This window comes from Pedobacter indicus (assembly GCF_003449035.1).
Classification (GTDB): domain Bacteria; phylum Bacteroidota; class Bacteroidia; order Sphingobacteriales; family Sphingobacteriaceae; genus Albibacterium; species Albibacterium indicum.
In genome coordinates this window covers 3344101-3401771 of sequence record NZ_QRGB01000001.1, presented here as the reverse complement: position 1 = coordinate 3401771, position 57671 = coordinate 3344101, and the positions used below count along the sequence as shown (strand labels likewise).

Below are 57671 nucleotides of genomic sequence, written 5' to 3'. Positions count from 1 at the left end.
AAGCTAAGTAGTAATTGTCTTCTGTTTTAGCAATAAACTCTTGAAGCACGGCATCCAGAAAGAAAGTCGCCAGTCGAACCGCTCCCGTATCTTTCCATTCATCATAAAGCTCTAAGTTCATCGATGATAGGCAGCAAATAAAGGACTCGTCGATACTCGACGGTAAGGCAATCTCTGAACACAGATTGCTTGAATATATTTTCAGGTTCTTATCCTTATAAACCTGGGGTTTATTTCGGTTAATATTATCGGAGAACAATAAATAGGGTAGACCCTTTTGCTGGCGGCTTTCCAGTACCTTCGCCCAAATCTTACGTTTGTCCATATCGCCATCGATCATATCCTGCATCCAGTAATCGGGTATACAGATACCGGTGAATAGATTTTGTATGGGATTTCCAATGTTCTTGATCTCCAGGAACTCACCGATATCCGGATGGTCAATATCCAGATAAGCAGCGAATGCTCCGCGCCGCACACCGCCTTGCGAGATGGTGTCCATGGCCGTATCAAATAGTTTCATGAAACTTACCGCTCCACTACTTTTGCCATTATCAGTAACCGCACTGCCACGTTCGCGAAGCTCGCCAAAATAACCCGACGTCCCCCCGCCAATTTTGGTCTGCATGATTACTTCGCCGAGTTTATGGGTGATGCCTTCAATATAATCAGGTACATACACATTGAAACAAGAGATCGGTAGACCTCTTTCTGTACCCATATTGGCCCAAATGGGTGAGCTTAGGCTCATCCATCCTTTTTCGATCATCTCGATAAAGGGTTCGCAAAGTTCAGGCTTATAGAGTCGTTTGGCAGCTGCCATTGCTATCCGCTCGATAGCCGTTTTAGTCGTTTCTCCTTTCAACAAATAGCCCCGGTTCAGGATTTGCTGACTTTCTTCATTTAACCACCAAAGTCTTTCCATCTTCGTCAATTATATATTTTTTAACAGGAATTATGCGTTTTTTAGAACAGATCGTTTGCCGTAATACTTTTATCATGTTTTGTGTAGTCCACTGGCCGCTTTGCAAAGAAATCGTCCATGCTGTTGGCAAAGACCTCCTCTTCAAACCATACCATAGGTTGGTAGTCGCTCTCCGATACATTGAAGACCCTCGGTAAACCAATTCGGCGTAAGCTATCGTCTGCACGATATTTCATGAAGTTCAGGAGATTGGTTTTATTGACCGTTTCGATTTCCCCTCGTTCAAAAATCCAGTCAAGGATTTCTGCTTCGACCTCAATTGAATTTAATACAATGTCAGAAATACGTTTTTTCGTACCCTCATCAAAATATTCGGGAAACTCTTCTTTGATTTTGTTGACAATGTAAATACCCGCATTGGCATGAATCTGTTCGTCGACCGATGTCCAGGCAATAATGTTGCTTATATTTTTCATCACGCCCTTAAAACGTGTAAAGGACAAGATAATAGCGAATTGACTGAACAGGGATACATTCTCGATGAGGATAGAAAACAGAATCAACGAAAAAAGGTATTCTTTCTCATCTTCAGATTTGGTATGTGCCAGAGCCTCCGAAAGGTAGTTGACCCGCTTTTTAATCACCGGGACATTAATCAATTCTTCAAATTCATTGTTATATCCCAATACATCCAATAATCTTGAATAGGCCTCTGAATGCCTGAATTCACATTCAGCAAAGGTACTTCCCAAACCATTGAATTCAGGCTTTGGAAGGTGATGGTAAAGGTTTCCCCAAAAAGATTTAACAGCCACCTCTATTTGGGCAATAGCCAATAAACTTTTCTTGATCACCTCTTTCTCATTATCATCTAAATGTGAATGGAAGTCTTGGATATCGGCCGTAAAATCTACTTCAGAATGTACCCAGAATGACCGATTGATAGCCTCTGTGAAACTCAGGATCTCGGGGTATTCGAAAGGCTTGTAGTTTACCCTTTTGTTAAAAATGCTCATACTACTTTGTATTTTAATTTGAAAACTCAATTCAAAAAAGTAGGATGTACAAACGGATACGGGTGCAGGGTGTTAAAATAATACCTTTAAGTATTCATTCGGACATTTACTTTTTTTGCGAAAGCAAAGTCTAGCGAAAAAGGAAGGTGATCTGGCTTATAGAAAATTTCCTACTTACAGTTGCGCGACAGCTCATGAATTTCACACGATTCCCCTTTTTTATTACCAGTGTAATACCTGATCGCTATGATTTTACATCAAGACAAATCTATTGTTTTATTCTGTGAGCCGAACAATTATTTATCAACAATGGGTTTGTTATTCACAGCCTGATCGCTATTTGCCCTAAATAGTCCACTCGTCATGCACAATACCCACTAAGTAGTAGTTGCCGTTTACTTGTTTGAAGATCAACCGGAGCGCACGCCAGTCCATTCCGTTGTATTTTTCTTCAAAGCCGGAAAAGTGACTTTCAGTATACTGCGTTCCCGGGTAAATCTCGGCTTGGTTGTTTAGGCTATTCCCTGATGATATGGTTTCATTAATACTAAAGGTCTCGGGTTCAAGAAAATCAACATCATAGACAAACCTCTCAAAATATTCCTTTGCTGTCATATTAATCTCATCCCCCGTACCGTCAAAACTGCCCCAGATTCTTTTTTCATTGCTATTGACCGCCGAGAGAAAGTCAGCTGACGACAGTTGAACATGCGTATCGGGCTCTATGAATGCATAAGGTGAGAAGCGAACGCCTTCATCAGGGTGAATATACTGGACAAGCGCCTCATAGTTCTTGTTTTTAAAATCCTTTAGGATCTCAAGACTTAGCTGAGTCAGGTCTGTTTTGTCTACGCGCATGTTCGTAGTATCAGCTGACACGTTTGCGGAGTCAGCCTGATCGCCGCCTTGTTGGTTGTTGCGATTGTTACAAGACGCAAATAATAAGAGTGCGATGATAAATACAGGGAATGCTTTCATGCTTACATTGATTGAATGGCTAAAAATAATAAAAAATAAAGGAGCATAGAAATCTGAATGTAATTACGGACGATACACTTTAAGGAAAGATTCTTAACTTGTACCAGAAGTACAGTGGTCAAACAGTGGTTGAACAGTCCTCTAACAGTGGTTAAACTGTAGTAAAAGGACTGTTTAACGTCAGTTTAACCACCGTTAAACCACGCTTTGTTATGAACGAGTGAGAAACATCATCAGATCGATTTAATAATGAATTCGGGGTAGGTTTAATAATGAATCTAGGGAGAAGAAAAATATTAAAAATGTTTTTGATTTTTAATAAAAGGTACTACCTTTGCAATCCATAATTAGTCCTATACCTGCGGAAGTGGCGTAATTGGTAGCCGCACCAGACTTAGGATCTGGCGCCTCACGGCGTGGGGGTTCGAGTCCCTTCTTCCGCACTTGATTCCTCTCGACATAATCGGGGGGAATTTTTGTTAAATAAATAATTAACGTAAAGACAAACGTAATAGCAGCTATGAATATTTCTCAAGAGAACATCGATGACTTGAATGCAGTAGTCAGTATCGAATTAAAACCGGAAGACTATAAAAGTCAAGTCGACAGTGCTATAAAAAGTCAGGCAAAGCAAGCTAAGTTACCAGGGTTCCGTCCGGGAATGGTACCTGTTTCACATATTAAAAGAACGTATGGTAAGGCGATTTTGATCGATGAGATTAATAAACTAGTAAGCAATAGCTTAAACGATTACCTTACTGAAAATAAATTAGAGATTTTGGGTCAGCCACTTCCAAAAGAAGAGGATACACAGTATACATGGGGTTTTGAAGATGATTATAATTTCAAATATGAAATTGGTTTAGCCCCAAAAGTAGAGATTCCATTCACTGAAAAAGATACGCTTACAGAGTATGTGATTAAGGCAGATGACGAGACATTGAACTCCCGTATTTCTAACTTAAGAAAAAGCTATGGTAAGCGTTCGAACCCAGAAGTGTCAGAAGAGAACGATGTACTATATGGTGAGTTGACTCAGGTGGATGCGAAGGGTGAATCTATTGAGAACGGTATCGTGAAGACAACATCCGTACGAACAGATATCATCGATGATAAGAAAATCAAAAAGAACTTAGTAGGATTGAAAAAGGATGATGTTGTTCTGATCGATTTGAAGAAAGCGTATGATGAGAGCACTGTTGCCAGACTTTTGGATATTGAGGAAGACCAAGTGGCGGACTTAGTGGGAACATTTAACCTGAAGGTTGAAAATGTGAACCGTCTAGAAGAAGCTGAGATGGATCAAGAGTTTTTCGATAAAATTTACGGTGAAGGAACGGTAAAAACTGAAGAAGAATTCAAGGCGAAAGTACAAGAAGAAATTGAAAGCATGTTCGTTCAAAACGCAGATCAAAAGCTTCAGAATGATATGTATACAATGGGAATGGATCGTGTGAAAGCAGAATTCCCGGATGAATTTTTGAAGCGTTGGTTAAAAGCAACGAATGAAAAGTTGACGGATGAAGAAATAGCAGAAGGCTATGATGATTTCGTAAAGAACCTGAAATGGACTTTGATAGAGAACAAGATCATCAACGAAAATAAATTGGAGATCCAGTACGAAGAAGTGGTAGCTGCTGCAAAAGATCGGTTGTCTGCCCAGCTAAAAATGTACGGACAGCAGGATCTTCCTGACGAGCAATTATCACAATATGCCATGCAATTGCTTCAGGATAAAGAACAAGCAAATCGTTTGTTTGAAGAGGTAAAAGCGTTGAAAGTATTCGATCATTTGAAAGGTATCGTAAAACTTGAAAAGAAAGAAATTCCGTACAACGAGTTTCTTGAATTAAAGTAAAATTTTAGAAAAAATTTAAAAAGCCATGCTGATTCCAGTATGGCTTTTTTGATATAATAGACGTTATAACTCTGACGGTCGGGCATTTTGGCAGCTTTTGGCGTTGGATACTCGATGGCTCAGTTTTTGTAATTCTAGTTTTTTTGCTTATCCTTAATCTATATATTTATTCGTCTTAAATATTAAAACAAATCATTATGAGTATCGATAAAAAAGAATTTAGAAAATATGCAATCAAACATCACCGCATAGGTAGTCAACATGTTGATGGGTTTATTTCCAGAGTGGAAAATAAGCACGTGCCATTATCAATGACTCCATATATCATTGAAGAAAGACAATTAAATGTTGCTCAGATGGACGTGTTTTCACGTTTGATGATGGATCGCATCATCTTTTTAGGGGATGCAGTGACAGATCATGTCGCCAATATCATTCAAGCTCAGCTTTTGTTTCTTCAATCAGCAGATAATCAGCGTGATATTCAGATTTATATCAACTCTCCGGGGGGTAGTGTATATGCTGGTATGGGGATTTATGACACGATGCAATACATTTCTCCTGATGTTGCAACAATCTGTACGGGGATGGCTGCTTCGATGGGGGCAGTTCTATTGGTGGCTGGAGCTGAAGGTAAACGAGCGGCATTGGAACACTCCCGCGTTATGATCCATCAGCCATCAGGTGGTGCACAAGGTGTGGCTTCTGATATGGAGATCAACCTACGAGAGATGCTAAAATTGAAAAAGGAACTTTATTCGATTATTTCAAGGCATTCGGGAAAATCATACGAGTGGGTAGAAAAATCTTCTGACCGTGATTTCTGGATGACTTCTGAAGAAGCGAAGGAGCATGGGATGGTTGATGAAGTATTAAAAGGAAAGAAAAAAGACAATGGCAAAAAGTAAGGAAAAAGAAGTAGTTTGTTCTTTTTGTGGCCGGGCCCGAAAGGATACCATGTTGCTGATTAATGGTGATGGTGTCTACATTTGTGATAAATGTATTACGCAGGCAAATGAGTTGCTCGCCGAAGCTACGGGTGCTGAAAAAAGCAGGGCTATTGAAGGTGCGTTGAAGCTTTTGAAGCCTGCAGATATAAAAAAGCATCTTGATGAGTACGTGATTGGACAAAACGAAGCAAAACGCGTATTGTCGGTTGCTGTTTATAACCACTATAAGCGACTAAGCCAGAAGGTGGATGAAGATGGGATTGAGATTGAAAAGTCTAATATCATCATGGTAGGACAGACGGGAACAGGTAAGACCTTGTTGGCAAAAACGATTGCAAAGGTGCTGAATGTACCTTTTAGTATAGTTGATGCGACGGTATTAACAGAAGCTGGCTATGTTGGTGAGGATGTTGAAAGTATTTTGACACGTTTGCTGCAGGCAGCTGATTATGATGTAGCGGCAGCAGAACGAGGGATTGTATACATTGACGAAATTGATAAAATAGCTCGTAAAAGCGGGAATCCTTCAATAACGAGGGATGTTTCTGGTGAGGGTGTTCAGCAGGCATTGTTGAAGATTCTAGAGGGAACAAGCGTGAATGTACCACCCCAGGGTGGACGTAAGCACCCGGATCAAAAGATGATTGCTGTTAATACGACGAATATCTTATTTATATGCGGTGGGGCTTTCGATGGTATCGAGAAGCGGATAGCGAAGCGTTTGCGTACCACAGCGGTTGGTTATAAAATGTCATCTAACGGAGCAGATATTGATTTAGATAACTTGCATAAATACATTACTCCCCAGGATCTAAGGGCATTTGGTTTAATACCGGAATTGATTGGCCGATTACCGGCAATTACATTTTTAAATCCGCTGGATCGGGATACGCTTCTAAGTATCTTAACGCAACCAAAGAACGCCTTAATCAAGCAGTATGTTAAGTTATTTGCTTATGAGAACGTAAAGCTTGAGTTTGATGAGGAAGTGTTTGCGTTTATAGTAGATAAAGCGATGGAGTTCAATTTGGGAGCGCGTGGATTAAGGGCAATCTGTGAAGCAATTATGTTGGACGCTATGTTTGAGGTGCCATCTCAAAAAAATAAAAATGAAGATACGCTGCGGATTACCTTGGAATATGCACGGGAGAAGTTCGATAAATCAGATGTCGATAAGCTGAGGGCTGCGTAATTTTCACTCATAAATTGGTAAGTATCCGTCATTAAAATTGCAAGGTCCCCGTAATTACGGGGACTTTTTTTATATTTATAAATAGCTGTAAATAGTCATGAATGAGAAAGAAGATATAAATCAAAGCCCCGTCCAAGTTGGACTGAAAACGAAAGAGGAAATCGTTGAAAATTGGTTGCCCCGATATACAGGTCGATCTTTGGATGAGTTCGGTAGTTATATCTTGCTGACTAATTTTTCGAACTATTTGAAGTTGTTTTCAGAATGGCATGACAATGCACCGATTTTCGGATTGGATAAGCCGATGCAGAGTGTCACCGCAGATGGGATCACGATCATCAATTTTGGGATGGGAAGCCCGGTTGCTGCCACAGTAATGGATCTCTTATCTGCAATTCAACCGAAAGCGGTATTGTTTCTGGGTAAGGCGGGGGGCATTAAAAAAAAGAATAATATAGGAGATCTGGTGCTGCCAATTGCTGCTATACGGGGTGAAGGTACGTCGAATGATTATTTCCCGCCCGAAGTTCCGGCTTTACCTGCCTTTGCGCTACAGAAGGCAATTTCGACGACTATTCGTGACCATTCACTTGATTATTGGACCGGCACAGTATATACGACGAACAGACGTGTTTGGGAGCATGACAAAGGTTTCAAAAAGTACCTTAAACAATTGAGAGCAATGGCGGTAGATATGGAGACGGCAACTATTTTCTCGGTCGGATTTGCTAACAAGATACCGACGGGCGCTCTGCTCTTGATATCGGATCAGCCAATGGTTCCAGAAGGAGTGAAAACAGGAGAAAGCGATTCAAAAGTTAGTGCTGACTTTGTTGAGTCTCACCTGAAAATCGGTATCGAATCGTTGAAGCAATTAATTGAACATAAGTTAACGGTGAAACATTTGAAATTTTAGAAATCATTTGAGATTTTAGTAGTAATAATAACAAAGCAGGAAAATAAATACGATGTGGTATAATAATATTTTAGAAACGATCGGTAACACGCCATTGGTAAAGATCAATTCGATTACAAAAGATATCCAAGCAACAGTGTTGGCTAAAATCGAGTCCTTTAATCCGGGTAACTCGATTAAAGATCGGATGGCACTGAAAATGATTGAGGATGCGGAGCAAGCGGGACTCCTAAAGCCGGGAGGAACAATCATCGAGGGAACATCAGGGAACACGGGAATGGGCCTGGCAATGGCTGCTATTATTAAGGGGTATAAGTGTATTTTTACCACAACGGATAAACAGTCAAAGGAAAAGATCGACGCCTTGAAGGCTTTTGGGGCAGAGGTAATCGTATGTCCGACGGATGTGGATCCTGAAGATCCACGTTCATATTATTCGGTATCAAGCCGCTTGGTGGAAGAGACTCCTAATGCTTGGAAACCCAATCAATATGACAATCTTTCAAATACTCAGGCAAATTATGAGCAGACAGGTCCGGAAATTTGGGAGCAAACGGAAGGGAAAGTGACGCATTTGGTTGTTGGGGTAGGTACAGGGGGAACAATCTGCGGTACGGGAAAATACTTGAAGGAGCAAAATCCTGACATCAAGGTGTGGGGAGTTGATTCATACGGATCGGTTTTTAAAAAATATAAAGAAACAGGTATTTTCGATAAGAACGAGATATATCCTTATATCACGGAGGGGATTGGTGAAGATTTTCTACCTAAAAATGTAGATTTTGATCTTATTGACCATTTTGAAAAAGTAACTGATAAAGATGGGGCGATTATGACTATGGAGCTTGCCCGGAAAGAAGGAATCTTTGTTGGTAATTCAGCGGGGGCAGCATTAGCAGGCGTGATACAAATGAAAGATCAATTAAAAGAGGACGATGTAGTTGTGGTGATCTTTCATGATCATGGTTCCCGTTATATGGGTAAGATGTTTAATGATGATTGGATGAAGGAAAAAGGCTTTATAAAAGATTAAAATGACTTCATTAAGAAATTAAATAACAGGGCCGGATGACACTCGTCATCCGGCCCTGTTATTTCTAAGCAGGCTCGTGCCTGCTTAGATAAAATAGATATTATTTTTTAGCTACTAAGTGTACCTCGAAATTGATTTCTTTACTAATAAGGTCGTCCGCTTTTCCTTGGTAGCTAACTCCCCAGTCTTCACGAGCGATGTTGAAATTAGCATCAAGAACTGCAGATTCAGCAGATAGATCGGAAGCAGTAGCATCAAATTTGATGTTCTTCGTAACGCCGCGGATGGTTAAGTTTCCTGATACAACTAGATCAGTAGCGGTAGCCCCTTCTGTAACTTCTATTATTTCAAAAGTAGCGCTCGGGTGATTTTCTACATGAAAGAAATCCTCACTCCTCAAGTGACCCATCAATTTATCTCTCATTTCTCCTTCAAGATCCTGAACATCGATGGTGTTCAAGTCAATTTCAAAATTACCTCCCGTTAAGTGTCCGTCTTATGAAACGATTAGAGAGCCTGAAGTTATATCAACTTCTCCATGGTGCTTGCCGGTAACTTTTTGTCCGAGCCATTTAACGGTAGATTCAGCGGTATCAACGATCAACTCGTTACCCTCAGTAGTTACCGTGCTTTCAACGGCATCTGAGGTTTCAGCTTTCTGACCTTCAGGGTTACTTACACAAGAAGCTAAAAAGATAGCTGGTGCGCTTAATAAAACTAAAATTTTTCTCATTTTTCTAAAAATTGTTTTTTCCTATTTTTAATAACCAATCTTCAAAAAACGACATTTTCACGGAAATATAGTTCAACGAGTTTATTTCATGACAAATTCATGATGCTTCGTTAACATGATATTAATATGGAAGGGCTTTGTTATCTTTTAATTATCAGAACTAATTCGTTTGATATCCGCACCCAGGGCACGGAGACGCTCTTCGATATCCTGATATCCTCTTTCAATCTGTTCTATATTATGGATAATCGACTTGCCTTGTGCGGAAAGTGCTGCAATAAGGAGAGACACTCCGGCACGAATATCGGGAGAGGACATCTCGATTCCACGTAAACGGACCTCATTGTTCAGGCCAATCACGGTAGCCCTGTGTGGATCACATAGGATGATCTGTGCGCCCATGTCGATAAGCTTATCCACAAAAAATAAGCGGCTTTCGAACATCTTCTGATGGATCAGAACATTGCCTTTCGCTTGGATGGCCACAACTAGAATAATGCTCAGAAGATCAGGAGTGAATCCGGGCCAGGGGGCATCACTTACGGTTAGGATCGAGCCATCAATGAATGTCTCAATCTCATAACTATCCTGAGCAGGGATATAAATATCGTCACCCCGAAGTTCAAACTTAATCCCCAGACGAGAGAAAATAGTTGGAATGATACCTAACTCATGAAAATGCACATCTTTAATGGTTATTTCCGAACCTGTCATTGCCGCTAAACCAATAAAGGAACCGATTTCGATCATATCGGGAAGCATTCGGTGTTCTGTGCCGCCTAGCTCTTCGACACCTTCGATGTTTAATAAATTAGAGCCTATACCACTGATTTTTGCTCCCATACGGTTTAGCATCTTACAAAGTTGCTGCAGGTAAGGCTCACAAGCAGCGTTGTAGATCGTAGTTTTTCCTTTGGCCAAAACAGCAGCCATCACAATATTGGCTGTACCCGTAACAGAAGCTTCGTCCATTAGGATGTAGGTCCCTTTTAGGTCAGTCGCGTCGACATCAAAGAAGTGATTCTCTGCATCGTATACAAATTTAGCACCGAGCTTTTCCAGACCAATAAAATGGGTGTCTAAACGTCGGCGTCCAATCTTATCACCACCCGGTTTCGGAATAGAAGCTTTTCCAAAGCGCGCTAACAGCGGACCGACAATCATAATGGAGCCGCGTAAACTACCTCCTTTTGTTTTGAATTCCTCCGTTTGGAAATATTCTGTGTTGATGTTTTCTGCTTGGAATGTGTAAGTATCCTTATTGAGACGTTCGACGGCTACGCCAAGGTTGCTAAGGAGGTCGATTAGTTTATTAACATCCTTGATGTCGGGAACATTGCTGATCGTTATCTTTTCTTTGGTTAATAGTACCGCTGAAATAATTTGTAATGCCTCATTTTTTGCACCCTGAGGGATGATCTCTCCCTTTAGTGGTTTGCCTCCTATAATCTCAAAAGAATTCTTGCTCATCAATATGTATTTACGATGTATTTAAAATTAGTGGCGCTTACCGTTTCTTTTTTTGCCTCCGTTTTGATTTTTTCCGCTCTTGTTGCTTTTTGAACTTTGGTTTGAGCGGGTACGGCTTCCTGGGGGCGGGGTTTTGAATTCCACCTTATTCAGAGATATGTTTTCGTCAATCAATAGTTCGCCATTAGATAACTCCTTCAGGTCGTTGATAATGGTCTCATCCGCCACAGAATCTTTGTTCCAGGTAACGTAAGCCATTTTCATGAAATTGGCAATTGAGGTGACCATTTTTTTCTGACTATCCGGGTTTTCAATCTTTTTCGCTGAATCGATTAGCTTTTCTACCGTTTTTCCGTAATGTTTATAACGTATACGGTGTTGAGGGTAATCCAATATTTCTGGTCTTGAGCGGAGAGATTCTTTTTCAGGAACAGGATAGGGCGAATCAACATCGATTTTGAAGTCAGAAATGATATGAAGATGATCCCAAAGCTTATGCTTAAAGTCAGACACATCACGTAAGTGTGGATTTAAGAAGCCCATAAGGTCGATAACTACCTGAGCATATTTATTTCTTTCTTCTCGGGTTGGTAGTGTACAAATGTAATCTACCATATTTTGCACGTTGCGACCGTATTCGGCAAGAATAAGGGGCGAACGTGTACTATTATAATCAAATTCCATAATGAATTTTGGGTTAATCTATAATTCTAAGTTTTGCAAATTTAAGCAACAATTGCTTCTGTCCTAATTCTTTGAAGAAAATAGTCGCTTTTATGTCCGGTTTTTTCCCTTCGACATTAACTACTTTTCCGAAACCGAATCTTTCATGTTCAACTTCCATGCCTACCTGCAGGTTGCTGGTATCCGAAGGACTGAAATTAGCTGTCGGTACATGAGCTCTTGGTAGGATCGTAGTTGTTTTTTGCTTAATCTTCGGTTTGGGTTTAAAGTATGAGTCGCCCTGGCCGTTCGATTGGTTTTGCTGCCAGCCCGTTCTTTCCGATGCAAAGCTTGAGGCGGTCGGGCTGCTTTCCATGCGTGGTTTGAAATCCAGATCGAGGTATTGCGGATCTAATTCATCAATAAACCGACTGGGTTCGCAATTGTTGAGTGTTCCCCACTGATAACGCGATGTCGCGTAAGAGATATACACGTTTTTTTCGGCCCGAGTTAGCGCTACGTAAAATAAGCGGCGTTCTTCTTCAAGATCGCTTCGGGAATTTAGGGAACGTTGCGACGGGAACAGGTTTTCTTCCAGACCAACAATATGAACGTATGGGAATTCCAGTCCTTTTGAAGAGTGGATCGTCATTAATGACACGGTATCGGCATTCGGATCCTTATCATTGTCCTCGTTTGTCAGCAAGGCAATATCCTGCATAAATATATCAAGCCCTTTTTCTTCGATATCTTCGCGCTCGCTAAACTCTTTTATCCCGTTTAATAGTTCTTGAATGTTTTCGTAACGACTTAAACCTTCTACTGATTTATCTTCATATAGATCGCGTAACAGGCCAGAGTGTTGAGCGATATGCATAGCGGTATCAAAAGCACTATGATCCTTTGCTATAGCCTGAAAACTCTGGATTAGAGTTGAAAAAGAACCAATAGCAGAAGCAATTCGACCATCAAGGTAGCGCGGAGCTTCTTTGATAATATCCCAAAGTCCTGTATTATGCTGATCTGAGGCAATCATAATCCGTTCTACGGATGTATTGCCGATGCCGCGCCGCGGATAATTGATAACCCGTTTAATAGCTTCTTCGTCGTTAGGATTGTAGGTTAGCCGGAAATATGCAATCAGATCTTTGATTTCTTTCCGTTGGTAAAATGATGTGCCGCCGTAGATCTTGTATGGAACGCCAAGTTTTCGCAATGCCTCTTCCATTGCACGAGATTGCGCGTTGGTACGGTATAAAATAGCGAAATCTTTGTATTGAGAGCCAGATAAGGAACGCTTCTGTACAATATTTTCTGCTACAATTTTTCCTTCTTCATTGTCGCTGAATGCGCGCATGATCTTGATTTTATCACCCGTCTCATTTTTTGAGAAGACATCCTTTTTTAATTGATTTTTGTTTCTAGCGATAATGCTGTTGGCAATATTGACAATGTTTTGAGTAGAACGGTAATTCTGCTCCAGTTTAAAGACATTTAAGTCGGGGTAATCCTTCTCGAAGTTCAGAATGTTCTGGATGTTCGCGCCGCGAAAAGCATAGATACTCTGTGCATCATCACCTACAACGCATAAGTTTTCATGAATAGCCGCCAGTTTTTTAACAATAAGGTATTGTGAGAAGTTGGTATCCTGGTACTCATCGAGCATTAAATATTTAAACTTGTTTTGATACTTATAGAGAATTTCTGGATGATCTTTTAGCAATACATTGGTTTTAAAAAGGAGATCATCAAAATCCATCGCCCCTGCTTTAAAACAGCGCTGCGTATAAGTCTGGTATATCTGACCAAGGAAAGATCTGCCGGTCGAGTTGTCTTCCGCTTGGATGTGCTCATTCTTCTGATACTCCGCTGCTGATATGAGGTTGTTTTTTGCGGACGATATACGATTATAGACGAAGTTAGCATTGTACAGCTTATCGTCGAGTTGCATTTCTTTTAGAATTGTCCGGATCAGGCTTTTTGAATCATCTGTATCATAGATGGTGAAATTAGAGGGGTAGCCTATGTGTTGCGCCTCGACACGTAAGATTCTGGCGAATACGGAGTGAAAAGTACCCATCCAAATATTTCTGGCTGCATCGCCAACCACACTGGTAATCCGTTCTCTCATTTCCCTGGCAGCTTTATTGGTAAAGGTTAGTACCAAAATACTGAAAGGATCGACTCCGTTTCGGATAAGGTGTGCTACCCGGTAGGTAATGACGCGTGTTTTTCCTGAACCTGCGCCGGCCACAATCATTACTGGCCCATTTATCTGTTCTACTGCTGCTCGTTGAGATGGATTTAATCCTTCTAAATAATCCAAGTTTGTACCTCTTCTTTTTTTGACCTAATTTACAAATTATAATTTATGGCGACCTGATGATTTTCTCACGTTCTTCACGCTTTGGAGTTTGAGTGCGTGCTGTTTTTCGACGAATTCGATCACCTTGGCTGCGATGTCCCGGTTAGTAGCCTTCTCGATTCCTTCCAGCCCTGGTGATGAATTGACTTCCAAAACTAAGGGACCACGGTCGGATGGCAGCATATCAACACCGCAGACCGTTAAGCCTAATTCTTTGGCGGCTTTCAGCGCGGTTTCACGCTCTGCTTTAGTCAGTTTGATTAGTTCGGCTGTTCCGCCACGATGGAGATTCGAGCGGAATTCGCCTTCTTTGGCGGTGCGTTTCATCGCTCCAACTACTTTTCCATCAACAACAAAAACACGAATATCCGTTCCTCTTGCCTCTTTAATATATTCCTGGATAAGGATGTTGTTCCCTAACCCGAAAAAAGCTTCAATAACGGAGCTGGCTGCTTTTTTGGTTTCAGCCAATACAACACCGATACCTTGAGTGCCTTCGAGTAATTTAATTACCAGGGGAGCGCCACCTACCATTTTAATAAGATCATCTACATCATGGGTGTTTCTGGCGAAACCGGTGACCGGAAGCCCAATACCCGCGCCAGAGAGAATTTGCATGCAACGCAGCTTATCTCGTGATCGTGTAATGGCTTGACTGGGATTGGCTGATATAACACCCATCACTTCAAACTGACGAACGATGGCAGACCCATAAAAGGTGAGGGAAGCGCCGATTCGCGGAATAATCGCATCGATATCCGATACATCCTGCCCGTTATAATGAATGCTGGGTTGCCCTTGTTTAATACCAACATAACATTTTCTATGATCGAGGATCAGGCATTCATGTCCACGATTTTCAGCAGCCTCAAATAGTTTTTTGGTAGAATATAAATTCTTATTGGTTGAAAGGATTGCGATTTTCACTTCTTAATAATTTGAATGTTTTATTTTACTCCGTCGTTTTTCTTCTTTTTCCGCTGGGCTAAGTTAGCGCGGCTGACATCCACCAAAAATTTCCTGCGTATAAAGCTTCTGCCTAATAGCATTGGGAATTCCATATTGGACCGATCTCTCAGCGATATCTCGATGTCATAGATCTCATTGAACATCCGTACTCGGGTGTGGACAATGTAACGGTTTTCTTCCAATCCGAACGAGTTTTTTATTTTTCTTTCCTTATGAAAGGGCAGGATGAAGGTTTTCCCTCCGGACATCTCCTCGTTCAACGGACTGAATTTAACAAATTGCTTTCTGCCTTTCTTAATCAACTCGATATACTCGCAATGCAAAACGGAAGTCTTGGCTCCAGTATCGACTTTAGCGGGTACCTCTAAGAGTTCAAAATCAATAAAATCGACTAATTCTTTCCAGCCTATTCTTCTCATTTGATTAACTTTTTTATAACGGTTCGTTCCAAAGATTACATGGAAACTTATATCATTCTAATATGTAAACGTGCCGAACTCGCTCTCGATGGTCACTTTCTTAGAATCTGCCCCTTTTACATAACCAATCGTCTGCGCAGGAATTCCAAAACTTTCAGAAATCTGGATAATTTCCTCAGCCAGGTGACTGGGAATATAGATTTCCATTCGATGACCCATATTGAAGACTTTATACATTTCTTGCCAATCCGTTCCTGACTCTTCTTGGATTAACTTGAAAAGAGGGGGTAGGGGGAATAAATTATTCTTGATGACATGGAGCTTCTCTATAAAATGCAATACTTTGGTTTGCGCGCCACCACTACAATGCACCATGCCGTGAATGTCTGCACGGTGAGAATCCAAGATTTTTTTGATGACCGGTGCGTATGTGCGAGTGGGCGATAAGACTAATTTCCCTGCTGTAACCGTTTTTCCTTCTCCAATATCGATTGGGTCAGTAAGCGATCGGCTGCCTGAAAAAACCAGATTGGAAGGAATGGAAGGGTTATAGCTTTCAGGGTACTGTGAGGCATTTTCTTTTGAAAAGACATCGTGGCGAGCAGAAGTCAATCCATTTGACCCCATACCGCCGTTATATTCACTTTCATAGTTAGCCTGCCCGAAAGAGGCGAGTCCGACGATGACATCACCTTCCTGAATTGTATGATTCGAAATAACATCGGAGCGTTTCATTCTGCAGGTTACCGTGGAGTCTACAATGATGGTGCGCACCAAGTCGCCTACATCGGCGGTTTCACCACCTGTAGAATAAATTCCGATACCAAGTTCCCGAAGTTCATGTAGAATCTCTTCTGTTCCGTTGATGATCTCTGCGATAACTTCGCCAGGTATCAGGTTCTTATTTCTTCCAATAGTAGAAGACAATAAGATATTGTCTGTTGCACCAACACAAAGAAGATCATCCAGGTTCATAATAATAGCATCTTGTGCAATCCCTTTCCAAACGCTGGTATCGCCGGTTTCCCTCCAATAGAGGTAGGCTAGGGAGGATTTCGTTCCGGCTCCGTCTGCATGCATAATATTGCAGTATGCCTCATCGTTTCCGAGAATATCTGGAATAATTTTACAAAACGCTTGAGGGAACAAACCTTTATCTATGTTTTTGATGGCATTATGCACATCTTCTTTGCCAGCGGATACGCCGCGTTGGTTATATTTTAAATCAGACATTGCCACAAAAATAAGCAATATGAATTGAAATTATGGTAAATAATAAAAGGTCAGACAATGCTGACCTTTCATGATTATATCGGTGGATTGGAATTTATTTAACGAATAAAAGCTCGCGTAGCTTTGGTACAGGCCATTTGTTATCGTCTACAATTTGCTCCAGTTTGTTGATATGGTAGCGAATCTGATCGAAATATACCTTAACCTTTTCATCATAGGCAATCGCGCGTTCACGGATATCCTCGATCGTGTTGGCTTTTTTCCGTTCCTGACGCATTTCTTCGGTAAGCTCTAAAATATTATTAATTAAAGAGGAAATCCGTTCTACCAGGTTCAGTTGGGAGCTATAGGACTCTTTTGGAAGTCCCAGGTCTTTTAGACCTTTGACATTTTCAATAAGCTCATTTAAGTAGGTGATTGATGCCGGAGCGAGCATGCTATTGACAATTTCACCGATGACACGCGCCTCGATTTGAATCTTTTTATAATAGCTTTCCAGTAAAATTTCATGACGGGCGATGGATTCACGTCGGTTGAGGATTCCGAGCGATTCAAAAAGCTTCACTGATTTTTCCTCGGTATAAACGTCAAGGGCTTTTGGTGTAGTTTTTATATTCGAGAGGCCTCTTTTTTCTGCTTCAATCTCCCATTCTTTGCTATAACCGTTGCCTTCAAAACGTATGTTCTTAGATTGCTTGATGTACTTACGGATTACATTTAGGAGGGCTAGATCCTTTTTCGTTCCTTTTGCAATCAACTTATCAACTTCTGTTTTGAATTTGATAAGTTGATCAGCCACAATTGCATTGAGCACCGTCATGGAGCTTGCACAGTTAGACGAAGAGCCTACAGCTCTGAATTCGAATTTGTTGCCTGTGAATGCAAAAGGGGAGGTGCGGTTACGGTCTGTATTGTCCAGGTTTAACTCAGGTATTTTCGGAATACCATGCCATAGCATGCTTTCAGCCTTTACGATTTTCGCTATCCTCGGAGTTTCAACCTCATCCAGCATATCGCTTAATTGGCTTCCAATAAAGATTGATATAATGGCTGGCGGCGCTTCGTTTGCACCCAAACGATGATCATTGCTAGCTGAAGCTATTGATGCTCTCATGAGGTCATTATACTCATATACGGCTTTGATCGTGTTGACAAAGAAGGTCAGGAACATCAAATTGGTTTTCGGAGTCTTGCCGGGTGATAACAGGTTTACTCCGGTGCTGGTAATTAATGACCAGTTGTTATGTTTGCCTGATCCGTTAATGTCAGCATATGGCTTCTCGTGGATAAGGACTTTAAATTTATGGCGTAGTGCGACCTGCTCCATGATGTTTAGAAGAAGCTGATTATGGTCAATCGCCAAATTCATTTCTTCATACATAGGAGCACACTCGAACTGCGACGGTGCTACTTCGTTATGCCGGGTTTTTAAGGGTATTCCGAGCTTTAATGCTTCATTTTCAAGATCAACCATAAAGGCCATCACACGCTCGGGTATGGATCCAAAATAATGATCATCAAGCTGCTGACCTTTTGCCGACATATGACCAAACAAGGTTCTTCCTGTCAAGAGAAGGTCTGGCCGTGCGTTGAATAGAGAAAGATCAACCAAGAAGTACTCTTGTTCAATTCCTAATGATGCTGAAACCCGGGTAACGCTTTTACTGAAATACTGACAAACATCCGTTGCTGCTTTGTCCAGCGCGTTGAGCGACTTTAATAAAGGAGCTTTGTAGTCTAAAGCTTCACCGGTATAGGATAGGAATACGGTTGGTATACAAAGTGTCTTTCCAGCTGCGGTCTCAAACAGAAAAGCAGGTGAGGTTGGGTCCCAACCCGTATATCCACGGGCTTCAAATGTATTTCTGATTCCACCGTTAGGGAAGCTAGAGGCATCTGGTTCTTGTTGAATCAATGCGTCTGCCGTAAATTTTTCTATGGCGACACCTTCATTGTCAGGTTCGAAGAACGCATCGTGCTTTTCAGCTGTGCTTCCTGTTAAGGGTTGAAACCAGTGTGTATAATGAGTGGCACCGTTGGCAATTGCCCAGCCTTTAATAGCTTGGGAAATATGTTCGGCCAGATCACGGTCAATTACATCGTTACCTTCTACGGCGTTTAAAAGTTTTTCATATGCATTTTTGGGTAAGAAGTCCTTCATCTTCTTAATACCAAAAACATTCTGTCCATAAAAGCTTGACGGTTTTCCTTTGGGAATAACAAAGTCGATTTTTTCACGTGATAAAACAGTTTCTACTGCATCGAACCTTAGGTTGTTCATTTTTTTATTAATTTTATTTATCTTTTTTTGACTTATTGGTAGTCTTAAGCAAAAATCAGTATTTTTTTTCGATAATTACTAATTTTTTTTTAGTCAAATATTGAGAAAAGTATGGTTTTTTTGAATTTTGATCGTCAAAAATGACTGTTTGTTATTGAAGAGCTTTGTTTTATTGCTTTTTTATCTTGTGCTGAAAAGGAATTGTTCGTTATTGTTCAATTTTTTAATTGATCAAAAAAAGTTGAACTTTATTTAATAGGTATATGATTAAGTATGATGTATTAAATTTATTGTTGTTATTTTTCAATTAATTTCATGTTATAAAAAAAATATGCTACATTTAATTTTAAATACGTTAACAGTTGTGTATGAGAATAAAGTTTTACGTTCCATTTATCTTATGTCTTTCTCTACTTGTCTTCAGCTCTATGGCGCTGAAAACTAAGCGTATTGTGTTCTTTGGTGACTCTATTACGCAGGCTGGAGTGAAGCCGGAAGGCTATATAACAATCTTGTCTGACAAGCTGAAAGCGCCCGACTATGAACTGATCGGTGCAGGCATAGGGGGCAACAAAGTTTACGACTTATATCTACGTATAGAGAATGATGTTCTTGCTAAGAAACCGGATATTGTTGTAGTTTATGTCGGTATCAATGATGTTTGGCATAAAAAAACAAGCCATACAGGAACGGATTACAATAAGTATATCATGTTTTACCAGGCTATTATTGATAGGATCAAAGAAAATGGAAGTGATGTTGTATTATGCACGCCTTCTGTTATCGGCGAAAAGGTAAACGGCCAAAATGAACTTGACGAGGACTTAGATAAGTACGCGGGCGCCATCAGGGAGCTGGCAGAGAAAAACAATGCGCCACTTTGCGATCTTCGCTCAATATTCAGTGATTACGAAAAAACAAATAATAAAAATAACCAGGAAAAGGATGTGCTTACAACCGACGGGGTGCATTTAAATAAAAAAGGCAATCAACTGGTAGCTGATAGTTTGCTTCCTTTTCTTCAATAAAAACACATTGCTAACCTAATTATGATCGAAGGAGCTCCTACCAATTGGGAGCTCTTTTCATTTGAAAAAAGTATGGATTCTTTCTCTAGACTGAATAAGGCACCTTCCCGAACCCTGGAGATTAATGGCAAAGAATATCTTTTTTTTGGTGGTACTTCTTATTTGGGAATAGGTGGTTGTAAAAAGTTTCAACAGCATTGTATAGAGGGGGTACGAAAATATGGATTCAGTAATGGTACGTCGAGAAGCAACAATGTGCAATTAGGTATTTTTGAACGTGCGGAATCAGAAATGGCAGTGCGCTTTGCGGCAGGCGGCGCATTGCTGTCGTCAAGTGGATTTTTAGCTGGTCAGTTGGTCGTTCGTTACTTTGCTAACTTTGGCGAAATTATTTATGGGCCAAACAGTCATCCTGCTCTCTGGCTAGATGAAAAACCTATTAGTTATTCAACATTTGATGACTGGATTCTTAAAACAGTAAAATATATCAATCATAGTGACAAAACTCGATTTTTAATTATTAGTGATTCGCTTAATAATTTCCATCCTCAGCTTTTTGATTTTACCCCTTTCTCTAAAATAAGCGAAACCAAAGAAGTTATTTTGCTTGTTGATGATTCTCATGGTATAGGAGTTACGTACGATGGCAAGGGCATATATAACGCTTTGCCATCGGTTCCGCATATTCAAAAAATTGTTGTGGCCTCTTTGGCTAAGGGTATTGGGATTGACGGAGGTGTCGTATTAGCAAAACAAGGTATAATAGATCAACTGAAAGCTTCTCCGATGTTTTCGGCTGCATCACCGCCGTCTCCAGCATTCCTATATGCGTTTATTAAATCGGAAGAGATCTATCAAGAGAATAGGGAACGTCTTAAATCTAATATGATGTTTTTTGCTGAACACATCTCGGATAAGCTACAATATACAAAAGGGTTTCCAGTTTTTTACGCTGAAAACCCCGAGTTATATGAACAACTTGTTAAGAAAGGCGTTGTTATTTCCAGTTTTAATTATCCCCAGGCATCAGACCCTTTGATGAACCGCATCGTTATAAACAGTCTTCATACAGAAGCGGATTTACGTTATCTTCTCAGTTGTCTATGATTATTTTCCAATTCTCTTTTCTTCATCAGATTTTTCATATTGCTTTGATGAACCGATCTTGGTATTCCCGAAATTATATGTAAGTGATAAACGGAAGACTCTGGTTTCTCTTTTTTGATCGATAATAGCGTTTAAATTGGCGTGTTGAGTAGTCACATATTGATCGCGCGTGTTGAATACATCGGACACCGATAATTTAATATTGGCTTTTTTGTTGTTGAATGATTTGTTGATTCCCGCGTCAATACTCCAAGCATCGGCTATTTTGTAGATGCTGTATTGTAATCCCGATTGGTAGTTGAGCGTAGCTTCGGCTGTCAGGCTAGGTAGGATCGTGAAATTCTGATTGCTCGTTAACTGCATAGCATACTGACCATAATTAATACTGTTTTCATTTTCTGATTCAAACCCTAGGTAAAAGCCGGTGATATTGGTATTTGAATTCCAAAACTTCGTGAAGCGAACGGGAGCATTCACATTAAGAAACCACTGTTTTTGTTGTGCTATGTTTTCGTTTGTAATGAAAGTTGACTTGCTCACATCGTTCTGTTTCATGATCTCGACAACCGCATCTTTCGTGATTTCATACCCTGTGGAAAAGTTGAAGCGTTTCAATAATGTATAGTTAACAGCTAAGGCGTGGGTATACTCAGGTTGCAGGTACGGATTGCCCTGTACGGAAGTGTATTGATCTAGAAAATAACTGAATGGATTTAAATTATTATAACGTGGACGGTTAATTCTTTTGGAATAGCTGATGCTGTATTGGTGATCGTCAGAGGGATTGTAACTTACCGATGCGTTCGGAAAGAAGTCAATATAATCTCGTTTTACTCGATTGCTCAGTGTAAGCGAATTTCCATCGGAAATGGTATATTCGGAACGGAGACCAGCCTTGAAGCCAAATTTATCGAGCGTTGTATGATAGCTTATGTAACCCGCCGCTACCTGTTCTCTGTAAACGAAGTGGTTGCTCCTGTTTTCATCATTTATCCATTGACCGTCTGTCCTTTCAGAAAACTTCAGGTCATTGTCTGTTTTTACGTTTGCATATTTTAAACCAGCCTCAAGTCCGGAATTCTCATTGAGGGGGTGGGTATAGTCAGCCTTGTAAGCTTGGATGTATATTTTTGATGGCATCAAGCTCCTTGATTCCAGTGGCTCATGCAGTAGACTGCCATCCGGATTGTAGAAGGTATTGGTGTAGTTGGCAGATGCATCTTCAAAAAAGCTTGAATAGTCGGCATCTACGGAGAGTTTTCTACCTAAGGTATCGATGTTATAGGTGTTATTAAGGTTGAAAGAGAGACTTCTGAAGTCTTCGTCTAACAATGTGTTGGCGATTAGTGTAGAGTCTAGCGGTGATTGAAAAGAACCGATTTGTACACCACCTATATTTTCGTTTCCTGCATCAGTTAGAAGTCCGCTCGCTTGAAATGACACTGTATTTTTTTCTGAAGTTTGATAATCTACACCAGCTCGTAGAGAATGGTTTTTCCGTAACATTGTCATCGAGTTGCCTTGATCGAAACTTGTAAATTGATTTTCGCCACCTACGATTCGATATATATTAATGATATCTGTTCTGTCATTCTCTTGATAAGAATAGGTTCCAAAGACATTGAATTTTCCACTTTTATGATTGACATTTAACGATGTGTTTGCTTTGTGCCCATTACCGTAACCAGCTCCGGCATTGAAAGAACCGTTTGTTCCGCTCATTTTGTTTTTCTTGAGTTTAATGTTGATAATGCCTGGCCCTCCGGCAGCGTCATATTTAGAAGAGGGGTTGTTAATAATTTCAATGGATTGAATCGTGTTCCCATCGGTAGATCGTAATAGACTTCCGAGCTGTTCTGACGACAGATAGGTCTGTTTTCCGTCAATCATTACCATGATCCCTTTCTTTCCATTAAGACTGATGTTGTCGTCTTTGTCTACTGTAATGCCAGGTGAGCGCTCAAGAATATCCATCGCATTGTTTCCCGCTGCGAGTGTAGAGCTTTCAACGTTGACTACCAGCATATCTGATTTTCGCTCTATCAATGGACGCTGGCCAGTGATGACAATAGCATTCAATTCATTGTTTGCAAGATGAAGGACGATGTTGTCAATCTTCTTATAAGGCCTTGTCGGGGATAAGATGATTTGTTGACTCGTATTTTTTGCAAAACCAAGTAATTCTGCTTGTACGAGATAATTTCCTTCTTTTAAGTCGCTCAAGCGGTAATCTCCGTTTTCATCTGTGAACATTACTTTTACTACAGAAGAGTCTGATGCCTGTAAAAGGTTAATGGTTGCGTAGTCGAGTGAGCGGTTGAGCGTGTCTGTTACTTTTCCTTCAATCGTATAATTGGGAGCTTGCTGTGCGCTAACAGCGAAGCTTTGAAATAAAAAGACAAGAGAGCATAGTAGGCTTGTGGAGACTTTAATAAGATTTCTCATCGGTAGTAAAAAAGGTTTCATAGTTCTATATTTTGAATCAAAACTAGAACCTCCGAGACCGTTTCACAACCTAAATTAGGTACTCTGAATCGAGTAATCGGTAAAGACGCCTAAATAATCGGTGAAAATAATCGAGTCGGTCAGTCTCTTGAGTTTTCTTCTTCTCTTTTACCCGAACCAATGATCAAGCGAAGCGTAGGGTCATTGGTGACGAATGCCCAAAACCAGTTGAACGTTAAAGTAAACTTGTTTCTAAAGCCCGCAATAGGTATTAAGTGGATAAATAGCCAAACTAACCAAGCAAAGAAACCTTTAAAATGTCCTTTAGGAAGATCCACAACAGCTTTGTATTTAGAAATAATCGCCATGCTGCCTTTATCATTATAAGAGAAAGGTTTAAGTGCCTCGCTTTTATTCATTCTTTTTAAATTGGCGCCTAGTAGGTTTCCCTGTTGTATAGCTACCTGTGCCAGTTGCGGATGCCCATTGGGGAAATTTTTATCTGTTGTTTGATATGAAATATCGCCAATTGCATAAATGTTATCAGGCATATTTTCGCCTGGCGCGGTGAGCTGGTTGAACTCGTTTACCAATATTCTTCTTCCACGACCAATCGCAGAAGCGGGTAAGCCCGGAATCTCACAGGCAATTACACCAGACGTCCAGATCAATGCACTGGTCGCAATGGTTTCACCACTGCCAAGCATCACCTTACCGTTCACATAGTCTTTCACTGGGGTATTTAGTTTAATAATAACACCCAATTTAGTTAATACATCCGCGGCCTCTTGTTGTGACTTACTAGTCATTGGTCCCAATAACGTGGGAGCTGCGTCTATAAGATAAATATTCACGTTTCTATCCGTAATTTCCGGATAGTCTTTGGCGCCAATTTTATGTACCATCTCCGCTAACATTCCCGCAATCTCTACGCCTGTTGGCCCTCCGCCGGATATAACGATATTAAAGTATTTGTTCCTTTCAAATTTGTTTTTCGCACGGACAGCCTTCTCCATCATCAAAAGCAGATGGTCGCGAAGCTTTAGGGCATCTCTAATTGTCTTCATTGGTAAAGCATGTTGCTTTACGTTCTCCATACCGAAGTAATTAGTCTCTGTTCCTAATGCTAAAACCAAGTAATCATAGCTCAGTGTTCCCGAACTTGTTTCAATGGTGTTTTCTTCATGGTTCACATTTAACAACGATCCCATATGGAAACGAACGTTATTCATGTTCTGGAACATCCGTCGAAAAGGGTAGCTGATATTTGAGTTTTCTATAAAGGCAGTAGATACCTGATAGATTAGTGGAGGGAAAAAATGGTAATTATTTTTGTCGACAAGTATAATTTCAAATTGAGGATCATTCGCCAGCTTTTTTAGCAGATTTACTCCAGCAAAACCGCCACCAACGATAACTACTCGTTCCGTTTTTGTTTCCATGCCCAAAATTACGGAATAATTCGTCGTCTTTCTAAAATCATTCTTTAAATTTACCCATAATCTTTAACGTAATACATTTATTTACCTAAATATCTTAACATTGAAAAACATAGTTATAGTACTCATGACCATGATCAGTGTGCCGTCAATGGCGCAAACTACAATTGACTTGTATCAGGAAATTCCGAATTCGAAAATCAATCAAGTGGATGAGAAGAGCGTGACGGGATCTGATGGTATTACGCGAGTATCTGGCGTTACGGTACCAAAAATGACAGCTTATCTTCCCGATAAAGCAAAGAGGAATGGTCAGGCAGTTATTATTTTTCCTGGTGGTGGTTATTCTATCTTAGCTGTTTCACATGAGGGGCATTTGGTGGCTGAGAGACTAAACGAGGAAGGGGTTGCTGCCTTTGTTGTGCAGTACCGGTTGCCGAGCGATTTGACGATGGAGGATAAGAGCATAGGCCCTTTGCAAGATGCGCAACGAGCCATTCAGCTAGTTCGTGAACGTGCAGGAGAGTGGGGTCTTGCTGAAGATCAGATTGGTATTATGGGGTTTTCTGCTGGCGGCCATCTGGCATCCACTTTAGGTACTCATTATGAAAAGGCATTGATCCCTAATCCTAAGAATATCAGCTTACGTCCTGATTTCATGGTATTAGGCTATCCGGTAATTAGTCTTGATCCGAATATTACGCATAAGGGGTCAAGAGATCGGCTAGTCGGTGAAAATCCAACAAGTGATCAGGTGACTGAGTATTCAAATGAGGAACAGGTAGATAAAAATACGCCTCCGACATTTATTTTTCATGCTGAGGATGATGGGGCTGTTCCCATCGAGAACAGTGTGCGTTTTGTAGATGCACTCAAAGAGAATGATGTGCCTGTCGAGTTTCTCATTTACGAAAAAGGAGGTCATGGATTTGGGATGAATAATTCGACATCTGACAGGAAGTGGATGGATGAGTTTCTGGTTTGGTTGGGTCAACGAACAGAAATTACGTGGAAAAATCCATTGGATGAAAGTGTGCCGGTGGTTAATGGACAATTGCCCGGTATCCCTGACAGTTTTGATCGGCTGCCCGCTAATATGAAAGACGATGTGCGTAAACCCGTCTGGAGCTTATCTAAAGATAATGCGGGCGAGTATATCGAGTTTACAACGGAAGCTACCGAAGTGGTGGTTCGATATCAAGTTACGAAACGACTAGAAATGCCACATATGCCGGCTACAGGCGTTAGTGGTGTCGATCTTTATGCTAAAAACGGAGCAGGTCAATGGGAGTGGGCGCCCGGCAGGCATCGGTTTCAGGACACGATTACTTACACGTTTTCGACATTGAAAAACACAGGGGACCAAATATTTAGGTTGTACCTGCCTTTATATAATCAGGTCTCCTGGATGGAAATTGGGGTAAGAACAACCGATGGGGTTTCTTTCGTTACACGTGATAAGCAAAAACCAATTATTGTATATGGGACCTCGATAGCCCAGGGTGCGTGTGCTAGTCGACCTGGTTTAGCGTGGACGTCTATATTAGGACGGAAACTCGGTATGCCAATTGTTAATCTTGGCTTTTCAGGTAACGGACGAATGGAGGAACCGATTATTGAAGTAATCGGCGATGTCGCGGCTCCTTTATATGTGTTCGACTGCCTCCCTAACTTAAGCTCAGATAATTATTCCGAAGAGGATATTAGACAAAAGGTAACGGCGGCAGTTACTTCCATACGAACGAAACATCCCGGTACGCCAATTCTCTTTGTGGAAAACAGTAGCGGGGGGACAGATTTGGTAATAGATACCTCAAGAAATAACCAAATCAGACGTACAACTGCTTATATGGAAAAGGTCTTCGGAGAGCTGCTAGAGCAGAAGATAAAGAACATTTACCTCTTAAAAACCGAAGATATTGGAATGGGGATTAATTCAACAGTCGACGGATCTCATCCAAATGACATCGGTATGATGGAGCACGCCGTTGCTTATGAAAAAATCATAAGGAAAATATTTTCAGATCAATAAACTAATTGGAGGGTCATCGGGAGTTGACACGCTGTTTGCGAAAAAATTATGAAAAGAACGAGGGGTTTGCTGTTTAGGCAAACCCCTCGTTCTTTCTGTAGGTCAGGTTTAGGCTGAAGGGTCAGCAGTATAACGCAAATATGGTTTTACTTCCTTGACACCCTTCGGAAATTTGTTTTTCGCTTCTTCAGTCGGGATAGCAGGAGAGACGATAACATCATCTCCTTTATTCCAATCTACCGGAGTAGCAATGCTATGCTGATCGGTTAATTGAAGCGAGTCAAGTACTCGTAATATTTCAGTGAAGTTACGGCCAGTGGAGGCAGGGTAGGTTAATGTAAGTCTCACTTTTTTATCAGGAGAGATTAAGAATACCGAACGCACCGTTGCGGTTGCTGAAGCATTGGGGTGTATCATGTCATAAAGTTCAGATACTTTTCGATCCTTGTCAGCAATCAACGGGAACTTAACTTCCGTATTTTGTGTTTCATTAATATCTTTCACCCAACCGTGATGATCTTCGATGGGGTCAACACTCACCGCAAGAACCTTCGCATTCCGCTTTCTAAATTCTTCATCAAGTTGCGCTGTTCTTCCCAATTCAGTAGTACATACAGGTGTATAATCAGCGGGGTGAGAAAACAGAACCCCCCAACTATCCCCTAGGTAATCGTAGAAGTCAATTTCTCCAACAGTTGTAACGGCTTTGAAGTTGGGTGCCGTATCCCCTAATCTTAAACTCATATCAATTTGATTTAAAAAATTGTTTAATAAACTATAAAATTTGTAGACAATAAATCAAATATACTAATTTCGTTTTGAGATTTCAACTAAATAATTTTTCAATTCAACAATCAAATAATAAAAATTAGACGTGAATAACCTATAGCTTTTAACAATGCAATATTTGCTAATTAATAGTTTTTGTTTATGGGGTATCATTTAAAAAGATGTAAAACAAGGGAGAAGGCTCTTTATATTTGATAAACGTACAAATAAGTTATTATCTTTAAGAGATTCAATTATGCTCTCTGAAAAAACTGAAAAATTAAAATCATGGAAAAGAAAAACGACAGACTTACCTCAATTAATGGAAGACCTATTGCTGATAACACAAACACTCAGACAGCAGGTCCCAGAGGTCCGGTATTATTGCAAGATGTTTGGTTTTTAGAAAAATTAGCTCATTTTGATCGCGAAGTGATCCCTGAGCGCAGAATGCATGCCAAAGGGTCGGGTGCTTTCGGAACCTTTACCGTGACTCATGATATTACAAAATATACGAAAGCGAGCTTGTTCTCTGAAATTGGAAAACAGACCGATATGTTTGTCCGTTTCTCTACGGTTGCGGGAGAACGTGGAGCAGCTGATGCTGAGCGAGATATCAGAGGTTTTGCAATGAAGTTCTATACAGATGAGGGGAATTGGGATTTAGTCGGTAACAACACTCCTGTGTTCTTTTTTAAGGATCCATTGCGTTTCCCGGATTTAAACCACGCGGTAAAGAGGGATCCGAAAACCAATATGCGAAGTGCACAAAATAACTGGGACTTCTGGACATCGATCCCTGAGTCACTGCATCAGGTAACGATTGTTATGAGTGATCGTGGTATTCCACGCGGAATGCGCCATATGCACGGTTTTGGAAGCCATACATTTAGTATGATCAATGCCAATAATGAACGAGTATGGGTGAAGTTCCATTTCAAAACGCAGCAGGGTATAGAAAACTTAAGTGATGAAGAAGCAGCTAAAGTAGTAGGAAATGACCGCGAAAGCTCACAACGGGATCTGTTCGAGGCAATTGAGAAGGGTGATTTCCCTCGCTGGAATATGAAAATTCAGGTAATGACTGAAGAACAAGCGAGAAATCATTACCATAATCCATTTGATTTGACAAAAGTTTGGCCTAAAGGCGAATACCCGTTAATTGATGTAGGTTATTTTGAATTGAACAGAAATCCTGAAAACTATTTTGCAGAGGTGGAGCAAGCGGCCTTTACTCCCGCTAATATTGTTGAAGGAATTGGCTTTTCTCCAGATAAGATGTTACAAGGACGTTTATTCTCATACGGCGACGCGCAGCGTTATCGTCTGGGTGTGAACCACCATCAAATTCCGGTAAACCAAGCAAGATGTCCGGTAAATTCCTTCCATCGGGATGGGGCAATGCGAGTCGATGGAAATTATGGTGCGAAAGTCCATTATACTCCAAATAGTCAGGGTGCTTGGAATGAGAGCCCTGAAGTAAAGGAACCGCCGTTGGCTATCCATGGCGATGCGGATCATTGGAATCACTATGAAGATGATAATGACCACTACACGCAACCGGGTAACTTGTTTCGCTTAATGACTCCTGAGAAACAACAGTTGTTATTTGGAAACACTGCGAGAGCGATCGATGGCGCAGAGGAATATGTAAAGATTCGCCATGCTCAGAATTGCTACATCGCCGACCCTGCATACGGAGAAGGTGTGGCGAAAGCGATGGGTCTGGATATTGATAAAGTAGTCACGAAGGAACTTTGTGACTGGTTTAGAGCAAACCCACAGTTTATGGTCAAGAAACCTTAATTTTTTCATAATAATAATAATTGAGTTGAAGGGCAGCTATATTTTGGCTGCCTTTTTTTTCCTTTCTTTTAATTTGTTTCGTTGGTATTTAAATTGCTAATTTTATAAATAAATGCAGTGTCGCATTGAAATATATCGCGAGAAATAAATGGAGCTTGAAACTATCGCAATACACGCGGGAAATTTAATCACGCCTGGAGGTGCAGCAATCCAGCCAATAACCTTATCTACAACTTTTCAACGAGATGCCGAGGGGGCTTACCCAAGCGGCTATATGTATACCCGGATTTCCAATCCGAACCGGGTTGCATTAGAAAAGGTATTGACAATGTTGGAAAAAGGAGAAGACGCCTGTGCGTTTTCTTCTGGAAACGCAGCGGGAAGCGCAGTTTTTCAAGCCTTAGAACCAGGCAGTCATGTGATCGCCCCTGCCGATATGTATCACGGGTTAAGAAACCAATTAAAGGTAGTTTACAAGGGAGTTTTGGATGTCGAGTTCGTCGATATGTCAGATTTGAAAGCTATCCAAGGTTCACTTAAGCCGAACACCAAGTTAATCTGGATAGAAACTCCGTCGAACCCTTTATTGTTAATAAGTGATATTGAAGCGATATGCAAGCTAGTTAAAGATAAAGACGTTAAAGTCTGTTGTGATAATACTTTCGCTACTCCTGTTTTTCAGAACCCTCTGGAGCTAGGTGCTGATTTGGTGATGCATTCTACAACTAAATACCTGGGTGGCCATAGTGATGCTTTGGGTGGTGGTTTAATTACGAAGGAAAAGGATGCCTTCTGGGATAAAGTAAGAGCCATTCAAGAGCATTCCGGAGCGGTGATTTCTCCATTTGATTGTTATCTAACCGTGAGGGGGATAAAAACCTTGCCTTATCGCATGAAAGGGCATGATGCAAACGCTAAACAGCTTGTTGCATTTCTCAGATCACATGCTGGAGTTGAAGATGTTTTTTATCCAGGCTTCGGTGGAATGCTTTCTTTTACTGTAAAAGGAGGAGAGACAGCAGCAAAACAACTCGTTAACTCGACAAAAATCTTTATTCAGGCAACCAGTTTAGGCGGCGTAGAAAGTTTGATTGAACACCGTGCTTCAATTGAAGGACCCGATACTAAAACCCCAAGAAATTTACTCAGGGTTTCAGTCGGCTTAGAAAATATTAATGACTTGATTGATGATTTGGAAAAAGCGTTGATTTAGTTTTATTTGCCACGGGTTGTATTGTATAGATCATACCAGTCTTGATGATCTAAGTCGATATCAAAGGCCTTGGCTATGTTTCTAATACGTTTTTCTTCCGTTGTCCCGATTAAGGGTAGCGCACCCAGTTTAATTAACCACGCAGCTGCAACAGATTCAATGTCCGCATTGTATTTCGGGCTGATTTCCTCAAGTTTCTCACGTACGCGTTGTGCCTGAGGGTCGTTGCCCGTAGCAATCCTTCCACCTGCTAACGGCGTAGAAGCAAGTGGTCGCATATACCGCTGTTTAATATAGTCGACCTGTCCGTTATCTAAAGCTTCAACATTTAAGAGGTTTAACTCGACATGATTTGTGACGATAGGAGTACTAAGATACGTGGCGAGCAGTTGGTGTTCGAAGACAGAAAAATTAGCGACACCGATATTTTTGATCTTCCCAGATCTCTTTAGGTTCTCCAGCGCTTGGGCTGTTTTTTCCAAATCTGAAATTGGGTCTAAATGATCAAGAAGAAAAATATCGATATAGTCGGTCTTTAGCTTTTTAAGCGAGCTTTCTACACTTTTAATAATATGCTCAGCAGAAGTATTATAATGCGGAACACGTATTTCTGGATTGTCCTTGTTTGGTAAGTTTAAACCGCATTTTGTAAATAAAACAACTTCTTCTCGGTTGATGACATTCTTGCCGATAAGATCACCGAAAACCTCCTCGCAATGATAGGAGCCGTAGTTATCACCATGATCAAAAGTGTTAATTCCGAGTTCAAGACAAAGGCGGACGATGCGCTCCATCGTCTGGGAAATATTCGTAATGTCATTCCATCGATAGAATCCATATATCGCCGGGGAAACTTTCGGCCCGGCGTCACTTAGGTATATACTTTTCATTCTGAGATTTTTTAAATTATTAACGATGAAATCTAAATCCGGTTTGGAAACATCAAACAAAATATGATTTCTTTCAGCGAATTTAAAAAAATGTAAGTAGTATGATGAATAAATGTTCATTTTTACTATATTAAGACAAGTTTTGAATATTAACAATCAATACTTGTAGGAGAAGTATCGCGGTCAACCGATTATGAGTTATGATAGATCTTCAATTTACGCCATTTCCAGAATTTCAGACCGAACGACTAATCTTGCGACAATTGCATGATACTGACGTCGATGAGGTTTATGAACTCCGATCCGATAGAGAAACCATGCGATACATACCACGGCCACTTGCACAGACCCGAGAGCATGCTCTGGATCACATACACATGGTCAATGATGAAATTCAGGCAAATAGATCTATTAATTGGGGAATAACACTAAAAGGAACTGATAAGCTGATTGGCTTAATTGGTCTGGTACGAATAAAAGCAAGTAATCGCCGCGCAGAAGTTGGTTACATTCTCCACGAGCATCATAGAGGGCAGGGAATTATGTCAGAAGCGTTGAGAAAAATTCTGGACTACGCTTTTCTGAATCTGAACTTTAATTCAATTATAGCAGTAATAGACCCGGATAATGAAGGTTCAAAGAAACTTTTGGAGCGTCATGCTTTTAAAAAGGAAGCACACCTCCGAGAAAATATCTTTTATAAAGGAGAATTTCGTGATACAGTGATATACGGGCTTCTGAGCAGTGAATATTAAAAATACAAAACCTCTTCAAGGCAAAATTGAAAAATAAAATTGCAGAAAAATTTTGACAGTTAAATTTTCTGTAATATGATAACATTAGAAACCTCAATTTTAGTTACAACAACAAAGACAAAGCGCCCATATTTATAAATATGAATATGGAGTTGAAAGCAGGACACATTATTTAGCTAATTCTCCCAACTCAGCTGGAAATTATAGTTTATTCGTGAGCTTGGACAAGCCGATTGACATTGGGGCAAATCAAAACCTTATTCTCAAAATGCGATCACGGCAAACCGTTGATATACTGACCAATATATTGACAATGTTTTAGTACCGGTCAGGACGTTTCTGTCTGACATTTCAAAAATACACCTATCAATTATATTGATAACATCATGCAAGGATCAAATGACTTCAAATCGTTAATTTCTCAACGACTGCTTATACATGCCTCCATGGTGGCCGGTCGGTGCCCCCGGTATGGACATACTCGTAGGGCTATTCCAGTATGTCCATACCGGGGGCATACAAGGGTCTCTGAACGAATACCTTGGATAGCGTAACTGTTTGATATCCGAAACTATCGGATCAGTGCAAAAAGTTGTAGGGGGGTATTTTCGGTTAGTGTCCGGGTGCTGTCTGAAAATACTCAAGCATCCAACGGGTACTTGCAGGTCATAGACCAGTAGCTGACCCCGCTGACGCACGACAGGGGCTCACATGCGCTGGCAGCCGACATCGGGCACCCAGACCATGCTGAATGGCAGCCCCATGACGTTGATGCTGACAAGGCCATCCGGATCTGCCGATTATGATGTCATCACGGTAAGAGCTATAACCAACGCCGAGACGGTACAGCTGGCCAAGGAAAATATCCTGACCGGCAACGGCGAGCGTTGCCACACCGTTCTTTGACATCTTGGTTTACACGTTTTATAAGGGAGAAGTTGGTTCATTTGCCCTGTCAGGGTTCAGTATCTAAAATCTAATCTGTATCTTCGTAAAGATGTAACAAATAAAAGATACAATGACAAAGTTGACCATACATATCCCCAATGCAGAGACCATCCAGGCAATGGAAGAGCTCAAAGCGGGCAAAGGAAACATATTTAATAGTGCGAAAGAATTGTTTGCAAGTATTAAATAGCCGTGTATAAATCAGGACTTCAAATAAGTTCTTAAAGGACTTAAGACGGCTCAAAAAGCGTTCGCCTCAAGACTTTCTGCGTTTGGAGGGAGTGGTAGAAGTGCTGGCTGAAAACGGACACAAAGGACTGGACAAAAAACACAGGGCGCACCGGCTTTCCGGAAATTACAAAGCCTATTGGGAATGCCATGTAAAGCCCGACCTATTATTAATTTGGGACGAAAACGAGGAATTGATGCTGATTGAACTCGTGCGTACAGGTACCCACGCTGACTTATTTTAAAGAAATCTGGACGCTAGGTCAGTGGCAGCGCGCAGAAATACTCTTCCGGTACTATCCCCCCAAATTTTTTTGCTTGATCCAGACTAATCCAGACTAACGAATATCTATGCTTAAATTGCAACCTAGTCCACAACTTTTTGCATTGATCCCAACTTTTTGCACTGATCCTCTTTAAGTGTTCACCTATTAAACGAAAAAAGCCCTTTACGTTGTTGTAAGGGGCTTTGAGGTGGTACCAGCTGGAATCGAACCAGCGACACAAGGATTTTCAGTCCTTTGCTCTACCAACTGAGCTATGGTACCTCAAACATTTAAAACTTTCGTTTCCTTTGTTTTGGGATTGCAAATGTAGCTTCTTTTTTGATATATGGAAAATTTTTGTGCAAAATAATCCAATATTTTTCTTTTATAATTGAAAATGAGCTTAATCAGTTTTGTTTTTATAAGACCTTCTCGTAGGCTTTGATTCTTCCAGTAAAGTTAAGATCGTTTCAATCGTATCTTTGTGCTCAAGGTAGTTTTTGTGATGCTGCTTCGCTACATCCAGTTTTTCTTGGAGAACTAGAATTTCTTTTTCAATCTCCTTGATGTGATTTTCTAACTGTTTTTCAATACTCTTCTTCCGATAATGCAGGACGTGTTGAGAGCCACCAGTCTTTTGTTTTGCCATAATTTTTGGTATTTGGTTGATGCTAATTGACTATAGACTAAGATAGTAAGAATATTCCGAATGATTTGTTTTTTGTTTATTTTGTCGATATTGGTTCCACTTAAAATTATAAGTTATGAAAGTCTTACTGAATCTTGCCTTACTCTTTTATATTCTGCCTGTGTTTGCAGGTCCTAATCTTTTAAAAGCACAAGACGCCATACCCGATACCAGTCTTTATCAGCGTGAGCAACTTGAGTACAATGGAGGGAAATTATCATACCGTATTTTGTATCCTGAAAATTTTGATAAGAATAAGGAATATCCGGTTATCTTGTTTTTGCACGGTGCTGGTGAACGTGGGAATGACAATCAGAAGCAGCTTACACACGGCGCTGGTCTTTTTTTAGAAAAGACTAACCGAAAGAAATATCCCGCTATTGTGATCTTCCCACAATGCCCGACCGATAGCTATTGGTCGAACGTTGATATCGAAGCGGATCAGAACGGGAAACGTAGCTTTCATTTTGGTACGGATGGGGAGCCGACAAAAGCGATGGAAGGGGTATTGGCTTTGGTTGATGACCTTCAGAAAAAGACTTATGTAAATCAAGATCAGATTTATCTGGGAGGCTTGTCCATGGGCGGTATGGGTACGTTTGAATTATTACGTCGCCGGCCAAATGTGTTTGCTGCAGCTTTTGCCATTTGTGGCGGAGATAATGTAGAAAATGTAAAGCATTATAAAGATGTGCCTCTCTGGATTTTCCATGGCGAGGATGATTCCATTGTTCCCGCAAGTCACTCGATCACCATCGTGGAGAAACTGAAGGAGTTGGGCTCAAAACCCCGTTTTAACTTGTATCCGGGCGTCGACCATAACAGTTGGGACAATGCCTTTGCAGAACCTAAACTTTTGCGATGGCTTTTTAGGAATAAAGGGGCATAAAAGGGACTACACGATGTCTATTCCATGTACATGAAAATCAAGATTAATCCGATTCGAACGGGTATTTTATTTCAAATTTTGTAGCTTAGACTTACAAAACAATTCATCCTACATAAAAAAATGAAAAAACAACTTATCTGGTGCTCAGCACTAATCACTTTCTTATTAATTTCTTTTACATCATATGCGCAACGGAATCGTTCAGGTCATCACTTGGAGCGACCGAAGCTCGTGGTGGGCATTGTAGTCGATCAGATGCGCTGGGATTATCTCTACCGTTATTATGATAGGTACGGAGAGGGTGGATTTAAACGAATGTTAAATGAAGGTTTTAGTGCAAATAATACGAATATTGATTATGTGCCAACGGTTACCGCGATTGGACATAGTACAGTATATACCGGATCTGTTCCTTCGATCCATGGGATTGCGGGTAATGACTTTATAATCCAGGCTACGGGGCAGCGGATGTACTGTGCGGAAGACTCATCTGTAGAAACCGTGGGGAGTAATACGGATGCTGGTAAAATGTCACCACGTAATTTATTGACAAGTACGATTACGGACGAGTTAAAGCTGGCGACGAACTTCCGGTCGAAGGTTATTGGCGTTGCAATCAAAGATCGGGGTAGTATCTTGCCGGCAGGGCATGCGGCCGATGCGGCTTATTGGTTTGATGGTAAAACCGGCGATTTTATTACATCTACTTATTATATGAATGAATTGCCGGCTTGGGTGAGTAATTTTAATAAACACAAATGGGTTGAGAAATTAATGAAAGAAGGGTGGGAGACGCTCTACCCGATTGATACCTACGTGCAAAGTTCGGATGATGACAATGCTTATGAAGGTAAATTCAGTGGGACAGAAGCGCCTACATTTCCAATTAATACCGCTAAACTCTTTCAGGAACAAGGGCCGGGGATGATCAGCTCGACACCTCATGGTAATACCTTGAGTATCGAAATGGCGAAAGCTGCAATTGAAAACGAACGCCTGGGGGATCATGATGTAACTGATTTCTTGGCGCTGAGTCTTTCTTCTACTGACTATGTCGGGCACCGGTTTGGGCCAAACGCGATTGAAGTAGAGGATACTTATTTAAGATTGGACAAGAGTTTGGAAGAATTCTTTAACTACTTGGATAAAAAGGTTGGAGCCGGTGAGTATACGGTGTTTTTGACAGCAGACCACGGTGGGGCGCATAATGTATCGTTTATGCAAGACAATCGTTTGCCGGCCGGAGCATGGCAGTCGGGGAAGATACTTAAAGACTTAAATGCTGCATTACAGGAAAAATTTTCTGCAGAAAAATTGGTTATAAGTTTATCCAACTATCAGGTTCATTTGAATAATCCGCTTATTAATGAACAACAAATGGATGTGGAGGCAATTAAAGAAGAGGCTATTGGTTTTCTGAAAAAACAAGAAGGGGTTAGTTATGTTGTAGATATGGAGAAGGCAGCTTCTGCCGCGATTCCGACACTGATAAGAGAGCGAATTGTAAACGGTTATAACCATAAGCGTAGTGGAAGTATTCAGGTTATTTTGGACCCGGCTTGGTACGGTAGTGGGTCGGAAAGACCGACTGGTACCTCGCACTCAGCTTGGAACCCCTATGACTCCCACATTCCATTAGTATTTATGGGCTGGGGAATTGAACAGGGTAAAACCAGTCGTCCGACGCACATGACCGATGTTGCACCAACTGTTGCGGCTCTTTTAAATATTCAGACACCGAATGGCACTATTGGCAAGCCTATTATTGAGGCGTTGAAAAAATAAAGTGCTTGGAGCTGACAGAGTGACCATGTTTTATTAATAAAATCAAATTCTATGAGAAATCTATTTCTTTATATTGGAGGTTCATTAGTAGCATTGTTATTAATCTTTACATGGTTTTACCCAGGGTTGATATGGTTAACTGTCGTTGTATTGCTGCTTTTTCTTGTCGGGATTTATAACATCTCTCAAGAAAGGCATACGATTCTGAGAAACTTCCCAGTGTTAGGTTATTTTCGTTATTTCTTTGAGTTTATTTCACCTGAACTACAACAGTACTTTATTGAGCGAAATACCGACGGGAAACCCATTCCGAGAACGATCCGGTCTATAGCTTACCAGCGGGCAAAGAATATTGAGTCGACCGTGGCTTTTGGCACGCAACTGGAAATTAATCATCGTAACTATGAAGGGCTTCGTCACTCGATATATCCTGCTCCGATTACAGAGGAGCTGCCCCGGATTACAATTGGTGGGGAGCAATGCAAACAACCTTATAGTGCGTCGCGCTTGAATATATCGGCTATGAGTTATGGGAGTTTAAGCTCGAATGCGATAAGAGCATTGAACTTGGGGGCCTTACGAGGTGAGTTTTATCATAATACCGGAGAAGGCGGGATCTCAGAGTATCATCTGCAGGGCGGTGACTTAGTTTGGCAGATTGGAACTGGGTATTTTGGCTGCCGTGACGCAGATGGTAACTTTAATCCTGAGATGTTTAAGGAGAGAGCCGCGTTGAAAGAAGTGAAAATGATTGAGCTGAAACTGTCTCAGGGTGCAAAGCCGGGGCATGGTGGCGTGTTGCCAGCAGTGAAGAATACGGAAGAGATCGCCAAGATTCGGGGGCTTATACCGTATACGACGGTGCTGTCACCTCAACATCACCGGGCGTTTTCAAATGCGAGGGAGTTGATACAGTTTATCGGTACATTAAGAGATCTTTCGGGTGGTAAACCTGTTGGTTTTAAGCTCTGTATTGGTCGTACTGATGAATTTATTGAGCTTTGTGAGGTCATGAATGAATTGGAGATATATCCTGATTTTATTACCGTTGATGGCGCAGAGGGTGGAACTGGGGCGGCTCCACTGGAGTTTTCGGACGCTGTAGGTATACCGTTGGAGCCGGCACTTATTTTCGTACATCAATCGTTGGAGAAATACGGAATACGTAAAAGACTTCGTTTAATATGTAGTGGTAAGATTATTTCAGCCGCATCGTTCTTGAAAGCGTTGTCTTTGGGTGCGGATGTTGTAAACAGTGCTCGTGGGTTTATGCTTTCGTTAGGGTGTATTCAGGCTTTGAGGTGTAATACAAATGATTGTCCGACGGGAGTGGCGACGCAAGATAAGGTGCTTGCAAAAGGGCTTGTTGTTAGGGAAAAGAAAGATCGTGTATATCATTTTCACCATAATACCTTACACGCAGCAATGGAATTATTGGCGGCGTGTGGGAAGAAAAGTTTTGGTGATATCAGTATGGATATGTTTATGAGGGGAGATGAATTTATGCATTTGTCAGATATCTATTTCCCGAACTATCTGGATGATTTTACGAAGGTGAGAACGGATGAATCTACTTTTACGAAAGTAGGCGACCGGCCAAATGTTAAGTGATGTTAAACAATAGTATTGGTAGGAATAAATTCTATTAATTTAATTAAATTTGATAAACTAAATTTCACGAAAGAAAAGAGTAGCTATTATGATATCGAAAGAAGAGATTATCGATAAAATACGTGTATTAATGAAGGAGCTTTCTGAATCATTTGATCATATATCAGATTCAGAAAAAGATGTCCATCCGCTGGAGTTTCAACTGTTTGAAGCGAATGCAACTTACTTTACAGAACATACGACCATCCTGCGCAAGCTCGAGGAGGAAAGTTATCTGAATAAGAGCAGCGATAAGGAAAACTTGGAGACGGTTGGGCAGCTTGCGGAAAGCAGCGAGGAAGTAAACGAGATTAGCGACTCGAAAGAGGAGGAAAGCGAGGGTGCGGTAGAGCAACGGGAAGCTATCTTTTTCACACCACCGATTGAAAATCGTGATTCAAACGAAAAGGCAGATGAGCAGCAAACGGTAGATGAGATTCCGGAAGAAAAAGAGGATTCAGACAAAGAGGATGCTAGTAATGATGAGAACTTAAGTGATGAGCGGGCTAGCGAGGATGTGTCCGCCGAGGTTGAAGAGGCAGAGACAGAGGAAGCGAAGGAGGAGGAGAAGGATAGTCCAGAAGAGAAAGATACTCGGGACTCTGAGGTAGAAGATACTAGCGAAGAAGAGAATCAAAAGCAAGAAGAGAAACAACAGGAAGAGGAACAACAGGATAAGCAGGACGCCGCAGATCAAACAGCTTCTTCACCGGCGGTAGAAGATCAAACGGATGAGGAAGAAGATCATTCGAAGTTGAAATCATTTTTTGAGCCTTTTGATGTTCCGGCTGAATTAGCTAACCAAGTGACGGGTAATACAGATTCAGAAGAATCAACTTCGGCTGGAGAGGATTCGAACAAAAGCCAACCAGAAGACAAAACGGAAGTAGAACCTGAAGCAAAAGAGGTAGCAGCCGAAAAAGCAGATAGTAAAACAGATAAAGAAGAGGAAAAGAAAGTTACTTCAGAAGTAGTGATTGAAGAGAAGACTGTCAGCGTAGAGCCGGAGCGCCCGATGAGTTTGAATGAGCGCCTTTTTGCACAGAGAAAAAGCGCAACGCCTGAAGAGAAGCCTGTTTCACTTAATCAGTCTGCAAGTATTGCAAAACCTACTCTGCCCAAACAGCAGCGTATTCGCGATATCAAATCGGGGATCAATTTAAACGACAAGCTGCTTTTTATTAAAGATTTATTTAATGGTTATAGTTTGGCATACAGCGAAGCAATTGAGCTCTTAAATCGTTTTGAAACAATGGAGGATGCTGATCGTTTTCTGCAGACCAACTATGCTGCGAAAAACAATTGGGGAACAAAGCAGGCAACAGTTGAAAAACTGTACGCGATTTTGCGAAAAAGATACGGTTAGTTACGGATTAACTTTTCTTTTCATCCAAAAAATGAAGTGTTTTTTAAGATGATCGGATTTAGAAGGACTGTATATTGAACAGTCCTTTTCTATTTGCATCTAGCTTCAGCAGGATAAAAAGCAAGATTGTGAAACTCCACAAAGATGACCCTCCGTAGCTAATAAATGGCAATGGTATCCCGATCACAGGAACAACCCCCAGGGTCATCCCGATATTGATGAAAAAATGGAAGAAGAGGATAGAGACGACCCCATAACCATAGATTCGGGCGAAATGTGATCGTTGTCGCTCTGCGATATGGATCAGCCGCAAAAGAAGCCCCAGGTATGTCAGAACCATAATCGATGATCCTAAGAAGCCCCATTCTTCGCCGATCGTACAAAAAATAAAGTCGGTACTCTGTTCAGGTACAAAGTTGTATTTTGTCTGTGTACCCTGCAAATAGCCTTTGCCTAAAAGCTGGCCGGAGCCGATAGCGATCAATGACTGGTTGACATTATAGCCTTCGCCACGTGGGTCATCGATCTTTCCGAGCATTACTTCGATTCGGTTACGTTGATGGCTCTGTAAGATCTCATTATAGGCAAAATCGACCCCTAGAATAAAGATCGTCGCTGCTCCGAACAGTGTCACTCCGGTAATGATCGCTTTGCGAGATCTTTTGGTAAAGTAAACAAGGATAGCACAAACAACGGCTACGCCCAGAATAACGGTCCATTGAGGGAACAGCAAGGATAAGATAAAGAGGGCAATTGCCGAAGCGCCAATAAGTAAAAAGATACCGGACACATAACCCTCACGATAGAATACGAAAATTAAAGCAAAGAAAGCTAGGGCTGATCCTGTATCGGGTTGTAACATGATTAATCCAACAGGCAGAAGGAGTAGTAAAGACCCTACAAGAAGGGTTTGGAGGTTAGGGTTTTTATTACTGTGGGCGTTGAGGTATTTAGCGAGTATCAGGCAGGATGCTAACTTGGCAAACTCGGATGGTTGTAAACGGAATGACCCGAGCGGGATCCAAGCTTGGTTACCACCGACATTTCGGCCTACAATTAATACCACAATCAATAATATAATGGTGATTCCGTAGAAAATAGGGGCGACCGAACTATAGAACCGGCTATCGATAATCAGAATGACGGCAGCCAGGATAACTGCCGATACAATAAAAATGAACTGCTTTCCATAATTAGTATCAATACTAAGCAGACTTGGATGTTCAGGGTCGTAAACGGCAGCATGAATATTAAACCAGCCAATAATGCAAAGTGCTAACCATAGCAATATGGTTAACCAATCGATCCCTGAGCCGAAGAACTTCCTGTTTAAATTTGTCATTCTGCTGCTTTTTTTATATCTGGTAAAATGCTCCCTTTGTAGATACGATCTTGGATGTGTTTTGGTAGTGTAATTGTATCTTTCAGATATTTTTCAACCATCATGCTTGCTATTGGTGCTGCCCAAACCCCTCCGTAGCCTGCGTTTTCAACGAAAACGGCAATTGCTATCTTAGGGTTTTCCCTTGGTGCAAATGCAAAGAAAACTGCGTGATTTGTACCGTGAGGGTTCTGTACGGTCCCGGTTTTTCCGGCCATTTCAATATCTTTGATTTTAACGGAATAAGCTGTTCCGCCAGGTTGATTGACCGCACGGCTCATTCCTTCGATTACGGGTTCAAAATACTGTGCGTCTACGCCAACGGGTATTTTTTCGGAAAACTCAGGTTTGACGATTTTCTTTTCGCCGATGGATTTAATCAAGTGTGGACGATAGTAAAAGCCACGATTGGCTACGATCGCCATGACGTTTGCCATTTGAAGAGGGGTGATCCCCATCTCTCCCTGTCCGATGGATAAAGAGATATTATAAGCGGAGGTCCACTTGTCGCTGCCGAAGTGTTTGGTGTAGTATTCTGATGTGGGTAAGTTTCCAGCGTTTTCACCTGGGAGATCGATACCGAGCTCTTTACCGATTCCGAAACGCTGGATCGCTTCATGCCAATCTTTGTAGGACTCTGACGGCTTCTTGCCGCGGCCATCAATCATCCGTGCAAATGCAAAAGCATAGTATGGGTTACACGAAGCCTGGATAGAGGTTGCCAGATTGATGGAGCCATGGACGTGAGTACAACGCATATAGCCGCTCCGTCCGTACCGATAGCCACCTACACAATGGTACCTCATATCTTTATCGATTACCTGCGCTTGTTGGGCTACAAGGGCGGATATTACTTTAAAAACCGATCCCGGGGGGTACTGCGCTTGCATAGGGCGTATGAACATAGGCTTTAACGGGTCGTAAAGCAACTTCATATAGTTGTTTCCACGTTCCCGACCCACCATCATATTGGGGTTGTAAGACGGACTGCTTACAAAGCTTAAAACTTCACCAGTGGCAGGTTCAATAGCAACGATACTACCCAGCTTATTTTTCATAAGCGTTTCGCCGAGTTGTTGTAACTCTTTATCGAGCGAAGACATTAATTCTTCTCCGGCAACTGCCAGGGTATCGTACTTGCCGTCTGCAAAATGCCCTTTCGGACGGTTGAAGGCATCCACCATAACGTTTTGGACACCACGCTGACCGCGGAGCAACTCTTCATACGCTCGTTCGACACCGCTTACGCCGATATAGTCGCCCGGTCTATAAAAGCCATTGCTTCGTTCAATATCCTTTTCGGTGACTTCATTGATATACCCAAGAAATTGGGCAGCAATGCTATCTGGATAATTTCGTACGGTTCTGTTTTGAACATAGAAGCCCCGAAACTCATAAAGGTGTTCTTGCAGTCGGGCATAGGTTTCGGCGGATAATTGTTTTTCGAAAATGGACGCCTTGTACGGTGAATAATTTTTTGCTTTAAGAAAACGCTTATCAAACCCTTCTTTGTCAATACCCACCAGTTCACAAAAAAGTGTTGTATCCATTTCTTTAACCTCGCGAGGCGTTACCATCAGATCGTAAACCGGTTCATTCTGAACGAGGACTTCGGAGTTCCTGTCAAGGATAACCCCGCGTGCGGGATAGATAACTATCTTTCTTAAAACGTTGTTTTCCGCGGATAGGTAGTAGGAGTCATCAATAACCTGGATGTAAAAAAGTCGCAAAAGAATGACTGCGGCAGCTGCAATGATGATACCTTGGATAATGTATTTTCGTGCAAAATAACTGTTCACCGCTTTTTCCTTCTATATAAGATCAACTCAAATAAAACAATCAGAACGGTGGTAAAGATACAACTAAAAAGAATGCTAGTTAATGTATAGAGGAAGTTATTTAAAGAAAACACTTCTAATAAATAGAGTGTGAAATGATGGAAAAAGCTGAGAACGAATGCATAGATAAAAAACCATCGGAACGATATTTGACTGATACCGGGTGTGGACGAGGTTTCATAATCATCATCTTGAAGGGTGAGATTAATGAAAACAATGCGAGCCCAAGCGAGAGTAACGCAGGCAGCAGCATGAACCCCTAAGGTGTCGTAAAATGCATCAACTGTGATTCCTGTGAGGAAAGCGATCGTGAAAAGAAAAAATTTGGGTATTCGTGCCGGCAGTAACATCAGCGCCATGATGTAGGGAAAGGGAGATGCCAGGTTGTAATAACCGATATTTTTGAAAAGAAAGACCTGAGCAAGAATAAGCACCAGAAATCGTATGATATTCTCTATTAGTAACTTAGCCATTGTCCGTGTTTTGTTCCTCTAGTTGTTCCTTTTCCGTTGCTAGTTTGTCCGTTACAATATATACATAACGTAACGTACTGAAGTCATTGTTCAGTTTAATTTTGATATCCAGGAAGCTACTTCCGCTTGTAATGCCGGTCTCTTCCACTTGTCCGATGATGATACCGGGTGGAAAAAGAGAATAACCAGATGTGACTACCCTCTCTCCCTTCTCAACTTCTACGTGATTGGGTATATCCCTTAAAACGGCGTATTGGGGATCAACCGCATTTTGTCCCCATACGAGCGAACCAAAAGCCTCGCTTTTTGATAAGCTGGCACTGACTCTGGTGTCAGAATGCAGAAGCGATTGAACAGTTGAAAAATTGGGCGAAACATTTAGAACAATCCCGACGACACCATTTGATGAGATAACTCCCATGCCTTTTTTGATTCCATGACGAGAACCGCGATTAACGGTTAGATAGTTGTTTTTTTGATTAATACTGTTGTTTATCACTCGCGCTTCTGTATAGCTATATTGTGGCTCGAGCAATGTATCTCGTATGGTGCGAGATATCATCTCATTATCGTAATTGGAACTTTTTAATAGTGCGCGCAAAGCAGCGTTCTCATGAGCAAGTGTTAAATTTGTTTCATTAAGATCGATGTAAGCTTTAAAATAATCAACCTTTTCGTATGCTCGTCCGACCACCTCGTTAGACGAGTTTATCGCACTTGCACGCTGAAATGAATTGTTTCTGATAGTTAAGATAAAAGATAGCGCAAAAAAAAGGATAAACAAGAAGAATGTGCTGTATCTGTTAATGAATATCCAAAGGTTTCGCATATCTTATCATTCAGCTGAAGATATGAGTTAGCCGGCAGCTAGTTGACCTCTAAGGGTTTGAGCTCATATCTCAATTCTTTCTATTGCATTAAAAATTTAAAACTACCGATATTTTTTAATGAGATCCCTGTTCCTCTTACAACTGCACGTAAAGGGTCTTCAGCAATATGAACCGGTAATTTGGTTTTTGAATGCACACGTTTATCGAGTCCACGTAACAAAGCGCCCCCGCCCGTTAGATAGATCCCTGTCTGATAGATATCGGCCGAAAGTTCCGGAGGTGTGATCTCTAGCGCTTTCAGGATGCCTTCTTCTATTTTCGAAATAGATTTGTCCAGACAGTGGGCAATTTCTGTATAAGAGACGGTGATTTGTTTAGGGACACCGGTCATCAGGTCTCGTCCCTGAACAGCGAAATCTTCTGGTGGATCCTGAAGTTCGGGTAGGGCGGAGCCTACTTCGATCTTAATTTTTTCTGCAGTACGTTCGCCGATCATGATGTTGTGTTGACGGCGGATGTAGTTGATAATATCTGAATCGAAGTTGTCACCTGCTACACGTATAGACTGGTCGCAGACAATACCTGAAAGGGCAATAACTGCAATTTCCGTTGTACCCCCACCGATGTCGATGATCATGTTCCCCATTGGTTCATCTACGTCAATTCCAATTCCGACAGCCGCAGCCATCGGTTCGTGGATAAGGTATACTTCTTTTGCGCCTGCAATTTCGGCAGAGTCTCGCACCGCACGTTTTTCAACTTCCGTAATCCCTGATGGGATACATATTACCATCCGTAACGATGGGAAAAACCAGCCTTTTCCATTATTAATTTTTTTGATCATCCCCCTGATCATGTGTTCTGCTGCATTAAAATCAGCGATCACACCATCTTTTAAAGGGCGAACAGTTCGAATATTTGCGTGGGTTTTTCCTTCCATTTGCATAGCCTGACGGCCGATGGCGATTACCTTGTTGGTAGTGCGATCGAATGCTACGATGGAAGGTTCGTCAACAACAACTTTGTCGTTATGTATTATGAGTGTATTAGCAGTACCTAAATCAATGGCAACTTCTTGAGTAAACCAGTTAAATAATCCCATCCGGATTTCTTTTAAGAATTTATAAAATAGATTGCAAAGTTAATCGCTTTTTACAAAAGAAGCTTACTAAATCTATAAAAAAGATTCAATAAACGTGGTGTCAAAAAAACATTGTTCTGCAACGAAAGCCCTAAAATAGAAAATTAATGTTTAAAATGACGAACACCAGTTAAAACCATCGAAACATTCCTGTTGTTGGCCATTTCGATCGATTCTTTGTCTTTGATTGAACCGCCCGGTTGTAAGATCGCTTTGATACCCGCATTGCTAGCTATTTCAACGCAGTCTGGAAATGGGAAAAAGGCATCAGAGGCCATTACAGAACCCTCTAGCGGAAACTTGAAATGTTTTGCTTTCTCGATCGCTTGTTTAAGTGCATCTACCCTGGAGGTTTGACCAACTCCACTTGCTAAAAGCTGCTGATCTTTAACAAGAACAATCGTATTCGATTTGGTGTGCTTTACAATTTTATTAGCAAAGGCGAGGTCATCAAGTTCTCTTGCTTCGGGTTGCCTCTCGGTAACAGACTCCATCTGTTCAACGCCTTCTATTGCTAGGTCTTTGTCTTGCTGAATAATACCATTCAATAGTGTTTTGAACTGATTTTTAGGAAGCTCAACGTCTTTGCGCTGCAAAATAATCCGGTTCTTTTTACTTGTTAAAACACGCAAAGCCTCGTCACTAAATTCAGGCGCGATTAAGACTTCAAAGAATAGTTTGTTAATGTCTTGCGCTGTCTCTTCGTCGATCGTTCCATTTGCGATCAGTACACCTCCAAAAGCGGAAACGGGATCACATTCGAGCGCAGATTTCCACGCGTCGAAAATCGAGTCTTTACTAGCTACACCGCACGCATTTGTATGTTTCAAAATCGCAAATGTAGGTGTGCTGAATTCATCGATCAGCGCGACCGCAGCATCAACATCAACCAGGTTGTTATAAGAGAGTTCTTTGCCATTTAGTTTTTCGAACATGGCATCCAGATCTCCATAGAAAACGGCTTTCTGATGAGGATTTTCACCATAACGCAGTGCTTTGAACTGGCTTTCGCTATGTTTGAATAAGGTTAGAGGTTCTTCGGTGGTGGAGTTAAAATAGTTGAAGATAGCTGTATCGTAATGTGAAGATATATGGAAGGCTCGCTTTGCAAAATATCTTCGTTGTTCCAAGGTTGTATATCCTTCGTTTTCGACAAAAAACATCTCAAACTCCCGATAATCATCCTTCGAAGATAAAATCGTTACGTCTTGATAGTTTTTTGCTGCCGCCCTAATTAACGATATTCCACCAATATCAATTTTTTCGATAATGTCTTGTTCGGTTGCGCCAGACTTAACTGTTTCTTCAAAGGGATAAAGGTCGACAATAACCAGGTCGATTTCCGGAATCTCATATTCATTAATCTGCTCTTTGTCGCCTGCATGATCACGCCGCGACAAGATACCTCCAAATACAGACGGGTGAAGGGTTTTGACGCGCCCGCCTAAGATAGATGGATAGCCAGTCAGATCCTCTACAGGTATTACATTAATCCCAAGATCTTTGATGAATTTTTCAGTTCCTCCGGTTGAGTAGATATTGACACCATATTTATCCAATTGTTGAACAATAGGCTCTAGGTTGTCTTTGTAGTAAACAGATATCAGTGCGTTTTTAATTTTAACAGGTTGGCTCATTATATATAATCAAAAAGTTAAACGATTAGAGTTCTTTGACGATGGACTCAATAATTCTAGGGAAATGCTGATGTTCTAGCTGTTGTCCTTTGAACTTAATTGATTCGATGGTATCGTCTGGGTCGATCTTGTATTTTGCTTGATAAATGATTTTACCTTCATCAAACTTGTCGTTAGCGTAATGGATGGTTATGCCCGATTCGCTCTCTTTTGCATCTAATACAGCACGATGAACATGATCTCCATACATTCCCTTACCACCATAATGAGGCAGGAGGGCAGGATGGATATTAATGACCCGGTCGGGGAAAGCATTTAATAGGTTTTGAGGTACCAACCAAAGAAATCCTGCAAGGACAATCAGGTCTATTTCTAAGTTTTTTAATAATTGAACGATCGAGTCTGTTTTATAAAACTCATTGCGATCAAAAACATGTGATGGTGTCTCGAAGTTATCAGCTCGCTGAAGAACGTATGCATCTGGATTGTTACTGAGAATGATCGATATCTCGGCCAACTCATGGTCTTTGAAGTATTCCAGAATTTTTTGGGTATTGGATCCTGATCCGGATGCAAATATTGCGATACGCTTTTTCAAACTATGAAATTTTTCTTCAAAGATATTAATATCACGCGACAAAGAAAAAGTAACGGAGCAGTAAATTGATTTATTTTTATAATTTTGGTCGATTTAGCGATTGAATTCAAAGCACTAGACATGAAACGCACTTTATTGATATTTTCACTGATTATTTTAATAGGTTCTGCCTGTTCAAATTCAAAACCAGCGAACGTGCCAGAAATGGTTCCGGAGTTTACTTTCTTTAACATAGTTGATAATCAACCGATCACGAGAACAAGTTTGGCGATTGAAGGTAATGTTGTGTTCTTATTTTTCGATACAGGCTGTATTCATTGCAGAAATGAGATCGCGATGATGGGCGAAAATTTTGATCAATTCAAGAATGCAACATTCTATATGGTATCTCAGCAAGACAAGGCTATTGTAGCAGATTTTATGAATACCTATGGAAAGGGACTTCAAGGTAAACCAAATGTGCATGTTCTGCTAGATAACCGTTATGAGTTTTTAGCTAAATTTCAACCGGTTCAGTATCCAGCACTCTATGTGTATGGGCCAGACCGGAAACTGAAAAGTTATCTGGACGGTGAAAATGGACTCGATAAGATCCTTGCTGCTGTGAATCAATAGGATGATGATGAAATAGCAATCGTTATTTTTCGAGCGCTGCTTTCAGTTTTGCGTATCCAGATTTGCTTACACTAATAGAGCTTTTATCTTTAAGTATAACCTTGTGACTTTCCTTTTCATAAGGTTCTATGCGTATTATCTGATCGATACGGACGATAAACGATCGGTGTACCCTTACAAATTCATCGGGATTTAGATTCTTTTCAAAAAAAGTTAAGGTGCTTTTTTTTAAGGCGCTTCCCTCGTCTGTGTGGATTGACACATAGTCGTCATCTGCCGCGAGGTAGTTTATTTTTTCTACCGGAATTATTTTTATATTGTTTCCAGTGCGTACCAATACACGATCGAGTCTGGTATCTTCCTCTTCTTTTACTTTTTCGATAAACGATTTCGTCTTTTCTTTTCCGGTATTTGGGTTTTGAGATAAATACTTTTCGATGGCTTTCGCAAACCTTGCCTTGCTGATAGGCTTTAATAAATAGTCAACTGCATGTTGTTCAAAAGCACGTAAAGCAAACTCTTCAAAGGCTGTTGTGAAAATAACGGCCGGAGGTTCATCTATTAATTCTAATAGTTCGAAGCCAGTTATTTTTGGCATTTGAACGTCTAAAAAAATCAAATCGGGGCTTATTTCAGCAATGGCTTTTGCGGCTTCGAAACCATCGCCACATTCTTTAATAACCTCTATTTGTGGATAATCAACGAGGTATTCGCTTATGATACTGCGTGCTAACGGTTCGTCGTCTATGATTAAAGCTTTGATCATTCTGGTTGGGGGATAGAGATTGTTGCAGTAAAGATATGTTTTCCTGCATTTGTATGCAACAAATCGGTTCTGCCATATATGAGAAAGAGCCTGCGTTCGATACTCCTTAAACCAAACCCGGAACTTTTCTGTTTGCTTTGACTGTCTGGATCAAATGGGTTTTTGACACGGATATTAAGTAAATTATCCTGTTTGTATATATTGATTTGAATGTCAACTTGACCGGTGATATTATACAAGCCGTATTTAATCGCATTCTCAAGAAGTGGCTGAATGATCATCGCCGGTACTTGTACGTTTTCAACTTCTTCTTTATTAATCGTAATATTTAAACGATGTCCGAAGCGGACTTTTTCGATATCGATGTAAAGTTGTAAGTGTTCGAGCTCGTCGTCAATGTCGAGTAATTGCTGATCATCCATATGTAGCGTGCCTCGCAGAAAATCTGATAATTGAAAGACCATGGTTCTTGCAAGCTCAGGCTTTTGGGTGATGAGCGCGATGATAGAGTTTAAACTATTGAATAAAAAATGTGGCTGAAGCTTTTGTCGTAAGCTGTAGAGCTCTGCCTCCCGTGCCATTTTTTCGGTATCCGCTTTTCGGTTCTCGTTTTCTCGATTGTTTTGCTGTATATTCCACAAGACATTGATGACGGCCATGCAGCCAATCAGTAATCCGGCTGCGAGAAATCTTAAGGGTAGTGAATAGTCTAAAAACTCTTGGTATTCATCTGATGCAATGACCCAGCCGATGGCATAGCGGACTACAGCGAGAACAATAATTGTCAGACTAATAACCCAAACGAGGATGTAAGTGGTTTTTTCCTTCTGAGGTTGGTAGTAGTATAGGACACTCGAGATAACATAGCAAGCTATTGTGATAACAGCAGCCGATATGAGGCTGTCGATAATAGCTGCATACAATGTGGTCCCATACCAGAATAAGAGACCACATTGTATAATCGACCAAGCAACAAAAATAATCGAACAGCTTAAAAGGAAGAAGCGATTTTGTTGTAGGGTTGGTTGTTGGTTGGCCTGGATCATTCTAATTGCTTTGCTTACCTTGTTTTGATCGTTATGCCACCGAAAATTGATGTCCCTTTGATATATAGAACTTTCGAACGGTCTGGTACAGCTGGCGTATGGAAGCGTTTATCCTCAATACCACCGAAAATTGACGCCATTTCGGGTTGTATAACCCAATGGGAAGGTGCAATAATGGTTGTGCCCCCAAATAACTGAACAACTTCTAGCGTAGCGGGTCCTTTTAGGTCGGCACGCATTAAGTTGATGGTCGATCCGCCCATGATATTAACAATATCCCCACCTTTGAAGTTTTGAGAAACGATGTAGTGTTTCCCATCACCAAATATGGAGGTCGAGTCGATGAAATCATCAGGATTGCCAGCATATTCGTTGTGATTATCGTCTTTGGTTTGTTGTGAGTTGTCTTCATTTTCGTTTGTTTCTTCTCCCATACTATGGGGGTCTATCGTGTCTGCAGGGTCATCGGCAGGCTCACTTTTCACTCTTTTATCCCAAACAAAATCTTCACTGGGTTCTGCTGTATACGATCCTTTTCTGTATCTCATTCGTCTTTTTTGAGACTTTCCTTTTATTAGGAAGAAGCCAATAATGATTAGTAGTACTGGCCAAATTAGCGGTCCGATGCTAAAATCGAGGGTATTGCTAAGGAAGAAAAAAGCACCGATCCCGATGAGTATGTATGAGGCTCTATTTTCAAACCCTGACTTGGCTCCGATTATCGCACCAATAATAATGAGAATCATTGGCCACTGGAAGAGCCATCCGATATAGATGGCTGGAATGAGTTTGTCTAATAATAATAAGCCACCGATCAAAATTATAATGAGACCGATGAGTGTTCTGCTAGAATTGCTGTTTTTATTTTTATGTTGTGTGTTCATTTTCTTAAAGTTTTAATCAAATATACCGACATCGGCTCGTGTTCAAAAGGATAAATAGTTGTAAACCATAAAAAAATCGGTGAACGAATCACTTTTGTCGGTAAAAGAAAATGTGTCCCTGTTTTTTACGCAGGTAGATCTGGATATATTAGTATATGGCTTGGTTTTTGTAATATATTATGTTTTTTAAACGACATGATGAAACAAACTTACCTAATTTTTTATTTTGTCCTTTATAGCCTATTTATTTGTTCTTTTACAGTTGTAAAAGCTGATACCTATCCTGAGGTTCTGTTTGCTAATAGCAATTTGCCATATAGTTATGCGAATAGTAAGGTGACCTATGCTGGGTCAAGTTGGATTATGAACGTACGGAAGAACTTGCCGGTGTCTGATTCCGTTTTTTTTACGCCGAAAAATTCACTGGTATTGAAGTATGTATCCGCTGAGGGAGGTGAATGGAATGCAGACATCTTTTATCAGGACAACTACCTTCCGGAGAATAATTCAGTTTTGATTTTTAAACTCTACGTACATTCTCCAACTGAAGTAACAGAACTGCCTGCAATCCAACTGATTCATGCTGATTCGAGTAAAACTGATCAAGTACAATTAGCGAATTATATCGATTCATATCAAGAGAATATGTGGGTTTCAGTAGAAATACCGCTGAATCAGATTGGGCAATTTCAGACTGATAAAGGTATTGCCGCTATTAGTTTTGTCCAGTCTGGGAGTGACGGTAAGAATCATTTACTTTATATTGATCAAATTGAAGTTCTTCCGCGGCGAACTCCGCAAAATCGTTTAACCGGTGCAGCGGTTCTGCAGCATGTTAAGGCTTTTGAACGCCATGTTGATATTACCTGGCGTCTCCCTTTAACACCGAGTCTACGTTATATAAAGATTTACCGTTCGGAGGATAATAAGGATTTCCAACCCGTGGCGATACGGCCGGTCTTTTCGAGTCGTTATAGCGATGTGGTTCCTGAGACAGGGAAGGAGTATTATTATAAAATAGCCTGGGTAGATTACCAGTATCGTGAGTCCCCCTTTAGTGAGGTGGAGAAGGTTCAAACGAAAACAATGACCGATGCTGAACTGCTAGACATGGTACATCATGCAAATATCAAATATTTTGCTGACGGCGCAGAGTTTAATAGTGGAATGCAGCTATTAAGACCGGGAACTAAAAGTGCCATTGTTTCCCCCGCATTAACCGGCGTTGCTATTATGGCCAGTATCAGTGGTGTCGAACAAAAGATTTTTACCCGAGAACAATTAACAGCGCGAGTAATAAAGATCGTGCGGTATTTGCGTGGGGCAGAGGCTCGTTATGGTGCCTTTCCGGCATTGATGGATGGACGGACAGGAGAGGGTGTTTATTCGGCGGAAGAGGGCTTTGTGGTTGATTTGAATAGTACTTCTTTGCTCATACAGGGCTTGTTAACCGCAAAGCAATACCTGAATGCAGATAACCAAGTTGAAGCAGAACTAAGGGAAAAGATCAATGAAATATGGAATGCGGTTCAGTGGAACAAGTTTACGACAGAACGGGATTCATACCTCTATACGAACTGGTCGGAAAAGACCGAATTTTCTAACGCATTGCCCCTTCTTGGTAGGGATGCACTGACAACCTATTTACTTGCGTTGGCCTCACCCAATAATAATATCGAGCTAGATTCTTACAATGATGCAATGAATCGGTTTTACAATGTCGATACGGCTCTTGTTGATGATATAGAAGAGCTTAGCTTGCCCTCTGCGGATACGACATCTGCAAAGGCTCCGGATTTAACTGTATTGAGGCCGATGGTTCAACTTGTAGATACGACGGAGTCGTTAAGTTCCGCAGACAATGTTCACTACGGTTTGCCGCTAGCTGTGATGGGTGTCGAAGAGTCGCTCAGTAGAATATTGTCGTCTTTTTTAGTGTTCGACCCACGGGGGAAACGCGATAAATATGCCAATTATTATCATGAGCTACAAAACCACGTTCTAATCCAGTATCGCAAATCTCTTGAAGAAAACCAGCTTCCAATAAGCTTAGGTGAAGGTTTAATGGTTAATGCCAAAGGTTGGGTGTCCCCGTCATCAACCGTTGCTACCTACCCGGTTAATGCGGAGTTTGCAATGAAAAATCTGATCGATGTCTATCGAGAGTATTCAGAATTATTTTGGGATGAATATGGTTTTCGGACAATTAATCTTGTGAGAAATCAGGAAAGCATGAAGTGGCAGGGGGTGCGTTACGGTATATCTGCAATTATGATAGAGAATGGGAAGAGCAATTTGCTTTGGAATTTGTTTTCGAAAGATGAAGATGTGGACCGGATTGTCCGTGCTCTTTTTACAGCTGACCCGGAAAAAGATAATTCTCAATAAAATAAATTATTGTATATGTAGGTTGGAATGCATATCTTTGCACTTCTAAATTTTAAACGAAAGGGGGTAGTAAAATACATGATTATAGTAAATGTTAAAGAAGGCGAGTCGTTAGATAGAGCTTTGAAGCGTTTTAAGAAGAAATTCGAAAAGACAGGTGTGCTTAGAGAATTACGTTCTCGTCAGGCTTTTGAGAAGAAGTCAGTATCCCGTCGTGTTCAAGTTAAGAAAGCGATATACAAGCAGAAATTAAATCAAGAGTCAATTTAATTTTTATTGTCTTTACATATTAAAAAACTATTTGTAACTTCAAGTTGTTGAGGAAGCAAATAGTTTTTTATGTTTTTAGAGCGTTTCATAAATTTTTTAAAATACGAAAAGAACTATTCGGTTCATAGTATAAACGCTTATAGAAAAGATATTGAAGCCTATTTAAACTACCTGGAAAATACGGGTTTTCGCATAGAAGATGCTACCCACCATCAAGTCAGGGCATTCTTAGCACAGTTGATGGAAAAGAAACTTCACCCAAGAAGTATTAACAGAAACATTTCATCACTAAAATCATTTCATAAATTCTTACTTCGCGAGCAGTTCATCTCAAGGAATCCGATGAGCTTGATTAAAATGCTCAGAACACCGAAGAACTTGCCGCATTTTATCCCGCCGGATGATATAATTAAGATGCTAGACTCGGATGATATATTCCCGGATGATTTCCCAGGTTGCCGTGATCGCGTGATAATTGAGATTTTGTTCGGTACTGGAATCCGGCGGTCTGAATTATTACAAATCTCTGAACATGACATCGATTTTATACAAGGTACGATTCGTATATTTGGTAAAGGCAGTAAGGAACGGCTGGTTCCTATTACGGCTTCGTTAGCTAGTTCATTGAAACAATACATCGCTCTAAGAAAAAAGCAGAATTTCCCTAACATAAGTAGGGGTTTAATTGTTACAGATAAAGGAGAGGATGCTTATGTAACGTTGATTTACCGGATTGTTAAGGATAAATTAGGAATGATCTCATCCAAGCAAAAAAGAAGTCCTCATGTATTGAGGCATAGTATCGCTACAGCGATGCTGAATAACGGAGCTCAACTGAATGATATAAAAGAACTGTTGGGGCATGCTAGCCTTGCTTCTACGCAGGTATACACGCATAACTCAGTAGAAAGGTTGAAATATATTTATAAACAGGCCCATCCAAAGGCATAAAAAAAGGAGGAAAGATGAACATTACTGTGCAATCTATTCATTTTGATGCAGATCGAAAATTAATTGATTTTATTCAGCGTAAAGCGAGTAAACTTACTCAGTTTTATGATCAGCTGCTTGACGGTGTTTGTTATTTGAAGCTAGAGAATGGTGAGAGTGAAGCAAACAAAATAGCAGAATTTAAAATTAATATTCCAGGGAACCAATTGTTTGCGAAGGGACAGGCTAAAAGCTTTGAAGAAGCAACCGACCTCGCCGTTGAATCCCTGCGAAGACAAATTAATAAACAAAAAACTCGGGAAAACAGAACTATTTTAAGTAATCACAAAGACGTGTTAGTTGAAATAGAAAATAAAGAAGATATTTAGACTTTTGCTTATTATCAACAAGAAAGGCGCGTGATTCACGCGCCTTTCTTGTTGATAATATATTAGGAGTAATTAAAATTTAAAGCCGACTGTCAGGAACACATTGTTTCTGCTATTCTCTATCGATGCCGTGTTTGGCGGATAGTCGATTGATTGGTAGGGAGTGTACTCCATGTCGTATCGGTGATTCAAGTAGGTTAAATCAATATACGTGTTATTGATTCTGTATCCCAACCCTCCAGATATAGTTTGTGCCGTACTCGCTAGTCCTTCTTTATACGGATTGCCACGATAGTTGTACCCTGCTCGTAGTAAGAAATCAGGTGCCAGACGGTATTCGCCTCCCAATCTAAAATTAACTGCACTCTGATATAGATTATTGATGTCCTCATCCGATGCAGCGTTTACGTCAGCGTAATCAGTGGTAACGCGCATACTCGCATAATCAATGTATTCCACATCAGCAGAAATCAAACCTTCCGTGAAGAGTGCCGATACCCCCGCATTTAAACGATAGGGTGTTCTCAATTTATATTCGTCGTAATACAATTCTTCATTTGATGCATATTCAAAAAATGCCTCATTGGTCTCTGGGTCTACCATCCAGCTGTCAAAATACATGCTGTAGTCATCGGTCACCGTATACCAAGTTGGCGAGGTGGCCGAAAACCCTATTTGGAACATATTATCAGGCTTGTAGATGACTCCTAATGTTCCGTTAAAACCCGTACCGTTTGTCTTTTGAATACCCGAGGAGCTAAGCTCATAATCCGCATATACAAAGTCATATGCTTCGTGTGAGGGATCTAGGAAGTCGGAATTCGGATTAATGGCCCTGATCTCGTTTTCATCTTTCATAAAGCCAATTTCATCGAATCGACGATCTTTAGTATAGCTAAACCCAGCGATTCCAATCGACGCTCCGACGTAAAACTTATTACTGTAGTTCGCCCCGAATGCTATGTTGGTCTGGAACTGATTTCCCGTGCGTTTGTCTAAGTTGCCTTGGCTGTTCGTAACACTTTCGCTGGCGGCAGGGTAATAAAACCCTTGACCTTCGTGGAAGTCAAGTAAGTAACTTTTGAACCCCCAGTCACCAAAAACAGGATCATAACTAGCATCATTGGCAGCTTCAGCGAGGAAGTTGGTATAACTACTCGTATTGTTTTCTCCGATAAAATCTATTGTTGAGTTAAAGTCATTGGTTTTGGCATAGCCTATACCGATGTTGAAATTTAACCAACCCGTATTGCGGCTGACCCGTGAACGAACAGGCATGTGAAATACCGCGCCTGCCTGGCTCAAGGAGAACTTTTCCTTGCTACCCGTTGTCGACGTACCATAATAGCTGCTTTTGCTTTGCATATTCAGGTAATCGAAACTAAGTCCGGCGTCTGAAGTATTGAAAAAACCCAGTCCTGCCGGGTTGCTTGTGATCGAGCTTAAATCACCGCCTAAGGATGTGTTTGCATTCCCCATTGCTTTGAACCTAGCGGTAGAACCTAGTTCGGGTTGGGAGAACAAAAGACCATCCTCAACGTATTGAGCCTGGCTTATACCGATCATACAAAGAGCAGAAAGTAAAAAGCTAGTGATTTTTTTATTCATGTTGGATCTATATTATACTTTATAAAATAAAGAAAGTCGATTGGTAATCGACCGAATACCAATCGACTTTTCTATATAGTTTGTTTTTCGGGTAATTATTTATTTTAACGTGACCGTGAAGATCCGCCACTTCTACTAGAGCTAGGTCTGCTTGCCGGAGCAGAGCTTCTAGGGGGGGCACTCCTTACCGATGGCGATGGCTGCGATCGTTGAGCAGGTCTTGCTTGCGGTCTCTGCGCCGGTCTGCTTTGGCTAGCTGGGCGTCTCACTTCTTGAGAGCGTGTCCGCGTGGCCGGTCTTGTTGCAGTTGGTCTTCTTTGCGAAGTAGTTGGCCGAGCTTCTGTGCCTCTCGTCCGGCTCCTTTCAATACTAGTTGGGCGCTGGTTTCCGCTCGCAGAGGAACGAGTTCTTTGTAGTCGATCGCTTACAGACGGTCTTGTCGAGGTCAAACCACTTCTTGTTCTGGTTGATGATGAGCCGATAGACGGTCTTGTCGTCCTCCGAACATTGTCAGTTCCAATTCGCGTAGGGCGAACTCTCCGGTCTCTAATGCCTGTATAGTAACCACCTCCA

At 41.0% G+C, this 57671-nt stretch carries 50 protein-coding genes, 2 tRNA genes, 1 pseudogene and 1 riboswitch (2 of these 54 only partly in view); of the genes and pseudogenes, 22 read left to right on the top strand and 31 right to left on the bottom strand.

Annotated features, from left to right (window positions below):
• The 3 genes from D3P12_RS14945 to D3P12_RS14935 all read right to left on the bottom strand — a co-directional run.
• Positions 1-925: the 5' portion of a ribonucleoside-diphosphate reductase subunit alpha gene (locus D3P12_RS14945; protein ID WP_118196822.1), read on the bottom strand. It extends 722 nt beyond the left edge of the window; the window shows 925 of its 1647 coding nt (coding positions 1-925); it begins with the start codon at positions 923-925; the stop codon falls past the left edge of the window.
• Positions 926-966: 41 nt separating this feature from the next.
• A complete protein-coding gene (locus tag D3P12_RS14940) occupies positions 967-1941 on the bottom strand; it encodes a ribonucleotide-diphosphate reductase subunit beta (protein ID WP_118196820.1) in 975 nt (324 codons plus the stop codon).
• A gap of 124 nt (positions 1942-2065) precedes the next feature.
• Positions 2066-2196, bottom strand: a riboswitch (cobalamin riboswitch).
• Positions 2197-2286: 90 nt separating this feature from the next.
• Positions 2287-2919 (bottom strand): hypothetical protein, encoded by a 633-nt coding sequence (locus tag D3P12_RS14935; protein WP_118196819.1) that lies wholly within the window; start codon positions 2917-2919, stop codon positions 2287-2289.
• 361 nt (positions 2920-3280) lie between these two features.
• Between D3P12_RS14935 and D3P12_RS14930 the strand changes: the two genes are divergently transcribed.
• From D3P12_RS14930 to D3P12_RS14905, 6 genes and pseudogenes are all read left to right on the top strand, one after another.
• Positions 3281-3362, top strand: a tRNA-Leu gene (locus D3P12_RS14930).
• Between the two features lie 77 nt (positions 3363-3439).
• Positions 3440-4777 (top strand): trigger factor, encoded by a 1338-nt coding sequence (gene tig, locus D3P12_RS14925; protein ID WP_118196818.1) that lies wholly within the window; start codon positions 3440-3442, stop codon positions 4775-4777.
• Between the two features lie 197 nt (positions 4778-4974).
• A complete protein-coding gene (clpP, locus tag D3P12_RS14920) occupies positions 4975-5685 on the top strand; it encodes an ATP-dependent Clp endopeptidase proteolytic subunit ClpP (protein WP_118196816.1) in 711 nt (236 codons plus the stop codon).
• Entirely contained in the window at positions 5672-6919 is a 1248-nt protein-coding gene (clpX, locus tag D3P12_RS14915; protein ID WP_118196815.1) for an ATP-dependent Clp protease ATP-binding subunit ClpX, read from the top strand. The genes clpP and clpX overlap by 14 nt, the downstream gene beginning before the upstream one ends.
• 97 nt (positions 6920-7016) lie before the next feature.
• Complete coding sequence (locus D3P12_RS14910; protein WP_118196812.1) at positions 7017-7835, top strand: AMP nucleosidase; 819 nt, start codon at positions 7017-7019, stop codon at positions 7833-7835.
• A gap of 52 nt (positions 7836-7887) precedes the next feature.
• Positions 7888-8865: pseudogene (locus D3P12_RS14905) on the top strand (PLP-dependent cysteine synthase family protein); the annotation flags it as partial.
• 103 nt (positions 8866-8968) lie between these two features.
• Here D3P12_RS14905 and D3P12_RS15635 read toward each other — a convergent pair.
• From D3P12_RS15635 to D3P12_RS14865, 9 genes are all read right to left on the bottom strand, one after another.
• Positions 8969-9334, bottom strand: a complete 366-nt coding sequence (locus D3P12_RS15635; protein WP_262511149.1) for a YceI family protein — start codon at positions 9332-9334, stop codon at positions 8969-8971.
• A 30-nt stretch (positions 9335-9364) separates the two neighbouring features.
• The gene (locus tag D3P12_RS15630) at positions 9365-9601 is read right to left on the bottom strand and encodes a hypothetical protein (protein ID WP_245977466.1); all 237 of its coding nucleotides are present in this window, start codon (positions 9599-9601) and stop codon (positions 9365-9367) included.
• Between the two features lie 147 nt (positions 9602-9748).
• Entirely contained in the window at positions 9749-11071 is a 1323-nt protein-coding gene (gene murA / locus D3P12_RS14895; RefSeq protein WP_118196808.1) for a UDP-N-acetylglucosamine 1-carboxyvinyltransferase, read from the bottom strand.
• Positions 11072-11098: 27 nt separating this feature from the next.
• Positions 11099-11755 carry a DUF4290 domain-containing protein gene (locus D3P12_RS14890; protein WP_118196806.1) on the bottom strand — a complete coding sequence of 219 codons (657 nt, stop codon included), beginning with the start codon at positions 11753-11755 and terminating at the stop codon, positions 11099-11101.
• Between the two features lie 13 nt (positions 11756-11768).
• Positions 11769-14060 (bottom strand): ATP-dependent helicase, encoded by a 2292-nt coding sequence (locus D3P12_RS14885; RefSeq protein ID WP_118196804.1) that lies wholly within the window; start codon positions 14058-14060, stop codon positions 11769-11771.
• A 36-nt stretch (positions 14061-14096) separates the two neighbouring features.
• Positions 14097-15026 (bottom strand): 30S ribosomal protein S6--L-glutamate ligase, encoded by a 930-nt coding sequence (rimK, locus tag D3P12_RS14880; RefSeq protein ID WP_118196802.1) that lies wholly within the window; start codon positions 15024-15026, stop codon positions 14097-14099.
• Positions 15027-15046: 20 nt separating this feature from the next.
• Complete coding sequence (locus D3P12_RS14875; protein WP_118196801.1) at positions 15047-15487, bottom strand: ATP-dependent zinc protease family protein; 441 nt, start codon at positions 15485-15487, stop codon at positions 15047-15049.
• Positions 15488-15544: 57 nt separating this feature from the next.
• Positions 15545-16720, bottom strand: coding sequence for an AIR synthase related protein (locus D3P12_RS14870; RefSeq protein WP_118196799.1), 1176 nt, complete (start codon positions 16718-16720; stop codon positions 15545-15547).
• 94 nt (positions 16721-16814) lie between these two features.
• Positions 16815-19001: a glutamine synthetase III family protein gene (locus D3P12_RS14865; RefSeq protein WP_118196797.1), complete on the bottom strand. Its 2187-nt coding sequence runs from the start codon at positions 18999-19001 to the stop codon at positions 16815-16817.
• A gap of 368 nt (positions 19002-19369) precedes the next feature.
• Here D3P12_RS14865 and D3P12_RS14860 point away from each other — a divergent pair, with 368 nt between their 5' ends.
• Together D3P12_RS14860 and D3P12_RS14855 are read left to right on the top strand one after the other, a co-directional pair.
• Positions 19370-20029, top strand: a complete 660-nt coding sequence (locus D3P12_RS14860) for an SGNH/GDSL hydrolase family protein (protein WP_118196795.1) — start codon at positions 19370-19372, stop codon at positions 20027-20029.
• Between the two features lie 72 nt (positions 20030-20101).
• Positions 20102-21136, top strand: a complete 1035-nt coding sequence (locus tag D3P12_RS14855) for an aminotransferase class I/II-fold pyridoxal phosphate-dependent enzyme (RefSeq protein WP_157970371.1) — start codon at positions 20102-20104, stop codon at positions 21134-21136.
• Here D3P12_RS14855 and D3P12_RS14850 read toward each other — a convergent pair whose 3' ends face one another.
• Together D3P12_RS14850 and D3P12_RS14845 are read right to left on the bottom strand one after the other, a co-directional pair.
• On the bottom strand, positions 21137-23602 hold the full coding sequence (locus D3P12_RS14850; RefSeq protein WP_118196791.1) for a TonB-dependent receptor domain-containing protein: 2466 nt from the start codon (positions 23600-23602) through the stop codon (positions 21137-21139). It abuts the gene before it with no gap.
• A 119-nt stretch (positions 23603-23721) separates the two neighbouring features.
• On the bottom strand, positions 23722-25023 hold the full coding sequence (locus D3P12_RS14845; protein WP_118196789.1) for an NAD(P)/FAD-dependent oxidoreductase: 1302 nt from the start codon (positions 25021-25023) through the stop codon (positions 23722-23724).
• 100 nt (positions 25024-25123) lie between these two features.
• On the opposite strand from D3P12_RS14845, the gene D3P12_RS14840 reads away from it, so the two are divergent.
• Positions 25124-27052 carry an SGNH/GDSL hydrolase family protein gene (locus tag D3P12_RS14840; protein WP_157970370.1) on the top strand — a complete coding sequence of 643 codons (1929 nt, stop codon included), beginning with the start codon at positions 25124-25126 and terminating at the stop codon, positions 27050-27052.
• 108 nt (positions 27053-27160) lie between these two features.
• On the opposite strand, the gene D3P12_RS14835 is transcribed toward D3P12_RS14840, so the two are convergent.
• Positions 27161-27796 carry a peroxiredoxin gene (locus D3P12_RS14835; RefSeq protein ID WP_118196785.1) on the bottom strand — a complete coding sequence of 212 codons (636 nt, stop codon included), beginning with the start codon at positions 27794-27796 and terminating at the stop codon, positions 27161-27163.
• A gap of 312 nt (positions 27797-28108) precedes the next feature.
• Between D3P12_RS14835 and D3P12_RS14830 the strand changes: the two genes are divergently transcribed.
• A complete protein-coding gene (locus tag D3P12_RS14830) occupies positions 28109-29626 on the top strand; it encodes a catalase (protein ID WP_118196783.1) in 1518 nt (505 codons plus the stop codon).
• 148 nt (positions 29627-29774) lie between these two features.
• Positions 29775-30839, top strand: coding sequence for a trans-sulfuration enzyme family protein (locus tag D3P12_RS14825; RefSeq protein WP_118196782.1), 1065 nt, complete (start codon positions 29775-29777; stop codon positions 30837-30839).
• Positions 30840-30841: 2 nt separating this feature from the next.
• Here the strand turns inward: D3P12_RS14825 and D3P12_RS14820 are convergent, their stop codons facing one another.
• Positions 30842-31729, bottom strand: coding sequence for an aldo/keto reductase (locus D3P12_RS14820; RefSeq protein ID WP_118197124.1), 888 nt, complete (start codon positions 31727-31729; stop codon positions 30842-30844).
• Positions 31730-31929: 200 nt separating this feature from the next.
• On the opposite strand from D3P12_RS14820, the gene D3P12_RS14815 reads away from it, so the two are divergent.
• A complete protein-coding gene (locus D3P12_RS14815; protein WP_118196781.1) occupies positions 31930-32484 on the top strand; it encodes a GNAT family N-acetyltransferase in 555 nt (184 codons plus the stop codon).
• A gap of 666 nt (positions 32485-33150) precedes the next feature.
• Here the strand turns inward: D3P12_RS14815 and D3P12_RS15405 are convergent.
• The gene (locus tag D3P12_RS15405; protein ID WP_157970369.1) at positions 33151-33393 is read right to left on the bottom strand and encodes a hypothetical protein; all 243 of its coding nucleotides are present in this window, start codon (positions 33391-33393) and stop codon (positions 33151-33153) included.
• 239 nt (positions 33394-33632) lie between these two features.
• On the opposite strand from D3P12_RS15405, the gene D3P12_RS14810 reads away from it, so the two are divergent.
• On the top strand, positions 33633-33905 hold the full coding sequence (locus D3P12_RS14810; protein WP_118196780.1) for a type II toxin-antitoxin system YafQ family toxin: 273 nt from the start codon (positions 33633-33635) through the stop codon (positions 33903-33905).
• A 230-nt stretch (positions 33906-34135) separates the two neighbouring features.
• Here D3P12_RS14810 and D3P12_RS14805 read toward each other — a convergent pair.
• Together D3P12_RS14805 and D3P12_RS14800 are read right to left on the bottom strand one after the other, a co-directional pair.
• A tRNA-Phe gene (locus D3P12_RS14805) sits at positions 34136-34208 on the bottom strand.
• Between the two features lie 121 nt (positions 34209-34329).
• Positions 34330-34575, bottom strand: a complete 246-nt coding sequence (locus tag D3P12_RS14800) for a hypothetical protein (protein ID WP_118196779.1) — start codon at positions 34573-34575, stop codon at positions 34330-34332.
• A gap of 115 nt (positions 34576-34690) precedes the next feature.
• Between D3P12_RS14800 and D3P12_RS14795 the strand changes: the two genes are divergently transcribed.
• From D3P12_RS14795 to D3P12_RS15400, 4 genes are all read left to right on the top strand, one after another.
• Positions 34691-35503, top strand: a complete 813-nt coding sequence (locus D3P12_RS14795; RefSeq protein WP_118196778.1) for a carboxylesterase family protein — start codon at positions 34691-34693, stop codon at positions 35501-35503.
• A 120-nt stretch (positions 35504-35623) separates the two neighbouring features.
• Positions 35624-37288: an alkaline phosphatase PafA gene (pafA, locus tag D3P12_RS14790; protein WP_118196777.1), complete on the top strand. Its 1665-nt coding sequence runs from the start codon at positions 35624-35626 to the stop codon at positions 37286-37288.
• A 51-nt stretch (positions 37289-37339) separates the two neighbouring features.
• Entirely contained in the window at positions 37340-38899 is a 1560-nt protein-coding gene (locus D3P12_RS14785) for an FMN-binding glutamate synthase family protein (protein ID WP_118196776.1), read from the top strand.
• An 88-nt stretch (positions 38900-38987) separates the two neighbouring features.
• Positions 38988-40304: a hypothetical protein gene (locus D3P12_RS15400; protein ID WP_157970368.1), complete on the top strand. Its 1317-nt coding sequence runs from the start codon at positions 38988-38990 to the stop codon at positions 40302-40304.
• A 58-nt stretch (positions 40305-40362) separates the two neighbouring features.
• Here the strand turns inward: D3P12_RS15400 and rodA are convergent, their stop codons facing one another.
• The 7 genes from rodA to purN all read right to left on the bottom strand — a co-directional run bounded on the left by rodA (position 40363) and on the right by purN (position 48202).
• A complete protein-coding gene (gene rodA / locus D3P12_RS14770) occupies positions 40363-41646 on the bottom strand; it encodes a rod shape-determining protein RodA (protein ID WP_118196770.1) in 1284 nt (427 codons plus the stop codon).
• The gene (gene mrdA / locus D3P12_RS14765; RefSeq protein ID WP_118196768.1) at positions 41643-43484 is read right to left on the bottom strand and encodes a penicillin-binding protein 2; all 1842 of its coding nucleotides are present in this window, start codon (positions 43482-43484) and stop codon (positions 41643-41645) included. The genes rodA and mrdA overlap by 4 nt, the downstream gene beginning before the upstream one ends.
• Positions 43481-43996: a rod shape-determining protein MreD gene (locus D3P12_RS14760; RefSeq protein ID WP_118196766.1), complete on the bottom strand. Its 516-nt coding sequence runs from the start codon at positions 43994-43996 to the stop codon at positions 43481-43483. The genes mrdA and D3P12_RS14760 overlap by 4 nt, the downstream gene beginning before the upstream one ends.
• Positions 43989-44825, bottom strand: a complete 837-nt coding sequence (mreC, locus tag D3P12_RS14755; RefSeq protein WP_118196764.1) for a rod shape-determining protein MreC — start codon at positions 44823-44825, stop codon at positions 43989-43991. The genes D3P12_RS14760 and mreC overlap by 8 nt, the downstream gene beginning before the upstream one ends.
• Positions 44826-44905: 80 nt before the next feature.
• A complete protein-coding gene (locus D3P12_RS14750) occupies positions 44906-45928 on the bottom strand; it encodes a rod shape-determining protein (RefSeq protein WP_118196763.1) in 1023 nt (340 codons plus the stop codon).
• 143 nt (positions 45929-46071) lie between these two features.
• Positions 46072-47604 carry a bifunctional phosphoribosylaminoimidazolecarboxamide formyltransferase/IMP cyclohydrolase gene (gene purH, locus D3P12_RS14745; RefSeq protein WP_118196761.1) on the bottom strand — a complete coding sequence of 511 codons (1533 nt, stop codon included), beginning with the start codon at positions 47602-47604 and terminating at the stop codon, positions 46072-46074.
• A 25-nt stretch (positions 47605-47629) separates the two neighbouring features.
• Positions 47630-48202, bottom strand: a complete 573-nt coding sequence (gene purN / locus D3P12_RS14740) for a phosphoribosylglycinamide formyltransferase (protein WP_118197123.1) — start codon at positions 48200-48202, stop codon at positions 47630-47632.
• Positions 48203-48322: 120 nt separating this feature from the next.
• Between purN and D3P12_RS14735 the strand changes: the two genes are divergently transcribed.
• On the top strand, positions 48323-48817 hold the full coding sequence (locus tag D3P12_RS14735) for a TlpA family protein disulfide reductase (protein ID WP_157970367.1): 495 nt from the start codon (positions 48323-48325) through the stop codon (positions 48815-48817).
• 22 nt (positions 48818-48839) lie between these two features.
• Here D3P12_RS14735 and D3P12_RS14730 read toward each other — a convergent pair whose 3' ends face one another.
• The 3 genes from D3P12_RS14730 to D3P12_RS14720 are packed head-to-tail and all read right to left on the bottom strand — an operon-like array spanning position 48840 to position 51513.
• On the bottom strand, positions 48840-49583 hold the full coding sequence (locus D3P12_RS14730) for a LytR/AlgR family response regulator transcription factor (RefSeq protein ID WP_118196757.1): 744 nt from the start codon (positions 49581-49583) through the stop codon (positions 48840-48842).
• Positions 49580-50629, bottom strand: a complete 1050-nt coding sequence (locus tag D3P12_RS14725; protein WP_118196756.1) for a sensor histidine kinase — start codon at positions 50627-50629, stop codon at positions 49580-49582. Before D3P12_RS14725 ends, D3P12_RS14730 begins: the two co-directional genes overlap by 4 nt.
• Before the next feature lie 14 nt (positions 50630-50643).
• Positions 50644-51513: a LiaF transmembrane domain-containing protein gene (locus D3P12_RS14720; protein WP_118196754.1), complete on the bottom strand. Its 870-nt coding sequence runs from the start codon at positions 51511-51513 to the stop codon at positions 50644-50646.
• A 195-nt stretch (positions 51514-51708) separates the two neighbouring features.
• Here D3P12_RS14720 and D3P12_RS14715 point away from each other — a divergent pair, with 195 nt between their 5' ends.
• From D3P12_RS14715 to D3P12_RS14700, 4 genes are all read left to right on the top strand, one after another.
• Positions 51709-53901 (top strand): glucoamylase family protein, encoded by a 2193-nt coding sequence (locus tag D3P12_RS14715; protein ID WP_118196752.1) that lies wholly within the window; start codon positions 51709-51711, stop codon positions 53899-53901.
• Between the two features lie 78 nt (positions 53902-53979).
• Complete coding sequence (rpsU, locus tag D3P12_RS14710) at positions 53980-54171, top strand: 30S ribosomal protein S21 (RefSeq protein WP_118197122.1); 192 nt, start codon at positions 53980-53982, stop codon at positions 54169-54171.
• A gap of 69 nt (positions 54172-54240) precedes the next feature.
• Positions 54241-55122, top strand: coding sequence for a tyrosine-type recombinase/integrase (locus D3P12_RS14705; RefSeq protein ID WP_118196750.1), 882 nt, complete (start codon positions 54241-54243; stop codon positions 55120-55122).
• Between the two features lie 14 nt (positions 55123-55136).
• Positions 55137-55490: an HPF/RaiA family ribosome-associated protein gene (locus D3P12_RS14700; protein ID WP_118196749.1), complete on the top strand. Its 354-nt coding sequence runs from the start codon at positions 55137-55139 to the stop codon at positions 55488-55490.
• A 72-nt stretch (positions 55491-55562) separates the two neighbouring features.
• Here D3P12_RS14700 and D3P12_RS14695 read toward each other — a convergent pair whose 3' ends face one another.
• Positions 55563-57098 (bottom strand): OmpP1/FadL family transporter, encoded by a 1536-nt coding sequence (locus tag D3P12_RS14695; protein WP_118196747.1) that lies wholly within the window; start codon positions 57096-57098, stop codon positions 55563-55565.
• A gap of 104 nt (positions 57099-57202) precedes the next feature.
• A protein-coding gene (locus tag D3P12_RS14690) for a hypothetical protein (RefSeq protein ID WP_118196745.1) crosses the window boundary here: on the bottom strand, positions 57203-57671 show its 3' portion. It continues 473 nt past the right edge of the window; the window shows 469 of its 942 coding nt (coding positions 474-942); its start codon lies beyond the right edge, outside the window; it ends in the stop codon at positions 57203-57205.

Excerpts from the sequence above, each read along its gene's own strand:
- D3P12_RS14940 (WP_118196820.1), bottom strand. The coding sequence starts at position 1,941 with ATGAGCATTTTTAACAAAAGGGTAAACTACAAGCCTTTCGAATACCCC.
- D3P12_RS14935 (WP_118196819.1), bottom strand. The coding sequence starts at position 2,919 with ATGAAAGCATTCCCTGTATTTATCATCGCACTCTTATTATTTGCGTCT.
- tig (WP_118196818.1), top strand. The coding sequence starts at position 3,440 with ATGAATATTTCTCAAGAGAACATCGATGACTTGAATGCAGTAGTCAGT.
- clpP (WP_118196816.1), top strand. The coding sequence starts at position 4,975 with ATGAGTATCGATAAAAAAGAATTTAGAAAATATGCAATCAAACATCAC.
- clpX (WP_118196815.1), top strand. The coding sequence starts at position 5,672 with ATGGCAAAAAGTAAGGAAAAAGAAGTAGTTTGTTCTTTTTGTGGCCGG.
- D3P12_RS14910 (WP_118196812.1), top strand. The coding sequence starts at position 7,017 with ATGAATGAGAAAGAAGATATAAATCAAAGCCCCGTCCAAGTTGGACTG.
- D3P12_RS15630 (WP_245977466.1), bottom strand. The coding sequence starts at position 9,601 with ATGAGAAAAATTTTAGTTTTATTAAGCGCACCAGCTATCTTTTTAGCT.
- murA (WP_118196808.1), bottom strand. The coding sequence starts at position 11,071 with ATGAGCAAGAATTCTTTTGAGATTATAGGAGGCAAACCACTAAAGGGA.
- D3P12_RS14890 (WP_118196806.1), bottom strand. The coding sequence starts at position 11,755 with ATGGAATTTGATTATAATAGTACACGTTCGCCCCTTATTCTTGCCGAA.
- D3P12_RS14875 (WP_118196801.1), bottom strand. The coding sequence starts at position 15,487 with ATGAGAAGAATAGGCTGGAAAGAATTAGTCGATTTTATTGATTTTGAA.
- D3P12_RS14870 (WP_118196799.1), bottom strand. The coding sequence starts at position 16,720 with ATGTCTGATTTAAAATATAACCAACGCGGCGTATCCGCTGGCAAAGAA.
- D3P12_RS14865 (WP_118196797.1), bottom strand. The coding sequence starts at position 19,001 with ATGAACAACCTAAGGTTCGATGCAGTAGAAACTGTTTTATCACGTGAA.
- D3P12_RS14860 (WP_118196795.1), top strand. The coding sequence starts at position 19,370 with ATGAGAATAAAGTTTTACGTTCCATTTATCTTATGTCTTTCTCTACTT.
- D3P12_RS14855 (WP_157970371.1), top strand. The coding sequence starts at position 20,102 with ATGGATTCTTTCTCTAGACTGAATAAGGCACCTTCCCGAACCCTGGAG.
- D3P12_RS14850 (WP_118196791.1), bottom strand. The coding sequence starts at position 23,602 with ATGAAACCTTTTTTACTACCGATGAGAAATCTTATTAAAGTCTCCACA.
- D3P12_RS14845 (WP_118196789.1), bottom strand. The coding sequence starts at position 25,023 with ATGGAAACAAAAACGGAACGAGTAGTTATCGTTGGTGGCGGTTTTGCT.
- D3P12_RS14835 (WP_118196785.1), bottom strand. The coding sequence starts at position 27,796 with ATGAGTTTAAGATTAGGGGATACGGCACCCAACTTCAAAGCCGTTACA.
- D3P12_RS14830 (WP_118196783.1), top strand. The coding sequence starts at position 28,109 with ATGGAAAAGAAAAACGACAGACTTACCTCAATTAATGGAAGACCTATT.
- D3P12_RS14825 (WP_118196782.1), top strand. The coding sequence starts at position 29,775 with ATGGAGCTTGAAACTATCGCAATACACGCGGGAAATTTAATCACGCCT.
- D3P12_RS14820 (WP_118197124.1), bottom strand. The coding sequence starts at position 31,729 with ATGAAAAGTATATACCTAAGTGACGCCGGGCCGAAAGTTTCCCCGGCG.
- D3P12_RS14815 (WP_118196781.1), top strand. The coding sequence starts at position 31,930 with ATGATAGATCTTCAATTTACGCCATTTCCAGAATTTCAGACCGAACGA.
- D3P12_RS15405 (WP_157970369.1), bottom strand. The coding sequence starts at position 33,393 with ATGTCAAAGAACGGTGTGGCAACGCTCGCCGTTGCCGGTCAGGATATT.
- D3P12_RS14800 (WP_118196779.1), bottom strand. The coding sequence starts at position 34,575 with ATGGCAAAACAAAAGACTGGTGGCTCTCAACACGTCCTGCATTATCGG.
- D3P12_RS14795 (WP_118196778.1), top strand. The coding sequence starts at position 34,691 with ATGAAAGTCTTACTGAATCTTGCCTTACTCTTTTATATTCTGCCTGTG.
- pafA (WP_118196777.1), top strand. The coding sequence starts at position 35,624 with ATGAAAAAACAACTTATCTGGTGCTCAGCACTAATCACTTTCTTATTA.
- D3P12_RS14785 (WP_118196776.1), top strand. The coding sequence starts at position 37,340 with ATGAGAAATCTATTTCTTTATATTGGAGGTTCATTAGTAGCATTGTTA.
- D3P12_RS15400 (WP_157970368.1), top strand. The coding sequence starts at position 38,988 with ATGATATCGAAAGAAGAGATTATCGATAAAATACGTGTATTAATGAAG.
- rodA (WP_118196770.1), bottom strand. The coding sequence starts at position 41,646 with ATGACAAATTTAAACAGGAAGTTCTTCGGCTCAGGGATCGATTGGTTA.
- D3P12_RS14760 (WP_118196766.1), bottom strand. The coding sequence starts at position 43,996 with ATGGCTAAGTTACTAATAGAGAATATCATACGATTTCTGGTGCTTATT.
- mreC (WP_118196764.1), bottom strand. The coding sequence starts at position 44,825 with ATGCGAAACCTTTGGATATTCATTAACAGATACAGCACATTCTTCTTG.
- D3P12_RS14750 (WP_118196763.1), bottom strand. The coding sequence starts at position 45,928 with ATGGGATTATTTAACTGGTTTACTCAAGAAGTTGCCATTGATTTAGGT.
- purH (WP_118196761.1), bottom strand. The coding sequence starts at position 47,604 with ATGAGCCAACCTGTTAAAATTAAAAACGCACTGATATCTGTTTACTAC.
- D3P12_RS14735 (WP_157970367.1), top strand. The coding sequence starts at position 48,323 with ATGAAACGCACTTTATTGATATTTTCACTGATTATTTTAATAGGTTCT.
- D3P12_RS14730 (WP_118196757.1), bottom strand. The coding sequence starts at position 49,583 with ATGATCAAAGCTTTAATCATAGACGACGAACCGTTAGCACGCAGTATC.
- D3P12_RS14725 (WP_118196756.1), bottom strand. The coding sequence starts at position 50,629 with ATGATCCAGGCCAACCAACAACCAACCCTACAACAAAATCGCTTCTTC.
- D3P12_RS14720 (WP_118196754.1), bottom strand. The coding sequence starts at position 51,513 with ATGAACACACAACATAAAAATAAAAACAGCAATTCTAGCAGAACACTC.
- D3P12_RS14715 (WP_118196752.1), top strand. The coding sequence starts at position 51,709 with ATGATGAAACAAACTTACCTAATTTTTTATTTTGTCCTTTATAGCCTA.
- rpsU (WP_118197122.1), top strand. The coding sequence starts at position 53,980 with ATGATTATAGTAAATGTTAAAGAAGGCGAGTCGTTAGATAGAGCTTTG.
- D3P12_RS14705 (WP_118196750.1), top strand. The coding sequence starts at position 54,241 with ATGTTTTTAGAGCGTTTCATAAATTTTTTAAAATACGAAAAGAACTAT.
- D3P12_RS14700 (WP_118196749.1), top strand. The coding sequence starts at position 55,137 with ATGAACATTACTGTGCAATCTATTCATTTTGATGCAGATCGAAAATTA.
- D3P12_RS14695 (WP_118196747.1), bottom strand. The coding sequence starts at position 57,098 with ATGAATAAAAAAATCACTAGCTTTTTACTTTCTGCTCTTTGTATGATC.